Source organism: Streptomyces sp. NPDC001822 (assembly GCF_042892135.1).
Classification (GTDB): Bacteria; Actinomycetota; Actinomycetes; order Streptomycetales; family Streptomycetaceae; genus Streptomyces.
Window position 1 is genome coordinate 115,344 of the sequence record NZ_JBIATW010000003.1, and the last position, 56,999, is coordinate 172,342.

Below are 56,999 nucleotides of genomic sequence, written 5' to 3' on the forward strand. Positions count from 1 at the left end.
GAGCAGGGGCATCGGACGGTGCACGAGCATCAGCGGCGCCGCCCCGATCAGCCGCCCGTTCCGTCGTGCCAGCAGGACGCGGAGCCGGCCCGGCACTCCGTAGGAGAGCCACCACGAGCGGAGCCACGCGTGGCTCTGGAAAGGGGTGGCGGTCGGGCAGCGGCGGTGCAGGGCGTCCCACTCCGCGGCGAGGTCCGTGAACTCCGCGAGATCCCGGCAGAGCGTGACGGTGAGCCGTCGGCGGTCGGTGTTCATCCCACGAGCTCCTTCTCGTCGGCCGGCGCGGCGGCGCCGCCCTGGGCGGGGGCGGGCACCGCCGCGGTGGTGTCCCTGCGTCCGGGGCGGGGGCGGACGAGCAGGATCAGTCCGCCGACCAGTCCGCCCGCGCTCGCACCCACTGCCGCGCCCAGGGGCACGGACGGGGACACGGGATCACCCGGTGGCACCGCGTGCGAGAACTTGATCAGCTTCACACCGGTGTCCTTGGCCACGTGCCCGCTGCTGACGACCACGGCCTCGGTGACGGCGTTGGCGATGTCCGCGGCACGGTCCGGATCGTCCGACGTGCCGGTGACGGCGATCATCGGCGAGTCCGGGGACGTCTCCGACAGCACGTGCGTGCGCAGTTCACGCACCGGCTCGCCCGCCGCCCCCCTGGCGTACGAGAGGGTCGCGTCGCTGGTGGCCAGACGGCCGTACGACTGCGCGTATCCCAGGGCGGCCGCGGGGTCGACGGTCTTGCCCGCGGTGACCATCGCGTAACTGGTGGCCGTGTACTGGGGCGTGGCGAGCATGCCGTACGAGAATCCGCAGGCCGCCCCGAGCAGGACGCAGGCGGGCAGTGGCCACCAGCTGGGGCGTACGGATGCGGGGCGGAGCCTGCGGAACCGTCCGGAGACGGACGGCTGCGCGGGGGACTCGGTCATCAGTGTGCTCTCCCGGTCGAGGGTTCTGTGTCGATGGCTTGTGCGTAGACGTCCATGAGCCGCCGGCTGCTGCGTCCGATGTCGTAGTGGTCCACGGCCGGCGGGGGCGGCAGCCGGCGGGTGCCGCCCTCCATCCGGTGCCTCAGCGCCGCCGTCAGTCCGGCTGCGGGGTCGGCTGTGTCCGAGGAATACCCGATGCGGCGCGCGCCGGGCGCGAGGCCCGCCGGTAGGTCCTCGACGGCGGGGCAGACCGCGTACAGCACGGGCAGTCCCGCCGCGAGTGCCTCGACGGCCGCCAGGCCGAACGTCTCCTCCCGGGAGGCGGACACGAACACGTCGACGGCGCCGAGGACCGCGGGGACGCCGGGGACCGCGTCCGAGGATCCGCACTCCCCGAGGAGGCGGACGCGGCCCCCCACCCCGAGCCGCGCCGCCAGGGCGCGCAGCGGGGCGGCTTCCGGACCTTCCCCGGCCAGGACGAGCCAGGTGTCGGGAAGCGCGGAGACCGCGCGGATCAGCAGGTCGAAGCGCTTCCCCGGGACAAGTCTGCCCACCCCGCCCACCACGAAGGCGCCGTCCGGAATCCCCAGCAGCGCCCGCGTGGAGCGCCGTCGCCCCTCGTCGTGGCGGAAGGCGGCCGCGTCGATGCCGTTCGGCACGGTGTGGATCCGGGCGGCGGGAACGCCCCAGTCACGCAGCCGTCCGGCGACCGTGTCGGAGACGGCGACCGTCGCCGCGCCCAGCCGCTCGGTGCGCAGGTAGAGCTCCCGGGTGGCGCGGGTGAGCGGACGCCCCTCGATCTCCGCACGTCCCAGCGAATGCTCCGTCGCGACCACGGGGGTACCGGCCAGGCGGGCCGCGATCCGGCCGTAGACACACGCCCGGTACAGGTGGGTGTGCACCAGGTCGTACGCTCCGCGGCGGATCAGCCGGGCCAGCCTGGGCACCGCCGCCAGGTCGCGGTTGCCGCGCATGCCCAGGTGATGGACGCGGACGCCGTCCGCGCGCAGCCCCTCGGCGACCGCTCCCGGATTGGTGAGCGTCACCACGTCGCATGACACGGGAAGGTGACGCAACATCAGCCGCAGCTGCTGCTCGGCGCCCCCCACGCCGAGACCGGTGATGACGTGCAGCGCTCTCACCGGGCGTCACCCCGCCACGGCGCGGTGAGGCGGTGCTCGCGCAGCCGGTGCCGTACCTCCTTGACCCGCAGTCGGGCGCCCCGGTCGGCCTGGCTGACGTGCGTGCGGGGCAGTGCGTGCGGCCCCGACAGCGGGCCGGGGACGAGTGCGCAGCCGTAGAGGTACCCCGCGTCCCGCACGGACTCGACGACCCGCCGGTCGGCCGTGCCGTACGGATAGCAGAAGCCGGCCGGTTCGTGCCCGGTGATGCGGCGCAGCGCGTCCCGGCTGCCGTGCGTCTCCTGGCGCAGCTCGTCGTCGGAGAGCGTGGTCAGATCGCGGTGGAGCATGCCGTGCGAGCCGATCTCCATGCCCGCCGCGGCGGCGGTCCGGACTCCCTCCTCCGTCAGCAGCGGTCTGCGCGGACCGAGGGGGTCCCAGACGTTGGAGCCGCCCGGCCGCCCGGGCAGCACGAACACCGTGGCACCGCAGCCGTGGGCGAGGAGGACGGGAAGCGCCTCGTCGACGAAGTCCGCGTATCCGTCGTCGAACGTCAGGCCGACGAGCCCGCGCTCGCCGGCACTCCGCGCGCGGAGCAGCGCGGTGATCCCCACCCCGGTCAGGCCCCGGCGGCGCAGCCGGGTCAGCTGCTCGTCCAGGCGATCGGCGGAGACCGTGATGCCGTAGGGATCGTCGGTGGGATCGCTCACGGAGTGGTACGTGAGGATCCACGGATGAGCGCGCGGAGGGGGTACGAGGGCACGGGGTGCCGAGGTGTCAGCGGCCATGGGAGAACCTCCGTCGGACGAGTGCCAGCAGATGGACGGCTTCGGGAGCGCGGAGCGCGAGAGCGGTGAGGAGGAAGGCCGCGAGGACGGCGAGGCACCCCGCGGCGAGACCGGCCAGGGGGCCGCTCACCAGGTCGGTGGCGAGGCCTGCCGCACCGGCGGCGACCGCCGCCGCTGCGGCAGGGCGGAGGAGCGACAGGGCCACGGCCCCTGTCCGGACGGGCACGGCCCGCCCGCGCAGCCCCAGCAGCATCAGCAGGGCGGCCGTGCTGATGCCCACGGCGTTCGCCGCCGCGATGCCGTCGACGCCGAACGGGCCGGCCAGGGCCATCCCGGCCCCCGTGGTCACCAGCAGTCCCGCCGACATCGCGCCCAGCGGGTACCAGGTGGGCCGGCCGGCGGAGAAGTAGGGCCTGCACAGGGCGCCGACCAGCGTGTGGCCCAGGAGCCCGAGCGCGTAGACCCGCATCACACCGGCCGTGGCCGCGGTGTCGGCGGCGTCGAACGCCCCGCGCTGGAAGAGGACCTCGACGATCTGCGGCGCGCAGCCGAGGACCGTCGCGGTGCCCAGCAGCACCACGGTCCCGGCGAGGGCGAGGTCACGTTCGACCCGCCGCCGGGCGCCCTCCCGGTCGCCGGACGCCATGGCCCTGGCCACCACCGGAAAGGTCACCGTGCAGATCATCATGGACAGCACCATGGGCAGCTGCGCGACCTTCTGAGCGTAGTTGAGGTGCGAGATGGCGCCGTCCGGCAGGGACGAGGCGAGGAACCGCTCGACGAGGACCTGCGACTGACGGCTCACCACGAACAGGACGACAGGCGCCAGGACCGTCGCGCCGAGCAGCGCGGACCGCTCCCCGCGCCGCCGGACCGGGCCCCGCCGCGGCAGCAGCCGTACGAACGCGGGCAGCAGGGTGAGGATCATCAGCAGACTGCCGAAGGCGACCCCGGCGGCGGCCGCCCGCACCCCCCAGACCGAGTGCAGCACCAGCGTCACGGCGATGATGCCGATGTTGTACGCGATGTAGACGCCGGCCGGTGCGAGGAACCGCCCGTGCGCCCGCAGAGCCGCGCTGAAGTATCCGGTGACCCCGAAGGTGAGCACCGTGACGGCCGTCAGACGGGTGCAGTCCACCGCGAGCCGCGGATCGTCGAGCCCGGGCGCCAGCACGGCGACGGCCCAGGGCGCACCCAGGACGAGCAGCGCGCCCGCGCAGGCCAGGGCGGCGAACAGCCGTGGAAGGGTGTCCGCCACCAGCGCCCGTACGGGGTCCGTCACGTGCCCGCCCGCGGCACGCCTGGTCAGGGCCAGGCTGAACGCGGGCACGAGCAGGAGGGCCATGCCGTCCTCGATCAGCAGGGTGGCCGCCATCTCCGGGACGGTCCACGCGATCAGGAAGGCGTCGCTGTCGTGACTGGCACCGAAGAGCCGGGCGACCGCCTGGTCACGGACGAGTCCCAGCAGCGCGGCGATCACGGTCAGTCCCGCGGCGCCCCCCGCCGCACGGGCGAGGAACCGCCCGGGACGGGCCGGGCTCCCGTGGACGGACGCCGTGGTGTCCGGCGCCTCTCCGGCGGCGTCCGTGGTGGTCGCGCTCACGCGGTGGTCGTCCTCTCCGGAGCGGCCAGGGCCCACCACGCGGCGAGGCCCAGCACGATCCCGGTGAGTACGGTGGACGGGCCCCCGATGTCCGCGTACAGGAAGTCGACGGTCTGCCAGGTCATCAGCCCGACGGCGGCGAGCCCGCAGTCGACGGCGGCGGAGCCCCGGGCCCGGGCGCGCACCAGCCTGCGCACCCCGCCGACCAGGAGGGCGGCCCAGGAGCCGACCAGCGCGGTGAAGCCGATGAGTCCCTGCTCGCTGAGGACCAGCAGGTACATGTTGTGGGGGGAGAGCAGCGGCTGCTTGCGGAACGCCTGTCCCGCCCCCGCGGTGTCGCTGCCCGCCGAGAGTCCGATCGAGGCGTGTGCGTCGCGGTGCGCGGGGAAGCCCTTGAGCCCGACGCCGGTCGCGGGCCGCTCGCGCCACATGTCCGTGGCGGCGGCCCACATGGCGTAGCGGTCGTTGACCGACCGGTCCGGCGCGCTCGTCACCTGGGTGATGCTCGTGAGCCGCTGCGAGATCATCTCGGACCCGACGCCGAATCCGCCGACGAGCACGGTTCCCGCGGCCGCCAGGACGGCCAGGGCCCGGACGGCCTGGCGGGCGCCCGTCAGCGCGATCACGGTGAGCGCTCCCGCCGCCGTGGCGATCCACGCGCCCCGGCTGAAGGAGAGGGTGAGCGGGACGACGAGCAGCGCCGCCGTCACGGGGGCCCACGGCTTCAGCCAGGCGGGCGTGCCCGCAGGAGTGCGCAGCGCGTACGCGACGGCGGCGAGCAGTCCGTAGGCGACCACCGTGGCCATCCCCATCACGTCGCTGGGGCCGAACGTGCCCACCGCGCGGATGTCCTCACCCATGTACGAGGCGCCCGAGCCCGTGACGTACTGGTGGACGCCCGTCGCTCCCTGGACGACCGCCAGCAGGACGAGCGAACCGGCGACGACCCTGAAGCCCTGCGCGTTCCGGACCAGGAGCAGGACCGCCGCGGGTACGAGGACGAAGATCTGGAGGTACCGGGCGAGGCCCGGGAGTGCCGCCGCGGGGTCCGCGGCCGTCACGGTGGCCAGGGCGAGTCCCGCGGCCGGCAGACCGAGGACGAGGGCGGCCGCGACGGTCAGCGGACGCCGGCGCACGTACAGCAGACGGCCCGCGCACACGAGGACGGCGACACCGGAGAGGAGATCGGGCGCAGGTACCCCGAACACGGCTCCGGCTCCCGCGCCGTCGTCGGGTACGGCCAGCAGCAGCACGGCCAGGACCAGCGGGAGCAGCGGCCAGTGGCCGGCCCACCCGTGAAGGAGGGTGCCCCTGCCGGCGGGCCGTACCGCGGGTGCCGCGGTTGCGATGAGTGCCACGGTTCAGCTTCCTCCGAGCCGGAACACCGAGCCGGCCGTGCGCGCGAGCACGCACATGTCCTGCCACAGCGACCATGTCTCGATGTACCTGTTGTCGAACCGGGCCCGGTCCTCGATCGAGGTGTCGCCGCGCAGGCCGTTCACCTGCGCGAGTCCCGTGATGCCGACAGGCATCCGGTGGCGGGTCCGGTAGCCGGGATGCATCCGGCTGAACTGCTGGACGAAATAGGGGCGTTCGGGTCGCGGCCCGACCAGGCTCATGTCACCGCGCACCACGTTCCACAGCTGGGGGAGCTCGTCGAGCGACGTCCTGCGCAAGGTCCGGCCGACCCTGCTCATGCGCCGGTCCTCCGACACGTTCCACCGGGTGGCCGACTCGTGCGCGTCGGCGCGCAGGGTGCGGAACTTCAGGAGCACGAACGGCCGCCCGTTCCTGCCGATGCGCTCCTGGCGGAAGACGACCCCCGGCCCGTCGCAGACGCGTACGGCGAGGGCGCAGGCGGCCATGACGGGCGACGCGGCGATCAGCGCGACCGCGGCCAGGACGGCGTCCATGGCCCGCTTCAGGCGGTGGGCCACCGGGTGGTGCGGGCCGGTGTGCAGTGCGTGGGCGGCGAAACCCCACACGTGGTCCGGCCTGGGCCCCGTCCGGTAGCGGGCGACCGCTCCCTGATCGGTGATCAGCCACACCCGGCAGCCGTGCTTGGCGAAGAGCGCGAAGAGCTCCGCGCCGTCGGGCGCCGACTCGGGCGGAAGTGTGAACACGGCGTGCCGGACGGAGTTCTGGATGACCGCCCGGCTCGCGTCCTGCACCGAGGCGAGGGCGGGCAGCGGTACCTCTCCGGCCGGTGCGTCCTCCGCCGTGTCCGCGGCGGCGGCCGTGGCGCCCACCCGGCCCACCGGCCGCATGCCGTACCGCGGGTGCTCCCGGAGGACGGCGACGACCCGGTCGGCGAGCTGCCCGTCGCCGACCACCAGGGTGGACTGCGGATGGCGGGCGGCGGACCGCAGCCGGACCCGGTGGACGGCGGCGCGCGCACAGCAGGTCAGCAGGAGCTGCACGCCGAACGCGCAGGCCGGCGCCGCCCAGCCGGCGGAGTAGCGGGGATCGTAGGTGGTCAGTGCCTCGGCCGTGACGTACCACTGCACCAGGGCGAGACCGGTCAGCGCGGGCAGCTCCGCCAGGACCGAGGGGGACAGCCCGGTCCGGTACAGGCCCCGGTAGGCGTTCAGCAGCAGTTGGAGGGTGATCTGCAGCAGGAGGACGACCGGTGGCCACGGGCCGGGGGACACCAGGGCCACGGCCAGGCCGAGGGCGAGCCCGTCGGATGCCAGCAGGGCCGCGGGCGCCCGGCGGCGGCGGACACCGGCGGCGGCCTGCGCGGCCGGTGCGTCGTCACCGCCGCTCCGTGGCGGTCGTACTGCGGAAGCCGCGCTCCGTACGGCAGTTGCCTGGGCGGCTCGGGGAACAGGGGCACTCTCCGTCGTCATCGCTCGGTGCGCTTCCTCGTCGTGGGGCGGGACTTGCCGACAAGTTCGTGGTAGAGGTGCAGGACCGCCCCGGCGGTCTTCGTCACGTCGAAGACCGACCGTGTGCGGCTCTGCGCCGTCCGGCCCAGCTCCGCACGCAGCGCGGGGTCGGTCAGCAGGGCGGTCAGGGCCGCCGCGAGGGCCGCGGGGTCCTCGGGCGGCACGAGGCAGTGGGGCAGATGTCCGGCGGGCAGGCTCTCCCTGGCCCCGTCGACGTCGGACAGCAGGACGGGCGTGCCGCAGGCCATGGCTTCGAGGGGCGCCAGCGCCATCCCCTCCCACCGCGAGGGGAGTACGAGCAGATCCGCGGCCCGGATCCAGGGCCGCACGTCCGGGGTGGCCCCCGCGAACAGCACCCCGTCGGGTGCGGTGCGCCGCAGCTCCGGCGCGCAGGGCCCGTCGCCCACCAGGACGAGCCGTGCACCGGCCGTGCGCGCGATCCGCCAGGCCCGCAGCAGCACGTCCTGGCCCTTCTGCCGGCTCAGGCGCCCCACGCACACCACGAGAGGAGCGTCGGCCGGAACGTCTGCGAGGAGCGGGAGGCAGGCGCGGCCGCCCGGTGCGTCATCCGTGCCCGCGGGCACGAAGCGCCTCAGGTCGATGCCGTTGTGGATCACCGACCAGTGCGCCGCGATGCCCGCACGCTCGCCGGTGCGGCGTTCGGACTCGCTGACGCAGAGGATGCGGTCGCTCCAGCGGGCTCCGTACCGCTCCCAGGACTTCGCGAGACCGGCGGCCCGGCCCTCCAGGGCCTCGAACGACCAGGCGTGCGGCTGGAACACGGTCGGCACCCGGCCTCGCACGGCGAGGCGCCCGGCGAGCCCGGCCTTCGCGCTGTGGGCGTGGATCACATCAGGACGCCACGAGCGGATCAGCCGGCCCGCCGCGGACACCTCCCGGCTCAGCCGGGGCCCCGGAGCCCGCTCGGCGGGCCATTCGCACACCCGGGCACCCGCGGCGGCCGCTCCGGCCGTCAGTTCACCGCCCGGCGGGCAGGCCACGACGGGACGCAGTCCCGCACGGACCTGAGCCGCGACGAGGTCGGTCACGACCCTCGCGACTCCTCCCTCCACCGGCTGGACCAGATGAAGGACCGTCAGTCGGTCTTCCTCGGTGCAATTCTTCTGCAGCACGCACGGCTCTCTTTCACAAGCCCCCGACGAGCCGGTTCGGATAAACGCCGGCGGCAAGGAATGTGGCGGCGGAGATCAAGTGGGTAAAACCGAGACGCACTGTCGCAGACGCCGAACGGGAAAACGCGTACGACTCGCGCTCGTCGTCCCGTTGTTAGCCCTGTCGGGTCGTCGGATAAATTACCCCCGAATGCTGCGGCGTGTCAGATGAGGCAATAGGATTTTCTACCGGCTGCTGGCGCATGATTGCCGTGGTGTATGCCTCTGTTCGCATACCCGCGCCTCCCGGAAATCCCTTCGGTGAAGGCGCGGATCTCCACGCCCGCCGGGGCCCGGAATTCAGGTGACGGGTGCTTGCCCGCGCACGGGGACGACATCCGGTGAGGCGGCCGCGGTGCGGCGCACTCGCCGCAAGAACCGGCCGATCACGCCGAAGATGTCCTGCGGCCCGCCCGTTCCGTATGTACTGCTGGTCCCGTCCCGTCCCGTACCCGTACCCGGAGCGCGGCCGACGCGGGAGGATCGGGTACAACTCGTGATGATCGTCCATTCCCGGGCGGTCGGCGAGCGGCAGCCGAAGACAGAGGAGAAACGATGGTGCACGAACGGGCCGGCCAGCCGGCGCAGGCCGGCGATCTGGTGGACGTGGCGCGGCTGGTGACGGCCTACTACTCCGTCCACCCCGATCCGTCCGAGCCCGGCCAGCGAGTGGCGTTCGGAACCTCGGGCCACCGCGGCTCGGCCCTCAAGGCGGCGTTCAACGAGGACCACATCGCCGCCACCACCCAGGCCATCTGCGAGTACCGGCAACGTCAGGGCACCGACGGGCCGCTGTTCCTCGGCGCCGACACCCACGCACTGTCCGAACCCGCCCGGGTCACGGCCGTCGAGGTCCTCGCGGCCAACGGCGCGACCGTCCTGATCGACACGGACGACGGCTACACACCCACCCCGGCCGTCTCGCACGCGATCCTGACGTACAACCGCGACCGCACGGGCGGTCTCGCCGACGGCATCGTGGTCACCCCGTCGCACAATCCTCCGGGCGACGGCGGCTTCAAGTACAACCCGCCGCACGGCGGACCCGCCGGCTCGGACGCCACCTCGTGGATCCAGGACCGGGCCAACACCCTGATCGAGGGCGGGCTGAAGGAGGTCCGGCGGATCCCCTACGCCAGGGCGCTGGCTGCCGGGACCACGGGCCGCCACGACTTCCTGACCGGCTACGTCGACGACCTCCCGGCCGTGCTCGATCTGGACGCCGTGCGCGACGCCGGGATCAGGATCGGCGCCGACCCGCTGGGCGGCGCCTCGGTCGCCTACTGGGGGCGGATCGCGGAGCGGCACCGCCTCGACCTCACCGTCGTCAACCCGCTCGCCGACCCCACCTGGCGCTTCATGACGCTGGACTGGGACGGGAAGATCCGGATGGACTGCTCGTCGCCGTACGCCATGGCCTCCTTGATCGAGCAGCGCGACGCCTACACCATCGCCACGGGCAACGATGCCGACGCCGACCGGCACGGCATCGTCACGCCCGACGGCGGGCTGATGAACCCCAACCACTACCTGGCCGTGGCGATCCGCTACCTCTACTCGCACCGCGACGGCTGGCCGGCCGGTACCGGCGTCGGCAAGACACTGGTCTCCTCCTCCATGATCGACCGGGTCGCCGCCGACCTCGGACGGCAGCTCGTGGAGGTCCCGGTGGGCTTCAAGTGGTTCGTCGACGGGCTGTTCGGCGGCACCCTGGGCTTCGGCGGCGAGGAGTCGGCCGGCGCGTCCTTCCTGCGCCGCGACGGCCGGGTGTGGACGACGGACAAGGACGGAATCCTGCTCGCCCTGCTCGCCTCGGAGATCACCGCCGTCACCGGGTCCACGCCGTCGCAGCACTACGCCGAACTCACCGCGCGCTTCGGCGATCCCGCCTACGCCAGGGTCGACGCGCCCGCGACACGCGAGCAGAAGGCCGTGCTGGCCAAGCTCTCGCCCGAACAGGTCCGCGCGGACACGCTCGCCGGCGAGCCCATCACCGCCGTACTCACCGAGGCCCCGGGCAACGGCGCGGCGATCGGGGGGCTCAAGGTCTGCACCGACAGCGCCTGGTTCGCGGCACGGCCCTCGGGCACGGAGGACGTCTACAAGGTGTACGCGGAGAGCTTCCAGGGGCCCGGGCACCTCGCCACCGTCCAGGACGAGGCACGCGCCCTCGTCTCCGACGCACTGGGCTCCGCGGGCTGACCCGTCGGCGGCCCGGCCGGCCGGAGGGCGGACCCGGATCCCGGGCCGCCCTCCGTCGTGGCCCCCGTCCCGGCCCGGCGTCACGCACCGGGGACGGTGGCCTTCAGCTGCCGAAGGAGCGCCGCGTTGCCCGGGGTGGCCCTGATCCGCTGCAGGAGCGCTTCGTAGGCCGCCTGCGGGTCCCGCGTCCGCAGGGCCCGCCTGAGACCGCGTACGGCGGCCAGTTCCGCCGGGGGCAGCAGCAGTTCCTCCCGCCGGGTGCCCGAAGGGGTGACGTCGACGGCGGGGAAGACCCGCCTGTCCGCCAGTGCCCTGTCGAGGCGCAGCTCCATGTTGCCCGTGCTCTTGAGCTCCTCGAAGAAGTAGTCGTCGGCGCGCGAGCCGGTGTCCACCAGCACGGTCGCCAGGATGGTGAGCGAACCGCCCTCCTCGGCGAGGCGGGCGGCACCGAAGAGCTTCTTGGGGCCGACGAGAGCCGCGGCGTCCACGCCGCCGCTCAGCGTGCGGCCGCCGGCGCCCGCGTTCGTGTTGTGGGCGCGGCACAGCCGGGTGAGGGAGTCGAGGAGGACGACGACGTCCCGGCCCTGCTCGACGAGCCGCTTGGCGCGTTCCAGGGCGAGACCGGCCAGGGCGATGTGTTCCCCGGCCGGCCGGTCGAAGGTGGAGGCGTACACCTCGCCCCGCACGGACCGGCGCATGTCCGTGACCTCCTCGGGCCGTTCGTCCAGCAGGACCACCATCAGGTGGCACTCGGGGTGGTTGGCGGCGACGGCGGCGGCCACCTGCTGGAGCAGCACCGTCTTTCCCGTCCTCGGAGGCGCTACGACGAGTCCGCGCTGGCCCTTGCCGAGCGGCGCCACCAGGTCGATGATCCGCGGGGCGGGGCCGCCGTCCGGTGTCTCGAGGCGCAGCCGTTCACGCGGGTGCAGCGGCGTCAGGTCGCGGAAGTGCGGCCGCTCCCGCAGCTCGCGCGCGGGGCGTCCGTTCACCGACTCGACGCGGGACAGCGCCCGGGGACGTTCGCAGGTTCCCTCGACGACATCGCCCTTGCGCAGGCCGTACTGCCGGATCAGGGCGGGAGACACCCGGATGTCGTGGGGGGAGGGGTGGCCGCCGTCGGTACGCAGCACGCCGTGTCCGTTGTGCGTGGTGTCGAGGACACCGGCGGTCCGGACCGGCTGGTGCGGTGGGGCGACGGGGCGTTCGAGTGTGCTGGTCATGGTGGGTCCTTTCGCGGACATGGCGAATGTGGGGTCCGGCGAGGGCGGGGCGGAGGAAACACGCCTCGTGCGACGCGACGGGCGAAGACGCCCGGTCCGGACAGCTGAAGAAATGCAGAGAAGCTGGATCGCCGGTCGGAGAGGACGGGCGCAACAGCGGGAGATGGCACCGGCGCCGGATCCCGGCGTACACGCGTGCTGATCGGACGGTACCACGATCAGGGCACGGGGGGAAGGGTGCGGCGCGACGTGGGCGCCGTGAGGTGCGCGGGAAGGACCGGGCGTCGCGCACCCGGTCCCCTCGGGCCCGCCCCGCGCGAGGGGACGGCCGACGCGAGTGGGTGGCCTGAGGGGACGGCCCGAGGGGACACCGGGCGGTACGCACGTTGCTCCGGAGCCGGAGCCGGAGCCGGAGAGGGACCGCGAGCCGGCAGTGGGGCGCGCCGCCGGGGGCCTGCCTCAGGCCGTGTCCGCGCGCTCCCCGTCCGCCCGCTCGTCGCCCCGGAACGCCCGGAGGATCTGTTCGGCTGCCAGCGTGGCCGTCAACTCACCGGAACGGACCCGCTGTTCGAGATCCGGGGTGAGGGTGCGTACAGCGGGATGGCCGTGCAGGCTGTCCAGCAGCTCGTCACGGACCATGGTCCAGGTCCAGTCCACCTGCTGCTCGCGGCGCTTGGCCGCCAGCCGCCCGGTGGACTCCAGGAGCGTGCGGTGCTGCTCCAGCCGTTCCCACAACTCGCCCAGACCGGTCGACTCCCGGGCACTGCACGTCAGCACCGGGGGAGTCCAGGCAGCGTCCACCGGATGCATCAGCCGCAGCGCGCCCGCCAGTTCGCGCGCCGCGGAGCGGGCGTCGCGCTCGTGCGGGCCGTCCGCCTTGTTGACGGCGATCGCGTCGGCGAGCTCCAGCACGCCCTTCTTGATGCCCTGCAACTGATCGCCCGTACGGGCGAGGGTGAGCAGCAGGAAGGTGTCGACCATGTTGGCGACCGCCGTCTCCGACTGTCCCACCCCCACCGTCTCCACGAGCACGACGTCGTAGCCGGCGGCTTCCATGACGACGATGGACTCGCGCGTCGCCTTGGCCACGCCGCCGAGCGTCCCCGCGGTGGGCGAGGGGCGGACGAACGCGCGCGCGTCCACCGCCAGCCGTTCCATCCGGGTCTTGTCGCCCAGGATGGAACCCCCCGTACGGCCGGAGGAGGGGTCCACGGCCAGCACGGCGACCCGGTGGCCGAGACCGGTCAGCAGAGTGCCGAGCGCGTCGATGAACGTGGACTTCCCCACGCCCGGCACCCCGCTGACCCCGATCCGCCGGGCTCGCCCCGCATGCGGCAGCAACTCGCTCAGCAGGCGCTGGGCCAGCACCCGGTGATCGGGGCGGGCGGATTCCACGAGCGTGATCGCACGGGCCACGAACGCGCGTTTCCCGTCCAGCACGCCCTTGGCATACACGTCGATGTCGATCCTCGCGGCCACGGTCAACGGCTCACAGCTCGTGGCCGAGCGAGGCGGCGAGCCGCGTGACCAGGTCGTGCGCCGCGTCCGGGATCACCGTGCCGGGCGGGAACACCGCGGCCGCGCCCGCGTCGTGCAGCGCCTCCACGTCCTGGGGCGGGATCACCCCGCCGACCACGATCATGATGTCCTCCCGGCCCTCGGCCGCCAGCTCCTGCCGCAGTGCCGGGACGAGGGTGAGGTGCCCGGCCGCGAGGGACGAGACGCCCACGATGTGCACGTCCGCCTCGACGGCCTGACGGGCGACCTCGCCCGGCGTCTGGAAGAGCGGGCCCACGTCGACGTCGAAGCCCAGGTCGGCGAACGCGGTCGCGATCACCTTCTGGCCGCGGTCGTGGCCGTCCTGGCCCATCTTGGCGACGAGGATACGGGGACGCCGGCCCTCGGCCTCCTCGAAGTCGCCCACGAGGGTGCGGGTGCGGTCCACGGACGGGGACTCTCCTGCCTCTTTGCGGTACACCCCGGAGATCGTACGGATCTGGCCCGCGTGCCTTCCGTACACCTTCTCCAGCGCGTCCGAGATCTCTCCGACCGTGGCCATCGCCCGGGCGGCGTCGACGGCCAGCGCCAGGAGGTTGCCGTCGAGCCCCGGCCCCGGGTCCCGCCCCGCCGCCTCGGTCAGGGCGCGCAGCGCGTCCTGGCACGCGGCCTCGTCGCGTTCTTCGCGCAGCCGGCGCAGCTTCTCGATCTGCCGGGCTCGCACCGAGGAGTTGTCGACCGATCGCACGTCGATCTTCTCGTCGGTCTCCACCCGGTACTTGTTCACTCCGATGACCGGCTGGCGTCCGGCGTCGATCCGGGCCTGCGTGCGCGCGGCCGCCTCCTCGATCCGCAGCTTCGGGATGCCCGCGTCGATGGCCCTGGCCATTCCGCCCGCCGCCTCGACCTCCTCGATGTGCTGCCACGCCCGTCGCGCCAGGTCGTTCGTGAGCTTCTCGACGTACGCGCTGCCGCCCCAGGGGTCGATGACCCGGCAGGTCCCCGACTCCTGCTGCAGCAGCAGCTGGGTGTTGCGGGCGATGCGCGCGGAGAAGTCCGTGGGCAGGGCGAGCGCCTCGTCCAGCGCGTTCGTGTGCAGCGACTGGGTGTGGCCCTGGGTCGCGGCCATCGCCTCGACACACGTGCGCGTCACGTTGTTGAAGACGTCCTGCGCCGTCAGCGACCAGCCGGAGGTCTGCGAATGGGTGCGCAGCGAAAGCGACTTGGAGTTCTTCGGACCGAACTCCTTGACCAGCTTGGCCCACAGGAGGCGGGCGGCCCGCAGCTTCGCGATCTCCATGAAGAAGTTCATGCCGATCGCCCAGAAGAACGAGAGCCGAGGGGCGAAGGCGTCCACGTCCAGCCCCGCCGCCTGCCCCGCCCGCAGGTACTCCACCCCGTCGGCCAGGGTGTAGGCGAGCTCCAGATCGGCCGTCGCGCCGGCCTCCTGGATGTGGTAGCCGGAGATCGAGATGGAGTTGTAGCGCGGCATCTTCTGCGAGGTGAACGCGAAGATGTCGGAGATGATCCGCATCGACGGGCCGGGCGGATAGATGTAGGTGTTGCGGACCATGAACTCCTTGAGGATGTCGTTCTGGATGGTCCCGGCCAGCTTCTCGGGCGGCACGCCCTGTTCCTCGGCGGCCACGATGTACAGCGCGAGGACCGGCAGCACCGCGCCGTTCATCGTCATCGACACCGACATCCGGTCCAGCGGGATGCCGTCGAAGAGCTGACGCATGTCGTAGACCGAGTCGATCGCCACGCCCGCCATGCCGACGTCGCCCGTCACCCGGGGGTGGTCACTGTCGTAACCGCGGTGGGTGGGCAGGTCGAACGCGACGGACAGGCCCTTCTGCCCGGCCGCGAGGTTGCGCCGGTAGAAGGCGTTGGACTCCTCGGCGGTCGAGAAGCCGGCGTACTGACGGATCGTCCAGGGCTGGTTGACGTACATCGTCGGGTAGGGGCCCCGCAGATACGGTGCGATGCCCGGCCGGGTGTCCAGGAAGTCGAGGCCCTCCAGGTCCCGGCCGGTGTACAGCGGCTTGACCTCGATGCCCTCCGGGGTCTCCCAGCGGAGCTCCTCGTCGGACCGGCCGGCGGACTCCTTCACCGCGCTGCGCCAGCGGTCCTCGGACACCTCGGCCGGAGCGCCTCCGGTCAGGGGCACGCCGGAGAAGTCCGGCACCGCGGGCACACGGGCCCCGGTGGTCTCGGGGGTCTGCATCACGCCACTCCCATGCGGTCGAGTTCGGAGGAGAGGACGGCGACGACATCGCAGCCGGCGAAGACGTGGACGTCGGCGCCGGTGTACTCCCCGGGGCGTCCGGCCAGGAAGACCTGTTCGGCTCCGGCGTCCCTGAGGGCCGCGGCGACACCTTCGGCCTGCTCGGCGTAGAGGGCGTCCGTCGAGCAGAGGCAGGCGGTCGTCGCGCCGCTCGCGGCGAAGGCCGCGGCCGCCGTCGAGGCATCGACCGACACGGGGTCGTGGACGGGCTCGATGCCCCCCGACAGGAAGAGGTTCGCGGCGAACGACGCACGCGCCGTGTGCACCGAGGCGGGCCCGAGCGCGGCGATGAACACCTTGGGGCGTGCCCCCGTGGCGGCCAGATGGCGGTCCGACCGGGCGCGCAGCGCCTCGAACGCCTCGTCCCGCCTGACCCGCGGCAGCCCGCCGTGAGAGGGGGCCACGGGCGCCGGCTCACGCTCCACCGGCGGCTCCGCGAGGTTCGGGAACTCGCTGACCCCGGTCACGGGCTCCTTGCGCCGCGCCAGGTCCCTGCTCCGCGCCGCCCAGGTGGCGGCGATCCGCTCGCCGACCATGCCGGAGCGCAGCGCGGCGGCCTGGCCGCCCGCGCGCTCGACCTCCTGGAAGAACGACCAGGCTGCGGAGGCGAGTTCGTCCGTCAGCCGCTCGACGTACCACGAGCCGCCCGCGGGATCCGTCACCCGGGCCAGGTGCGACTCCTCCATCAGGATGGTGGAGGTGTTGCGGGCGATACGCCGGGCGAACGCGTCGGGCAGGCCCAGCGCGTGATCGAACGGCAGCACGGTGACGGACTCCGCTCCGCCGACGCCCGCGCCCAGGCAGGCCAGCGTCGTCCGCAGCATGTTCACCCAGGGATCACGGCGCGTCATCATCACGGACGAGGTCACCGCGTGCTGCCGCTGCGCCCCCGCGCCCGGTGCCCCGCAGACCTCGGCCACGCGCGACCACAGCCGCCGGGCGGCACGCAGCTTCGCGATCGTCAGGAACTGGTCGGCCGTCGCGGCATACCTGAACTCCATTTGTGCGCAGGCCTCTTCGACGGTGAGGCCGGACGCGGTCAGCGTCCTCAGATAGGCGACGCCCGTGGCCAGGGAGATCCCCAGCTCCTCGGCGGCCGATCCGCCCGCCTCGTGGTACGGCAGCGCGTCCACGACCATGGCCCGCAGGCCCGGGTACTCCCGGCCGCAGACCCCCGCCCAGTGGGCGGCCTCGTCCGTGTCCGGCTCGGCGCCCGTCCGGGCTGACTGCCCGAGCGGGTCCAGCCCGAGGCTGCCGCGGGCCGCGTCCTTGGCGACGCCCCGTGCCTCGTAGAGCGCGAGCAGCCCGGCCGCGGCCGGCCCGCTCGCGGAGCGCGCGTCGAGGACGACGGGCGCCAGGTCGAGATAGACGCCTTCCAGCGCCCGGGCGAGGTCCGGGACCGGTACGCCTCCCGGGCCGCCCACGGCAAGCCAGAGCGAGGTGACGCCGTTCTCCAGGTCGCCCAGCACCGCCTCGTTGAGGCGTACGGGGTCGGTGAGGGCGTGGTGCTGGCGCACGTCCCAGCCGTCCGTGGTGTTCCCCGTGGCCCTGCTGCCCCGGGTGAAGGGCGCGAAGCCGGGCAGACCGGGGTCGGCCGACGTGTCGTCGGAGGTGTACAGAGGGCGGGCGGTGAGCCCGTCCCCGAGTGCGGTGGACAGCGCTTCCTCGGCGGCCGTTCCCGTGACTTCCCTGCCGGACTTGCGCAGTACGCCTTCGACAAGGCTCTGCCACTGGTCGTGGGAGGGATCGGGGAATTCGGCGGCCAGAGAGAGCCCGTCAGCAGGCAGGACCGTCATGGTCAGATGCTAGGTCAGCACTCTGACGCGCAGCAGGGCCACAGGCTGTGACCTTGCACTCTCCGGAATGTGCGCAATTCTTTCGGTTGAGACGTGAATTAGTTCTGTTGCTGCGGAAGTTTCACAGTGCGTCACTTAATGCCCGAAGTTATGCTTTTGGCGACCCAGCACCGCAGGGGAAGGACGCATCGTGGACGTGGGACCCGTGGAGTACCTCGTCGTCACGTTTCCCGGCGCCCGATTCGCCGAGGCGATCGCGCCCGTACTCGCCGACGCCGTCGCGTCGGACGCGGTACGCATCCTCGATCTGGCGTTCGCCCGCAAGGGTGCGGGCGGCACGCTCCAGCTCGTGGAGCTGCGGGAGATGGACCCCCAGGGGCTGGTGTCGTTCGCACCGCCGGGTGACAGGTCGTCGGGCCTGCCGCGGCTCGCGGACCTCAGCGTGGTCGGAGGTCTGCCCGAGGGCAGTTCCGTCGCGCTGATCGTCTGGGAGGACCTCTGGTCCGTGCCCCTCACCCGAGCGGTCCAGGCCGCCGGCGGCCACCTCGTGGCGCACGAGCGCGTTCCCGCCGACGGCGGTGACGACGTCATCACGCTGCTCGAAAGGCTCGCCGAGCTCAGGAAGCAGGGTGTTCTCACCGACGCGGAGTTCGCGGCCCAGAAGACGAGGATTCTCGCCGACTGACACCCGGTCGGCCGATACGTCCGAGTCCCGCGTTCCCTTTGTCGATACGCGCACGCCGTGCGACGTTGATTCCGACCTGCAGTCTGTCGGGAAAGAGGCAGTTCATCGTGCAGACCGCCCGGGCCGTCCCCGCAGCCACCGTCGTCAACCTGCGCGATCTGGGCGGCATCGCCCTGGGCCGCGACCACCGCCTCCGCCAGGGGATCCTGCTGCGGTCCGGTCAGCTGAGCGACTTCGACGCGGAGCACGACATGGCGGTGGCCGCGCTCGGCATCCGCACGGTCGTCGATCTGCGCACCGCGGACGAGCGCCAGTGGGCCCCGGACCGGCTGCCTCCGGGCGCGAGGCTGTTCGTCGCCGACGTCCTCGGTGACAACCCGGGCGTGACCCCGGCCCGGCTCAGGGCCCTGCTGGGTGACCCGGACGGAGCAAGGGCCCTGCTCGGCGGGGGCAGGGCGGAGGAACTGTTCGCGCAGACCTACCGCAAGATGGTTCTCTCCCCGGGGGCTGCGGCCGCCTACCGCGCCTTCCTGGACACCGCCGCCGACCCCCGGGCGCGCCCGCTCCTCTTCCACTGCGCGACCGGCAAGGACCGCACGGGCTGGGCCACCGCGCTGCTGCTGATGCTGGCTGGCGCCTCCCGCGACGTCGTGCGCGCCGAGTTCCTCGCGGTGAACCGTGCGGTCAGGGCCGCCTTCGGTCCCGCGGTGCGCAGTTTCCTCGATGCCGGCGGTGACCCCTGCATCGCCTCCGCGGTCGTCGAGGCGAGGCCCCGGTACCTGGAGGCGGCCCTGGACGCCATGGACGAGCGGTGGGGAGGACTCGACGGTTACCTGGACAAGGCCCTGCGGCTGCCCCGCGCGGTGGCGGACCGCCTGCGCGCCGACCTCGCCGTACCTGCCTGACGGACCTCCCGCACACGCGGACCGGCCCGGTGCGGCGTCCGTCGGGACGCGCACCGGGCCGGTCCGCGCGGGGTGCACCCGCTCAGATCCTCAGCAGCTGCTCGCTGAGGTCGCGATAGCGCTGGAGCGCTATCCGCAGCTCCTCCGTCTGCGCCTCGGTGTCCTGCTCCTGCCAGCCGGCCCGCAGGACCCGCCGGCGTTCGGTGAGGGCGTCGGTCAGGCCGGAGACGATCTGGTCGAACGTGCTGTCCGCCTCCTCGACCGCGCGCCGGGGGCTCTCGACGAAGTCGGTGACCGCCTGCCGCATGCGCTGGGACAGCTTGTCCTGGTCGTCCCGCGACATCAGCGGCCGGTCGGTGCCGTGATCCTCGTGGTGGCCGGTCCGCTCGTCCGAGGGCCTGCCGGACGCCTTCCGCGGCTCGGCCGGAGCGCCGAGACCGTCGCGGGTCGCATCCTTCACCGACCGGTCTCTGCCGTCGCCCGTCGTGGTGCCCGCCAGGGTGTCCGGTGCGGTTTCCGGTGCGCGCCGCTCCCCGGTCGCGGGTTCACGTGTGGCTCCGGGCGTGAGCCCCGTCCCGGTCGCGGGTTCGCGCGCCGTCGCGGGATCGCGGGTGGTGCCGGCTCCGGCCGCGGTCTCACGGGTGGTGCCGGGTGCCGTCGTGCGCCGCGGCTCCGTGGGGGCGGCGGGCTCTGTCCTGGGGTCGCTGTGGTCGGTCATGCCGTGGCACTGCCTTTCGTCTCGGTTCGGTCCGCCCGGTCCGTCCGGGCCCGCTCGTCCGGCGCGTCCGCGAGAAGTACGTCGAAGAGCGCCCTGGACTCGACCAGGGCCTTCCGCATCTCCTCCGTACCGCCCTGGCCGCGTACCGCCGTGTGCACCCTGCGGTAGCCGTCCACCTCTTCGGCGTGATGGACGGAGAGGGCGGCCGTCTGCTCCTCGAAGCCGCCGCCGTCCGGGAAACCCCGGTCGTGGGCCAGCCGTGCGAGAAGCGCGTCGGCCTCGACGACCGCGTCCCTGGGGGAGTCGATGAACTTCTCCTGCACCTCGGCCCAGCGGCGGACGTAGGTCTCGCGTGCTCCGGGTGCGAGCGGCTGCTCGGACAGTGAGCCGTGCAGCTTCACCCGCTCGGACAGCTCGTGCTCCGCCGCCCTGGTGTCGCCGTCGTGGCGGGCCACGGTGCGCTCGTACTCGGGCCCGAACCGACGCCGCAGGCCAGGTCCGCCGGTCCGCCGGCCGCGGACGAGGAGGAAGGCCGCCGCCGCCACCAGGACGACGACGGCGATGATCACCACGGTTGTCATGATGTGTGCCCCCGCCGGTCCGCGGTCGGTGCGTCCTGCTCTTCCACTCTCGTCAACCCCTTCCGGAATCGGGCCCGGCCGGGTGTTCCCCCGGGCTCCGTGCACCAGCCGTGTTACCCCCCGGGCGACTTTCAAGCAGGCGGATCCCGTTAACCTGGAAGAGGTGGCTCCCGGGCGGCCCTCGGCCGAACGCCGGGCGGTCCGGCAGGACTTCGGAGAGAGGTGTCCGGTGACCGAGCGCAAACCCGCTGGTGTCAGCTTCGAGACGTGGGTGGACAGGCAGGTCCGCGAGGCCGAGCAGCGCGGCGACTTCGCCGGTCTGCCCGGGCTGGGCAAGCCGATTCCCGGTCTCGAGAGGCCGTACGACGCGGAGTGGTGGATCAAGGCCAAGATGCAGCGCGAGGGCCTGTCGGTGCTGCCGCCGTCCCTCGCCCTGCGCAAGGCCGCCGAGGACGCCCGGCACGAGGCGCTGCACGCACGGTCCGAGGCCGAGGTGCGTCGCGTCCTGGCGGAGATGAACGAGACGATTCGCGCCGCGCTGGCCAGGCCCCCCGAGGGGCCCCCGCTGAACCTGAAGCCGTTCGACATCGACGCGGTGGTCGAGGAGTGGCGGGCGGGGCGGCAGCGGACCTGAGGGCGAGGTGGGCCGGGCTGCCGGGCTGCCGGGTTGCGTAATACTCGCTTTATGAGATCGCGCATTACGGCCCGGCGGAGCGAGGTGCGGATCAGGCGTGCCGTCGCGCGGGACGCGAGACGGCTGACCCGCCTGGTGACCTCCTCGCGCGCCTACGAGGGCCCGTACGCACCCATGGTCGCGGGGTACAGGGTCGGCCCCGACTACATCGAGGCGCACGGTGTCCACGTGGCCGTCGACGAGGACGACCGGGTCCTCGGTTTCTACTCGCTGATCATGTCCCCGCCCGAACTCGACCTGATGTTCGTGGCCGACGACGCCCAGGGGCACGGCATCGGGCGCCTCCTCGCCGGGCACCTGCGCGAGGAGGCGCGCCGGGCCGGTCTGGCGGACGTACGCGTCGTCGCCCACCCGCCGGCCGAGGGCTTCTACCGCAGTGTGGGCGCGGAACGCACCGGTACTGTCGCGGCCCGGCCGCCCGCGGTGATGTGGGACCGGCCGGACATGGTCTTCCGGATCGGTGACGGGTGTGAAGGGGAACGGCCCTGAGCCGGGCCCGGCGCGGCCACCCCGCCGGGCCCACCCGGCCGGCCCCGGCGACGGAGGGGTCTAGGACCAGCCGCCGTACGGACGGGTGATGAGTTCCAGTCCGTGCCCGCTGGGGTCCGGGAAGTAGACCCCGCGCCCGCCGTCATTGTGGTTGATCTCGCCCCGGTGCTTCTTGTGCGGGTCCGCGTAGTACTCGACGCCCCGCTCCCTGATGCGGTCGAAGGCCGTGTCGAACTCCGCCTCCGAGATCAGGAACGCGTAGTGCTGCACGGTGATCGACTCGGCGGGAACGGTCGCGAAGTCCAGCGTGACGCCGTTCGCGAGGACGACCGGAATGAAGGGTCCCCATTCGGTTCCGGTGGTGAGGTCCAGGATGTGGGCCAGGAAATCGGCGGACTCCCGGTTGTCCCGGCAGTGGACGATGGTGTGGTTCAACTCGACTGACACTGTGGAATGCCTCCAACAGGCATCTCACGGGCTACCTCCACGCCTCACCCGGTCGGTGACCGACGCGCGATGCCGTACCCCGATCCTAAATGAGTCGTCACGGTGCGTCGAGGTCGTGGCCCGGGGTCGTCCGGGCCACGGTCCTGCGGGAGCGCCCCGGCGTGGTGGTTTTCCCGATCGCTGTCACCATGGAGTGCAGCCGCGACCGCCCGGCTCCGCGCGTGACCGAGGGTTGGAGGCGGATCCGCGGGGAACCTGTACCAGCTCACACGTACGTTCGAGCTGGGGGAGGCATCAATGGGTCGGATACCGGCGTCCGAGGGTGACGGCGAGAGAGACGGCATCGGGACCAACCCGCACAGCGGCCGGCGCGAGACCGAGGAGGAGCGGGCCGACCGGCAGTGGGGCGACCTGCTCCAGGAACTCCGGGTCGCCCAGACGGGCGTCCAGATCCTCTTCGGATTCCTGCTCGCCGTGGTCTTCCAGCCCCGGTTCGCCGATCTCTCGACCGTCGACCGCAACATCTACGTCGTGACGGTCATGCTGGGATCCGCGACGGCGGCCGCACTGATAGGTCCCGTGTCGTACCACCGGCTCCTCACCGGCCGGCGGATGAAACCGCAGACGGTGACCTGGGCCTCGCGGCTGACCAAACTCGGCCTGGGCCTGCTCTTCTGCACCATGTGCAGCACCCTGCTGCTCATCCTGCGCGTGGCGCTGCACAACGTCGTGGCGCTGTGGCTCGTGGGCGTGATGGCCCTGTGGTTCGCCGTCTGCTGGTTCGTCTTCCCGCTCTGGGCCATCGCCCGGGACAAGGGGAAGCGGGACCCCGGCGAGCCGTCCTCCGGCACCGACGACCCGGACCCGCGTGGCTGAGGTCCGGGACCTCAGTCGTCGGCCGGGCTGCGCACGTCCGTCACGGTGAACAGCCCCCCGTCCGGGTCGCGCAGGGTCGCCTCGCTGCCGTGCGGCACGGGACGCCGCTCCATGAGGGTGCCCCCGAACCGCTCGGCGGCGGCGGCCGTCGCCTCGACGTCGGAGACGGGGAACTGCACCTGCCAGTGCGGACGCACCATGGGGTCCGGTGCGGACTCGACGGCACCGGAGCTGATCCGGGCCAGCGGACGGCCGTTGCAGCGTACGAGCACCTCTTCCTTCACGTACGCCACCTCGCAGCCGCCCAGCTCCCCGCTCGCCCAGTCGAGTACCTCGCCGTAGAAGATCGCGGCGTCGAAGGCATTCCTGGTGCGCAGACGCAGCCAGGCGTGGGCCCGGTGCCCTGACGGGCTGAGGGACGCCGCGCGCCCGGTCCACTCCCACACGCCGAACGCCGCGCCGTCCCGGTCGGCGGCCAGCACGGCGCGGCCGGTGCCGATAGCCAGTGGTCCCACGGCCACGGTGCCGCTGCGTTCGCGGATGCGCGCCGACGCCACATCGGCGTCGCGGACGGAGAAGTAGGGCGTCCAGGCAACGGCCACCTGGTACGCGGACGCGACCGCGCCGATGCCGGCCACGGGCACACCTTCCGACCGGGCCATGACGAACTCCCTGCCCAGCGGGCCGGGCCGGAACGTCCACCCGAAGACACCGCCGTAGAAACGCTGGGCGTCCAGCAGGTCGCGGGTCACCAGGTGGACCCAGCACGGCGCGCCCGCACCGGTCAGGGCTGCCGGTTCGTGGGCGGTCCGCGGTTCGCCTGTGCTCATGGTCCCTCTGCCTCGTCGATTGCGCGGCGGGAGTGTCCTGCGCCGCGCGGCCAGGACCAGCCTCATCCGCGGCGGCGACTCCCGCAACACGCGGAGGGAGCGCTCGGAGCCCGCCCCGCGGCGGCGCGTTCGCGAGGTCCAGGAACACGTGTTCGGCCTCGGGCCGGGCCCGGGTGATGGACCCTGGCCGCCGGCATCGCGGAGTCGAGGCCCAGGCCCATCGAGCGGAGGACGGGGGACCCCGAGAGGAGTGCGGGGGACCCCGAGAGGAGTGCGGGGGACCCCGAGAGGAATCCGCCCACCCCTTCGCCGTCAGTCGCGCGGACGCTCGGGGTCCGGCGGGATCACCTCGTTACCGTGGCCGCCGAGTTCGTACGGCGAGAGTGCGCTGCCGTTGTCCGGGAAGCGGTCCGAGGTGTGCTGACCGCTCTCCTGGATCTCCGTGCGGCGCTCGGGCCTCTCCGGCTGCTCCTCCGGGCGCGGGGGCGGAAGCTCCTTGTCCCGGCGCCGCATGCCCCACCAGAAGCCGCCGATCAGCAGAACCACCACGGCCAGCCCCGCGATGCCGACGATCACACCCACGGCCCCGGGGCCGTCGTCGGCGAGGATGGCGGCGAGCGAATTGCTTGCTCCGTACGTAACGTCCATGCATGGCGCATACCCCGGAGAACCGATCACAGACAGCCATTGACATGAATTCATGTTTTATGACGATGTAGCGGTAAATGCGTTTCGCATGGCAGGAAGGCCGACTCGGAGCCCCCCGGACCCGCCGCGTTCGACCGGCGACCCGGTTCGTGCGCGGGGAGGGCACCGCCGGCACGACCCCCTGCGGCCAGGACGTAGACGCGTGAGGCCCTGCCCCCGGCGCTGCGCGGCCCGTGGGTGTCGGGTCCGTGTTTCGCGGCGGCCCACCGGGCAGGCGGCCCGTCGAGACCGCCGCGCCGCGGGCCTCGTGTCGCAGACACGCAGTAGCGGGGTGAGCCTGGAGTGACTCACCGGACCGCTGGAGGAACGCGACGCGCACCCCGGCGTTCACGGCGCACCGAGCGAAAGGAACCAGGGTGAACAGCGCACAGGAACAGAAGCAGGAGCACCAGGAGAGCGGCGACGTCGTGGTGACGCTGAGCGGATGCCCCACCGATGACGCGAGCACCGTGTTCGAGGTCCTGCGCCGCTCCTTCGTCTCCGACCGCCCCGCGGCCGACACGCCCGAGGCTGCTTCGGACACCCGCCCGACCGTGTGGACAGCCACCGTGGACGTGTCCGAGACGAAGGAGGAGCCGGCGCCGGCACAGTTGTCCGAAGCCGTGACGGTCGAGGCGCAGGGCGGCTACTGGGCGGTCGACCGCTTCCGCCGGTCCCTGGAGGGCGCGTTCGCCGTACGCCTCGTCGGGACGGCGGCCGGGGACCAGGAGCAGGAGATCCGGCTGCGGCTGGAGAGCCACCGCGCCGCGTGACCACCGATCCACCCGATCACGGAAGGTACGCGTACATGGACGTCACTCCGGGGGCCTTCGGCGCGGACACGGCACAGCTGCCGGTTCCCGACGACCGTTCCACCTTCACGCTGCACGTCAACGGCACCCCGCACACCCTGACGCTCGATCACCGCACCACCGTGCTGGACACCCTGCGCGAGCACCTCGGGCTCACGGGGGCCAAGAAGGGCTGCGACCACGGCCAGTGCGGTGCCTGCACCGTCCTCGTCGACGGGCGCCGCGCCAACAGCTGCCTGCTGCTCGCCGTCGCCCAGTCGGACGCCCGCATCATCACGGTCGAGGGCCTGGCCGACGGCGACCGTCTCCATCCGCTGCAGGCGGCCTTCCTGGAACGGGACGCCCTCCAGTGCGGCTACTGCACCCCCGGGCAGCTCTGTTCGGCGGTCGGCATGCTCGCCGAGGCCGAGGACGGCTTCCCCTCGCACGTCACGCCCGCCTCCGGTCCGGCCGACGGCGGACCCGCCCTCCTCGACGCCCACGAGATCCGCGAACGGATGAGCGGCAACCTGTGCCGGTGCGGCGCGTACCCGCACATCGTCGAGGCGATCGGGGACGTGGCCTCGTGAAACCCTTCGCCTACCAGCGCCCCGCGACCGTGGCCGAGGCCGTCCGCGCCGGTGCGGGCCGTCCCGGCGCGCGCTATCTGGGCGGCGGGACCAATCTCGTCGACCTGATGAAGCTCGGGGTGGAGTCCCCCGCACTCCTCATCGACGTCTGCCGGCTGCCCCTCGACCTCGTGACCCGGACGGACGACGGCGGCCTCCGGATCGGCGCGACCGTGCGCAACAGCGACCTGGCGGCCCACCCCGACGTGCGCGCGGGCTACCCCGCCCTGTCGCAGGCACTGCTGGCCGGGGCGTCCGCGCAGCTCCGCAACACCGCGACCACCGGCGGGAACCTGCTGCAGCGCACCCGCTGCCCCTACTTCCAGGACGTCTCCAAGCCCTGCAACAAGCGCGTCCCCGGCTCCGGCTGCCCCGCGCGCGAGGGAACCCACCGCGACCTCGCCGTGCTGGGCCACTCGCAGGACTGCGTCGCCACCCACCCCTCCGACATGGCCGTCGCGCTGGCGGCACTCGACGCCGGTGTCCGGCTGTACGGGCCCGAGGGGGAGCGGACCGTGCCCGTCGCCGACTTCCACCGGCTGCCCGGCGAGAACCCCGACCAGGACACGGTGATCAGGCCCGGGGAACTGGTCACCGAGGTGGTGCTGCCGCCTCCCGCAGCCGGCTCCCTCTACCGCAAGGCGAGGGACCGTGCCTCGTACGCCTTCGCGCTGGTCTCCGTCGCCGCCGTGCTGAGCGTGCGCGACGGCCGGGTCGAGCACGGCGCGCTGGCTTTCGGTGGTGTCGCGCACCGGCCTTGGCGCGCACGGGCCGCGGAGGACGTGCTGCGGGGTGCGCCCGCGACCGAGGAGACCTTCGCCCGGGCCGCCGAGGCCGAACTCGCGGCCGCCGAGCCCCTGCGCGACAACGGGTTCAAGGTGGTCCTCGCCCGCAGACTCGCCGTGGGCGTCCTCGCTGAACTCACCGCCCGCAGCGCGTCCGCCTGACCGTCCCGCGGTCACCCCGGGGCCACGCCGCCCGATCCGGGCCGCACCCACGACGAACCGAGGTCCTACGCCATGAGCCGTTCCCCGCAGCCCCTGGGTGCCCCCGTCGTCCGCCGCGAGGGCCGGGACAAGGTCACCGGTACCGCCCGCTACGCCGCGGAGCACATCCGGCCCTCGCTCCTGCACGGGTGGATCGTGCCCGCCACCGTCCCGTGCGGACGCGTCACCGCGATCCGCACGGCCGACGCCCTGGCACTGCCGGGGGTGCACACGGTCCTGACGCACGACAACGCGCCGAAGCTGAACGAACCGGACGACCCCGTCCTCGCCGTGCTCCAGGACGACCGGGTGCCGCACCGCGGCTGGCCCGTCGCCCTCGTCCTCGCGGACAGCACGGAGACGGCCAGAGCGGGCGCCGCCGCCGTACACGTCGAGTACTCCTCCACGCCGCACGACGTCGTCCTCACCGAGGACCACGCGGGCCTCCGCGTCCCGGACGAGGCCAACGGCGGCTTCCCGGGCCTGCGGGAACGGGGCGACGCCGGGGCCGCCTTCGACGCCGCACCCGTGCGGATCGACGCGACCTACACCCTGGGCGGTCTGCACAACCACCCGATGGAACCCCATGCCTCGACCGCCGTGTGGGACGACGGGCATCTGACCGTCCACGACTCCAGCCAGGGGTCCACCACCGTGCGTGACACCCTCGTCCAGGCGCTGGGCCTCGGTCCCGAAGCCGTCACCGTCGTCTCCGGGCACGTCGGCGGAGGATTCGGCTCCAAGGGCACCACCCGCCCGCAGGCCGTCCTCGCCGCGATGGCCGCGCGGTACACCGGGCTGCCGGTCCGGGTCGCCCTTCCCCGGCGGTACATGGCCGCGATCGTGGGCCACCGCGCGCCCACCCTGCAGCGTGTCCGGCTCGGAGCCGGCCGCGACGGCGTGCTCACCTCCGTCTCCCACGAGGTCGTCACACAGACCTCGCGGATCAAGGAGTTCGTCGAGCAGGCCGCCGTACCCGCCCGCATCATGTACGCCTCACCCCACAGCCGCACCGCGCACCTGGTCGTGCCCCTCGACGTGCCCAGCCCCTCCTGGATGCGCGCACCGGGAGAGGCGTCGGGGATGTACGCCCTGGAGTCGGCCATGGACGAACTGTCCAACGCCCTCGGAATCGATCCGGTCGAGCTCCGGCTGCGCAACGAGCCGCGGACCGAGCCCGACAGCGGCCTGCCCTTCAGCAGCCGCAACCTCGCCGGCTGCCTCACCGAGGGCGCCCGCCTGTTCGGCTGGTCCGGCAGGGACCCGCAGCCCGCGAGCCGTGAGGAGGGGCCGTGGCTGATCGGCACCGGGGTCGCCTCGGCGACCTATCCCGTGCTCGTGTCGGAGTCCGCCGCCTCCGCCCACGTAGCGCCCGACGGCACCTACCGCATCGGCGTGAACGCCACCGACATCGGCACCGGGGCCCGCACCGTCCTCGCGCAGATCGCGGCAGCGGTCCTGGACGCGGCACCGGAGGACGTGCGGATCGACATCGGCGACAGCGACCTGCCGACCGCGCCCCTGGCCGGCGGTTCCTCGGGTACGGCCTCCTGGGGATGGGCGGTGCACAAGGCGGCCACCGCCCTGCGGGCCCGGCTGGCGGAGCTCGGCGGGGCGGTCCCGCAGGGCGGTGTCACCGTCACCGCCGACACCCGCGAGGAGACGGCGCAGGAGCCGCCGTACTCGCGGCACGCCTTCGGCGCACACTTCGCCGAGGTGGCCGTCGACTCCCTCACGGGTGAGGTGCGGGTGCGCAGACTGCTCGGCGTCTACGCCGCCGGACGCATCCTCAACTCCCTTACGGCACGCTCCCAGTTCATTGGCGGCATGGTGATGGGGCTGGGCATGGCCCTCACCGAGGGCAGCACGATGGACCCGGTGTTCGGGGACTACACGGAGAGCGACCTGGCCTCCTACCACGTGCCGTCCTGCGCCGACGTCCCCGACATCCAGGCGCACTGGCTCGACGAGGACGACCCCCACCTCAACCCCATGGGCAGCAAGGGCATCGGCGAGATCGGCATCGTCGGTACGGCCGCGGCGATCGGGAACGCCGTGCGGCACGCCACGGGCGCTCGGCTCCGTGAACTCCCCCTCACCCCGGACAAGCTGCTGCCCTACCTGCCGTGACGCCCGGTGACCCCGTCCCTCGGTTGCGCGACCGGCCATCCGGGCTCACCCTGAGGAGTGACCCAGAAGTGACTACTGCTCACGCTTCGTGTTCGGGGGTCGTTGGTACAGACGGGGTGAAGCACGTGGGCCTCGCGGTGAGGAGCCTCGACGATGACCGTTCCACTCGACCGGCACTATTCGGTCGAACTGCAGGTGTCGGCAGAGCGCATTTCCCAGATGCGGCGCATAGTCGCCGCACACCTTCGCCACTGGAGTCTCGACCTGCACGTCCGGCCGGTGTGCCGGGCGGCGGAAGAGCTCCTGACGAACGTCCGGCTGCACGTCGGCGAGGGGGACCGGTGCGTCCTCGAGCTGCGCTGGACCGGCCGGCACCTGACGGTGTCCGTGGCCGACGACGACTCCCGGATGCCCCGGCTGCTCGACGGCGGTGGCGGCGGTCTCAGCCGCGTCATGGCCCTCAGCGACAGCTGGGGCACCTGCCGGACCGACGGCGGCAAAGTCGTGTGGTTCACGCGCTACGCCGAGTCCCCCTGCACCACCGAACTGCTCCCGCGTACGCCGCTCCCGGGCGGGCGTACCTTCCGCAGCACCCCGGTCGCCGAACTCGTGTGACGAGCGGCCCGGAACCGGCCCGGCCGGTGCGGACGGCGTGTCCCCGGCACGCATGATCCGCACCGGCCGGGTACGCGTGTGCGAGGGGCCGCGTTGCGCCCGGCGGCGCGGACCGGCACGGTCGAAGAACGATGCAAGGAGGAACACCCATGCCCATCGCGACGGTCGATCCCGCGAGCGGTGAGACGCTCAGGACCTTCGACGCACTGGACGAGCGGGAGACCGAGCGCAGGCTCGCGGCCGCGCACCGGGCGTTCCGCGCCTACCGCACCACGGACTTCGCCGAACGCGCCCGCCTGATGAACCGGGCGGCGGACCTCCTCGACGAGGACCAGCGGGACATCGCCCGCACCATGACCACGGAGATGGGCAAGCCGGTCCGGGCCGCCCGGGCGGAGGCGGCCAAATGCGCCAAGGCGATGCGCTGGTACGCGGCCAACGCCGAGCGCCTGCTCGCCGACGAGCACCCCGACGAGACCGACGTCAAGGACTCCGGTGCGTCGAGTGCCCGGGTGCACTACCGCCCGCTCGGTGTCGTCCTCGCCGTGATGCCGTGGAACTTCCCCCTCTGGCAGGTCATGCGTTTCGCCGCGCCCGCGCTCATGGCCGGCAACACCGGTCTGCTCAAGCACGCTTCGAACGTCCCGCAGACCGCCCTCTACATCGAGGACCTGTTCACCCGGGCCGGGTTCCCCGAGGGATGCTTCCAGACGCTGCTCATCGGATCGGGCGCCGTCGAGGCCGTCCTGCGCGACCCGCGGGTGGCCGCCGCGACCCTGACGGGAAGCGAGCCGGCCGGCCGGGCGGTCGCCTCCGTCGCGGGCGACGAGGTGAAGAAGACGGTGCTGGAGCTCGGCGGCAGCGACCCCTTCGTCGTGCTGCCCTCGGCCGACGTCGAGAAGGCCGCGGACACGGCGGTGAACGCGCGCGTGCAGAACAACGGACAGTCCTGCATCGCGGCCAAACGCTTCATCGTGCACGCCGACGTGTACGACGCCTTCGCCGAGCGGTTCGCCGCGGGGATGCGTGCGCTGACCGTCGGCGACCCGCTGGAGGAGAGCACCGACGTGGGCCCCCTCTCCAGCGAGCAGGGGCGCGCCGACCTGGAGGAGCTCGTCGACGACGCCCTCGCCAAGGGCGCCACCGCACTGTGCGGGGGGCGGCGGCCGCAGGGCCTGGACCGCGGCTGGTTCTACGAGCCCACCGTGCTCACGGGGATCACCCCGGCGATGCGCATCCACCACGAGGAGGCCTTCGGGCCGGTGGCGACGCTCTACAGGGTTGCCGGACTCGACGAAGCCGTGGAACTCGCGAACGACACCCCCTTCGGGCTCAGTTCCAACGTCTGGACGCGCGACGCGGCGGAGATGGACCGGTGCGTCCGCGACGTGGAGGCGGGCGGCGTCTTCTTCAACGGCATGACTGCCTCGCATCCCGCTCTCCCGTTCGGCGGGGTGAAGAGGTCCGGCTACGGCCGCGAGCTCGCGGGCCACGGCATCCGTGAGTTCTGCAACGCGACCACCGTCTGGTACGGGCCCGGCCCGGACGCACGCCAGGAGACGTCCTCATGACCGAAACCCCCGCACGGCCCGCGGCATCCGCCCTGTCCGACGCCGAACTGGCGGCACTCGACGCCCACTGGCGGGCCGCCAACTACCTCGCGGTCGGCCAGATCTACCTGATGGCCAACCCCCTCCTGGAGGAGCCGCTGGCCCCCGAGCACATCAAACCGAGGCTGCTCGGCCACTGGGGGACCTCGCCCGGCCTCAACCTGGTCCACACGCACCTCAACCGGGTCATCAAGGCGCGCGGCCGCGAGGCCGTCTGCGTCTGGGGGCCCGGTCACGGCGGACCCGCGGTCCTCGCCAACGCGTGGCTGGAGGGCAGCTACTCGCAGACGTACCCCGACGTCAGCCGTGACCGCGCGGGGATGGGACTGCTGTTCAAGCAGTTCTCCTTCCCCGGCGGTGTGCCCAGCCATGTCGCCCCGGAGACCCCGGGCTCGATCCACGAGGGCGGCGAGCTGGGGTACTCGCTCGCCCATGCCTACGGTGCCGCACTCGACCATCCGGACCTGCTCGTCGCCTGCGTCATCGGGGACGGCGAGGCGGAGACCGGACCACTGGCGGCGTCCTGGCACTCCAACAAGTTCCTCGACCCGGTCCACGACGGTGCCGTCCTGCCGATCCTCCACCTCAACGGGTACAAGATCGCGAACCCCACGGTCCTCGCCCGGCTGCCCGAGGACGAACTCGACGCGCTGCTGCGCGGATACGGCCACGACCCGGTGTACGTCGGAGGTGACGACCCCGCGGCCGTACACCGTGCGATGGCCGCCGCCATGGACCACGCCCTGGACCGCATCGCGGAGTTCCAGGCCGCGGCCCGGGACGGGGGAGCCCCCGAGCGGCCCCGCTGGCCGATGATCGTGCTGCGCACCCCCAAGGGCTGGACCGGACCGCAGGAGGTGGACGGTCTGCCCGTCGAGGGCACCTGGCGCGCCCACCAGGTCCCCCTGCCCGGAGTGCGCGACGACCCCGGCCATCTGCACCAGCTCGAAGCCTGGATGCGCTCCTACCGTCCGCACGAACTCTTCGACTCCGGCGGCCGGCCGACGGCCCAGGTCCTGGAATGCGTGCCCGAGGGCACGGCGCGGCTGGGCTCGACCCCGTACGCCAACGGCGGACTGCTCCTGCGGGATCTCCCGCTCCCGCCGCTGGAGGACCACGCGGTGCGGGTCGACAAGCCCGGGACCGTCCTGCACGAGCCCACCCGCGTGCTGGGCGGACTGCTCGCCGACGTCATGGCGGCCACCGCCGGCCGGCGGGACTTCCGGGTCGTGGGTCCCGACGAGACCGAGTCCAACCGGCTGGGCGCGCTGTACGACGTCACCGGCAAGGCGTGGCAGGCGGAGATCCTGGCGACCGACGAGCACCTGGTCCGCGACGGCCGCGTGATGGAAGTCCTCTCCGAGCACCTGTGCCAGGGCTGGCTGGAGGGCTACCTCCTCACCGGCCGGCACGGGCTGTTCTCCTCGTACGAGGCCTTCGCCCACATCGTCGACTCGATGGTCAACCAGCACATCAAATGGCTGCGCACCTCACGGCGACTGCACTGGCGCGCGCCCGTCGCCTCGCTGAACTACCTCCTCACCTCGCACGTCTGGCGGCAGGACCACAACGGTTTCTCGCACCAGGACCCCGGCTTCGTCGACCACATCCTCAACAAGAGCCCCGAGGTCGTCCGGGTCTACCTGCCGCCGGACGCCAACACGCTGCTCTCGACGGCGGATCACGTGCTGCGCAGCAGGGACTACGTCAACGTGATCGTGGCGGGCAAGCAGCCGGGCTTCGACTGGCTCACGCTCGACGAGGCCCGCGCCCACTGCGCCCGCGGGGCGGGGACGTGGGACTGGGCGGGCACGGAGGACGGCCACCGGGAGCCCGACGTCGTGCTCGCCTGCGCCGGGGACGTGCCCACGCTGGAGACCATGGCCGCGGCGCAGCTCCTGCGCACGCACCTGCCCGGCCTCGCCGTGCGCGTCGTCAACGTGGTCGACATGACGCGACTGCTGCCGCGCGACGAGCATCCGCACGGGATGCCGGACGCGGAGTACGACTCGCTCTTCACCCGGGACAAGCCGGTGATCTTCGCGTATCACGGCTACCCGTGGCTGGTGCACCGGCTCGCCTACCGCCGGTCGGGCCACGCGCACCTGCACGTCCGGGGCTACAAGGAGGAGGGGACCACCACCACGCCGTTCGACATGGTGGTCCGCAACGACCTGGACCGCTACCGGCTGGTGATGGACGTGATCGACCGGGTGCCGGGGCTGGGCGTGCGCGCCGTCGCCGTGCGCCAGGCGATGGCGGACGTCAGGACCCGTCATCACGACTGGATCCGCGAGCACGGCAGCGACCTGCCCGAGGTGGCCGACTGGGTCTGGGAGGGCTGAGCCAGGGGCTCGCCCCCGCCACGCACTCCGGCCGGCCCGCGGTGAGCGGGCCGGCCGGAGTGCGTGGCGGGGGAGTCAGCCGACGGTCGTGCGGACGACGGGCGAGACGGCTCCGCCGCCGACGATCCTGAGGGCGTTCTCGCCCTTGATCCCCAACTTGACGCGCAGGCTGTACTCGCCGGTGGCGGCCGTCCTCATCGTGGCCGGCAGGGCGACCCAGCGCCCGCCCTGCTTCTGCTGGAGCGTGACCGGCGTGCCGGCGCCGATGTTCCGGGCGGATCCGTGGATGCGGAACTCCTCCCAGGGCGCGACGCTGCGCGCGGTCGCGTAGGCCGAAAGGGCCGGCCGCGTCATCAGGTCCTCGGCGTTCTGCCCGGGCGACGGCGCGGGGACGTCCGAGGACGCCGCAGCCGCGCCCACCGCACCGGTCAGTGCCAGCGCTGTCAGCAGGACTGCCGCCGACGCGCGCCTGTATCGGTCCATGGATGGCTCTCCTTCGTGCACGGCGTGATCGGCGGGACCGACGCGGTGCGATCGACTTCGGGAGCGCCAAACCTAGACATATTTCACATAATCCTCACGTAGGGACACGCCGTCAGAATCGCAGAACCGCCGCGACGTGCCCGTGCCCGGCGAGGGAGTCGTCGGCCACGAAGGCGACTTCGCAGCCGTTGTCCAGGGCGGCTTCGACGAGTTCGTCGACGACGTCCTCGCGCACCTGGCCGTCCGTGCCCGGCGTGACGTCGGGGCCCACCGGCTCCAGATGTCCGTCGGTGACCCTGACGGTCTGCTCGAAGTGTTCCTCGGCCGTGACCAGACCCGCGCGGCCTTCCCGTACGGCCGTCCACACCTCGTCCAGCCCGCCGGCGAAGGAGCGGCTGCTCTTGGCGTTGTCGAGCCGTCCCCGGATCCCCGCGGCGGCCTGCTGCCGCCAGTCCTCCAGTGCCGGACCCAGCTCCTTCAGGAGTTCGGGAGGGCTCGTGGCCGCCGTGGTCCCCTTGGCGACCCGGCTGACGGCGGTCCGCCCGCTCTCTCCCACCTCGTCCAGCAGGGAGAGCGCGGGCGCCGGACCGACCAGGAAGAGCGGACGGGGATCGGCTGCCAGGATCCCGCGCAGCTTCTCGTCGGCCGTGCGCAGGAAGTTGCGCGCGTCCTCGCTGCTGTAGGTGCTCGGGGTGTCGCCGATCCGTTCCTCGCGCTGCGGATTGGGCTCCTCGTGCGGGGCCGTGAGCGGGAACCCGCCCTTCTTCTCGGGGCGCAGACCGTCGTTCGTGCCCGAGAACAGGGTGGCGTGCTCGGCGGAGAGGCTGAGGACCCAGAAGTGCCGCGACCGCGCCTTCGCCGAGACGAGATTGCGGGTGAGGTAGCTGTCGCTCAGCACCACGCGTTCGGGGGCTGTGCGCGGGAGCTGCCAGATCTGGTACTCGTCGGCGTCCGCGAAGATGACCAGGGCGTCCAGTGCGCGGCGCTGATCGACCTCCTCCGCGGCCCGGTCCAGCTGGGCCTTCACGGCGGCCGCGGTCTCCCGGCTCACCCGGGGGTCGGCCTCCAGTCGGTTGCCCGCCTCGGCCACCAGATTCCGCAGCCGTACGGCGTCCTGGGCGTTCTCCGGTGCCCTGCGGTGGGTCGGCATCGTGAGGGACAGGGCCGGGTAGGGCCGGGTCCTGCGCAGTTCCTGCAAGAGGCCGGGCGTCAGGGCGTCCGTATCCATCGTTCCCTCCCGGAGGGTTCGGGGTGCGCGGTGCTCGGGCCGCCCCTGCTGTGGAGCGGGTGGTTCAACGAGTCAATTCATACCTTTTGATCCTAGTATGAGCGAGTTGTTTCCCCCTCTCCGCGGAGGTACGTGCGATGGCCACGCTCACCGTGCCGACCACCCGGCGGGCCGGCGGAGGGGCGGCTCCGGGGCACCGGCGGCGGCGACGGGAACGGCCGTGAGGCCGCAGGGCCCGAAGCGTCCCGCCGAGGGGGGCCGGGGCGAGCGGCCGGCGGCACGCGCGTGAGCGCGGCGGAAGCGGTGACGGACGCGCTGCGCGATCTCCACCGACGGTTCGTGGACGTCCGGGAAGGGGAACGCGCCGACTACATCCCGGAGTTGACCAGATCCGACACCCGCGACTTCGGCCTCGCGCTCGTCAGCATGGACGGGCACCGCTACAGCGCGGGTGCCGCCCGCACACCCTTCACGCTGCAGTCCGTCTCCAAGCCGTTCGTCTACGCCCTCGCACTGTCCTCGCTCGGCCTCGACGAGGTGGACCGCTGGGTGGGCGCGGAGCCCAGCGGCGAGGCGTACAACGCCATCAGTCTGGAGCGGCGCACGGGACGGCCGGCCAACGCGATGGTCAACGCCGGTGCCATCGTCGCGACGGCCCTGGTCCCCGACACTCCGGAAGTCCCCGCGTTCACCCGCATCCTGACCACCCTGAGCCGCTTCGCCGGGCGGGGTCTCGACGTCGACGAGGACGTGTACGCCTCCGAGGCCGCCACCGGCGACCGCAACCGCGCCCTCGCCTATCTGATCCGCAGCACGGGTGTCCTGCCCGCCGACCCAGTCGCCGCCGTGGACACCTACTTCCGGCAGTGCGCGGTGCGGGTGACGGCGGTCGACCTCGCGGTAATGGCGGCCACGCTGGCGCACGGAGGAGTCAATCCCGTCAGCGGTGAGACCGTCGTCACCGCCGACGTCGCGGCGCAGGTTCTCGCGGTCATGGCCACCTGTGGCATGTACAACGCCTCCGGCGAATGGCTGCTGCGGGTCGGGCTGCCCGCCAAGAGCGGTGTGTCCGGCGGTCTGATCGCGGCCGGCCCCGCCCGCTTCGGCCTGGCCACCTACAGCCCGCTCCTCGACGCCACGGGCACCTCGGTGCGCGGCCGTGACGCGATCAGCGCCCTCTCGGAACGCCTGGGGCTCCACCTCATGAGGAACCCCGCACTCCCCGGGTCCACCGTCACGCTGGCGACCACCGCCGACGTCCTCCCGTCCGCCCCGGCGGACAGGGAGGCGAGGGCGCTGCGCGAACGCGTCGGAGTCGTCGCCGCCCAGGGCGCCCTCGACTTCACGGCGGTCGAGCGGGTGCTCTTCGCCCTGGACGAGGCGGGCCCCGAGCGCGCCGGCCCGGTCGTGCTCGATCTGCGGGAGGTGACGGGCGCCGACGGCGTCGCCCTCGCCCTGCTGCACGCCGGACTCGCACGGCTCGCGCGCGAGGGCCGGCGCGCGGCCGTCGTGGACCCGGCCGGCCGGCTCGGCCCGCCGGCCCTCGTCCGGGGCCGCACCGGCCAGGACCTGCCGCGCTACGGCTCCCGCGAGGAGGCGGTCGAGCACTGCGCGCGGGACCTGGCCGGTCCGGCGTGAGCCGCTACCAGATGGCCTCGACCCACTCGGGGTGGTCGATGAACGGGTTCCGGTTGTGCTGGAACCGGTCGAATATGACCTCGTTGCGGTTCTGCTCGAAACTGTCCGGCGGGTCCTCCTGGCTCCACTGCTTCAGCACGGAGAGCCGGCCGATGTTCGGGGCCGAGCCGTTGCTGACGCTGTCGTTCGGCTCGAGGTCCGCGAAGGAGTCGTCCCCCTCGTACCGGACCGCCATGTAGAGGATCATCCGGGCCACGTCCCCCTTGACCGCGTCGCGCGGTTCGAAGGAGTCGCCGTCCGTGAAGTTGCCGGGAGCTCCCGAGACCGCGCCGCCGCCGTTGTCGAAGTCCTTGTTGCCGCGGATCGAGTTGACGCCCACGTCCTCGGGGCGCAGGTGGTGGATGTCGGTGCCCGGGCCGGTGGCCGTGCCGAAGTCGCCGTGCGACTTCGCCCAGACGTGCTCGCGGTTCCAGTCGCCGGTGTCACCGCCGTTACCGGTCTTCGCCTGGGAGCGCCCGGTGTAGAGGAGGATCACGTTGGAGGAGTTCGCTGGGTCCTGATCGGTGAGCTTGAGAGCGTCCCAGACCTGGGTGTAGGTGAGTTTCGTCTGGTCGCTGATGATCGTGTGCAGCGAACTCTTGAGCGCGGCGCCGGTCTTGCCCAGGGCGTCCCGGTAGTAGGTGTCGTCGAGTGCCGCGGACGGCGACGTCGTCGCGGCGGTCGTGGGGGTGGCGGCGGGAGCGGTGGCCGCGATGCCGGTGAGTACGACGATCGAGGCGGCTGTCGCGAGTAGTGGACGCGCGTAGACAGGGCTGCGACTGGACATGTGGGGTGTCCTCTCCGGGGCTGCGAACGTGTCGTGGGGCCGGGTGCTGTCTGCTGGTCCGGGAGCCTTCCACACGCACGGTGCCGGTCGTGTGAACGTTGCGTATTTATCATGTGCAAGTCAAGTGACATTCAATCCGCGCTCGGCCGGCCTTCGGATGCGCGGAGTGCGCCCCGGCGCGAGAATTGCCGCAAGGACGAGGAGGCGGCATGAGCGAAGAGTCCGAATCCGTATCCGGGCCGGAGGTCCGGGGCATCACTCCGGACCGCCTGCTGCACACGGGCGCCGACGACCGGCCCAGTGCGGAGGATCTGGTCCTCGCCTCGGGGCGTGACCTCAGTCCCGAGAACCTCGAATGGGCCCGGCGCAGGCTGTCCGAGGAAGGCCGGTCGGCCATGGACAAACGGCTCCCGTAACGGCCCGTGCGTCACCGTGCGGCGGGCGGCGTGCGGGGCACCGCCCGCCGCTCGGTTAGCCTGAACGCAACATGAACCGTTTGACGACGTCACAGGGCGAATTCGAGCTGGCCCGCTTCCCCGAGAACCCGCGCGATCCCCTCCGTGCGTGGGACGCCGCCGACGAGTACCTGCTGCGGCGGCTGGACGGCGACGAGGGGAGCGACCCCGTCCACCCGTCCGGCACCGTGGCGGTCGTGGGCGACCGCTGGGGAGCGCTCGCCACCGCGCTGGCCGTCCACCGGCCCGTGCAGATCAGCGACTCCTACCTCACCCGGCGCGCGACCGCGGCCAACCTCGCGCGCAACGGCGTCGCGGCGGACTCCGTCCGGATGCTGTCGGCCCGTGACACCCCGCCGGAGCGCGTGGACCTGCTGCTCGTACGCGTGCCCAAGAGCCTCGCGCTCCTGGAGGACCAGTTGCACCGGCTCGCGCCCGCCGTGCACGCGGGGACCGTCGTCATCGGCACCGGCATGGTGAAGGAGATCCACACCTCCACGCTGAAGCTGTTCGAGCGGATCATCGGGCCCACCCGCACGTCGCTCGCGGTCAAGAAGGCGCGGCTGATCCACTGCACGCCGGATCCCTCCCTGCCCAGGACGCCCAGTCCCTGGCCGTACCACTACGACCTGCCCGACGACATCGGCGTGGCCTCCGGGCGGACCGTCACGAACCACGCCGGGATCTTCTGCGCCGAGCGTCTCGACGTCGGCACCCGCTTCTTCCTGAAGCACCTCCCCGCACGGTCGGGCCCCGACCACGTCGTCGACCTCGGCTGCGGGAACGGCGTCGTGGGCACCGCCGCCGCGCTCGCCAACCCCGCGGCTTCCGTCACCTTCATCGACGAGTCCTACCAGGCCGTGGCCTCGGCCGAGGCCACCTTCCGGGCGAACACCGACGCCGAGGCCTCCTTCGTGGTCGGCGACGCGATGGCCGACGTGGCACCGCGAAGCGTGGACCTGGTGCTCACCAACCCGCCCTTCCACTCGCACCAGGCCGTCACCGACGCCACGGCCCGGAACATGTTCCGCGGAGCGCACGCCTCGCTGCGGCAGGGCGGTGAGCTGTGGGTGGTGGGAAACCGCCACCTGGGATACCACACGCAGCTGCGCCGGATCTTCGGCAACTGCGTCACCGTCGCCGGCGACCCGAAGTTCGTGGTCCTGCGGGCCGTCAAGCGCTGATCCCCCTACCGGCGCCCTCCCCGGGACGCGCCCGGGTGCGGTATCCATGGAACGGTACGGGGACGCCGGTCCGAGGGCGACGGAACCGGCCCCGGTCCCACCCGAGCGGAAAGGGGCGAGCCCATGGACGGCACCGCGAACGGCGCGGACCCGGGGCTGTTCGGCCCCCGCTCCGTCACCTGGCAGATGCACGGCGATCCGATGATGTGGGTGGCCGGAGTGCGGGCCCTGTACCTCCAGGCCCTGCACCCGCGCGCCCTCCGGGGCGTCACGCAGAACAGCGACTTCCGCGAGGACGCCTGGGGACGGCTGCTGCGTACGGCGGACTTCGTCGGCACGCTCAGTTACGGCACCACGAGCGCGGCCGAGGAGTACGGCGCCAGGGTCCGCAGGATCCACCGGCACCTGAGTGCCACCGACCCGGCGACCGGTGAGGTCTACGGCGTCGACGAACCGGAGCTCCTGCTCTGGGTGCACTGCGCGCAGGTGGACTCCTACCTCCAGGTCGAGCGCCGGTCCGGCTTCCCGCTCAGCGACGCCCTGGCCGACCGCTACGTCGACGAACAGCGCGAGTCCGCCCGGCTGGTGGGTCTCGACCCGTCCACCGTCCCGGGCTCGACCGCCGCCCTCGCCGCCTACTTCGAAGGCATGCGCCCCCGGCTGGCAGCGGGTGCCGAGGCGCGGGAGGTCGACGACTTCCTGCGCAGCCCGCCCGTACCGGCGCTCCTCGTCCCGGCGCGTGCCCTGGTGTGGCGACGGGTGGCCGCCCTGGCCTACGCCTCCCTGCCCGCGTACGCCCACGAGCTGTACGACAGGGCCGCACCTCCCGCGGCGGTGGCCGACCGCCGTCTGCGCGCCACGGGGGCCGCCCTGCGCCTCGTCCCCGGCCGCCTCCGCCGTCGCCTGCCGCCACGTCACATCGCGAGCGCGATGGCACGACTGGGCCCCGGGAGCAGGCCCGACCCGTACGAACTCCGCAGACCGGGCGCCATACTGGACGGGCCGGGGAGGGCGTAGCGCCGGGGACGCGGCTCGGACCAGGACCGGAGGGCGCCGGGACACGCGAGCCCGGCACGGTCCGGACGAGGGGCCCTGGCGGAGCGGCGCGAGGCAGACGGGGGCGGTAACAGGCGATGGTGGACACGAGGCTGATCCAGAGCCGCTACCGGCTGCTCGATCTCATCGGGCGCGGGGGCATGGGCGAGGTGTGGCGTGCGCGGGACGAGGCACTCGGCCGCCAGGTGGCCGTCAAGTGCCTGAAGCCGGTGGGTCCGCAGCGCGACCAGGACTTCACCCGCATCCTGCGCGAGCGCTTCCGCCGCGAGGCGCGGGTGGCCGCCGCGCTCCAGCACCGGGGTGTCACCGTCGTCCACGACTTCGGCGAGTCGGACGGCGTCCTGTATCTCGTCATGGAACTCCTGGAGGGACGCAACCTCAGCCAGCTCCTGGAGGACAACGAGCAGAAGCCGCTGCCGGTGGCCGATGTCGTCGACATCGCGGACCAGGTCGCCGACGCTCTCCGTTACACCCACCAGCAGGGCATCGTGCACCGTGACCTCAAGCCCGCCAACATCATGCGGCTCGACGACGGAGCGGTGAAGATCTGCGACTTCGGCATCGCCAGGCTCGGCCACGACATCGGCTTCACCGCACGCCTCACCGGCACCGGGATCGCGATGGGGACCCCGCACTACATGTCGCCCGAGCAGATCGGTGGCGGCGAGGTCGACCACCGCAGCGACCTGTACTCCCTGGGCTGTGTGCTGTACGAGATCGCCACGGGTGCGCCGCCGTTCGACATGGACGACGCGTGGGCCGTCCTCGTCGGACACCGTGACACCGCCCCGGAGCCGCCGCGCACCCGCCGGGCCGAACTCCCCGGATTCCTGGACCGGGTCGTGCTGGACCTGCTGGCCAAGACGCCCGGCGACCGGCCTGCCGACGCCGGGGACCTGCGGCAGCGCATCGCCGTGGGCCGTACCGGAGAGCAGCCGGCCGAGAGGCAGGGCCCCCCGGTCCCGTCAGCGGCGCGGGACGCGGACGCCCCGGCCCGACTGCCCTCCTGGACACGCCACATGACCACCGGCCCCAAGGCCTCCGGTGTCGCGGACCGGGCCGCGACCGCGGCCCTCGACCACACGAGCGCCCTGACCGGTTCCTGGACCACGGCGGCCGCGTCCGTACTCACCGGTGCGTACCCGCACGCGGGCCACGGCCATCCCGCCGCGTCGCCCGAACTGCTCGCCACCCTGACCAGCCGTCACAACGCGGGCCTGAACCTGGGGCGGCTCGGGCACTGGGAGGAGGCCGGCGAGGTGCACCGCGCGGTCGCCGCCGCACGCGAACACGCCCTCGGCCCCGACCACCCCGACACGCTGGCCAGCAGGTACGAGGCCGGATTCGCCCTCGGCCGCACCGGCCAGGCCGAGGAGGCTCTGCGCGAGTTCGGCCGGGCCGCCGACGGCCGGGAACGTGTCCTCGGGCCCGACCACCCCGACACCCTCGCCGCACGGCAGGAGACGGCGTACGTACTCGGCCGCCTGGGCCGGCACTTCGAGGCCCACCAGGTGTACGCGGCGGTCCTCGCCTCCCGCGAGCGTTCGATGGGGGAGGACCACCCCGACACCCTGCGCTGCCGCCACAACCTGGCCTTCAATCTCAGCAGGCTCGGCCGCCCCGAGGACTCGTACCGCATGGCGCGGGAGGTGGCCGACGCCCGGGGCAGGCTCCTCGGCGCGACGCACCCGGACACCCTGGCCACCCTGTACGAAGTGGCGTACACACTGGGCCGCCTGGACCGCTGGACCGAGTCGCTGAGGACCTATCGCGAGGTGGCGGAGGCCCGTGAGACCACCCTGGGCGCGGACCATCCCGACACCCTCGCCGCCCGCTACGAGGTGGGCACCAGCCTCGGCCGGCTCGGCCGCAGCGCGGAGGCCCTGGAGCTCTACCGGGGGCTGTCCCAGGACCGTGCCCGGGTGAGTGGCGCGGCCGACCCGGAGACGCTTCGCGCCCGGCACGGCCTGTGCGTCAACCTCGGGCGACTGGCGCGCTGGGAGGAGGCGCTCGCCGAGTCGCGCGAGGTGTGCGCGATCCGGGTCCGCGTGCTGGGCCCCGACCACCCCGACACGCTCGTCAGCAGGCGCGAGGTCGCCGTGGGCCTCGGCTGGCTCGGCCGCTGGACCGAGGCCCTGACCGACTACCGGGCGGTCGCCGAAGCCCGTGAACGCGTCCTGGGCGCCGGCCATCCCGACGCCCTCGCGGCCCGCAACGACGAGGCGCACTGCCTGGAGCAGCTCGGTCGCGGTGCGGAGGCCGCGGACCTCTACCGGAGGGTCGCCGACCTGCGCCGCCCGCGCGGGCCGTCCCCGCACTGACGTCAGGCCCCGGCTCCGCCCCGAGCGCGGTACAGGTCGCGGAGCAGGGCGATCTCCGCCCCGTGGTGCAGGATCTCCTGGTTGACCCACCAGACGGTGTCGATGAAAGGATCCTCCGGGTCGCTGCCGTACGGATAGGTGCTGTGGCCGACCGTGTCGAGAGCCGTGTCATCGGCACCCGCGAGCGCCGAACGCCATGCGGCGGCCGACGCCTCGAAGTCCGCGACCGCCCCTGCGGCGTCACCCACCACCCGGTAGTCGTCCCGTGTCATGGCGTGGTTCCCCGTCGTGTGGTCGGCGCGCAGGACGAGCAGTTCGCTGAGGTGGCTCAGCCGCCACGCGAGGGTGGTGAAGGGCGGCGGGGACGGATGCGGGAACGGGGCCGTGTCGCGCCCCCAGTCGCCCGAACCCGTCAGGGCCGTCGCGCCGGGACCCGGCCCCGTGGAGTGCCGGCGTACCGACCAGCAGTCCTTCACCGGTTCCCACAGATACTCCGCGTCGGTCAGGGCGCCGACCTCCACATCGGTGCCGTTCCCGCTGTCGGCAGTCGGTCCCGCCATCCGGTGGGTGAGCCGCTCGCACGCCCAGTCGAACTGTTCCAGCAGCGGGATCAGACGTGCGGGGGTGGTCATGCGGGCTCCTCGTGTGCGCGGGGCGGGAAACGGTCAGGGCGAGCACCCTGCCACAGCCGCCACCGCGCCGCCCACGGGTTTCCGGCGCCCACGCCGAGCCCGCCCGCCCTCTGTCCACGGGTGATCAGGGCATGTTACGAAGGGACATGCCCGCAGAACAGATGTCCTCACCCGGCACACCCGCGCGCGCCGACTACGACGCGGTCGTCGTGGGCGGTGGTCACAACGGCCTGGTCGCCGCCGCCTACCTCGCCCGCGCCGGCCAGTCGGTCCTCGTCCTCGAACGTCTCGCGGGCACCGGCGGAGCGGCCGTGTCGACCCGCCCGTTCGAAGGTGTGGACGCCCGTCTGTCCCGCTACTCCTACCTGGTCTCGCTCCTCCCGCCGAAGATCGTCCGCGAGCTGGGCCTCGACTTCGCCGTACGCAAGCGCACCGTCTCCTCCTACACCCCCACCGTCCGCGGAGGCCGGGCGACGGGACTGCTCGTCGGCGGGGACGGCACGCGCGCCTCCTTCGCAGCGCTCACCGGCGGCGACCGTGAGTACGACGCCTGGCAGCGGTTCTACGGAATGACGCGGAAGGTCGCCGAGCGCGTCTTCCCGACCCTCACCGAACCACTCGTCAGCCGCGACGACCTGCGGGCCCGCGTCGACGACGAGGACGCCTGGCGCATGCTGTTCGAGGAACCGGTCGGGGCCGCGGTGGAGGAGAACTTCGCCGACGACCTCGTGCGCGGAGTCGTGCTCACCGACGCGCTCATCGGCACGTTCGCCGACGCCCACGACCCGTCCCTCCTCCAGAACCGCTGCTTCCTCTACCACGTGATCGGCAACTCCACCGGCGACTGGGACGTCCCGGTCGGCGGCATGGGCGCGCTCACCGACGCGCTGGCCGGTGCCGCATCGGCCGCCGGGGCGGAGATCCGGGTCCTGCACGAGGCGACGCGCATCGAGACGGACGGAGTCCGCGCGGAGGTCACCGTCCGCTCACCCGACGGGGAGCACGTGGTCGCGGCCCGGCGGGTCCTGGTCAACGCGTCGCCCCGGGCACTCGCCGAACTGCTCGGCGAGAAACCGCCACCCGCCGCCGAGGGCTCCCAGCTGAAGGTGAACATGCTGCTGACGCGGCTGCCGAGGCTGCGTGACCATGGCGTCGACCCGCGCCTGGCGTTCGCCGGGACCTTCCACGTCGCCGAGGGCTACGAGCAACTGGCCGCGGCCTACCGCGAGGCGGCCTCCGGCCGCCTTCCCGGCGCCCCGCCCTCCGAGATCTACTGCCACTCGCTGACCGACCCGTCGATCCTCGGTCCCGACATCGCGGAGCGCGGTTACCAGACCCTCACGCTCTTCGGCCTGCACACGCCCGCCCGGCTCTTCGAAGCGGACAACGAGGCGACGCGTGCCGCACTGCTTGGCGCGACCCTGGCCGAACTCGACGCCCACCTGGACGAGCCGCTCTCCGACTGCCTGGCCCTCGACGCCGAGGGGAAGCCGTGCATCGAGGCGAAGACACCGCTCGACCTGGAGCGCGAACTGGGGCTGCCGGGCGGACACATCTTCCACCGGGACCTCTCCTTCCCGTACGCCGGCGACGAGACGGGCCGCTGGGGTGTGGAGACCTCCCACGCCAACGTCCTGCTGTGCGGCGCGGGAGCGGTGCGCGGCGGCGGGGTCAGCGGCGTACCGGGTCACAACGCGGCCATGGCGGCGCTGGGCCGGTGACACCACCGCGCCGCTGAGGTGGTGACTCTCGCTGTGCGGCTGTGCGGCCGAGCTCGGCGCGGGCCGACTCCGGGCGGCCCGCGCCCGCAGGCGCGTCCCGATGTCTTCGCTCAGCCGCCGATCAGCGAGAATCCCAGTACGACTCCCGCCGACACCGTCACCTTGCCGGGCGTCAGATCCCCTTCGCCTCCGCCGTCGTCGTGCCCGCCGTGAGCGCGGTAGCTCTGCACCTGCCCGTCGTCCACATCCTTGATGTGGACGACAGGACCGAGCTGCGCCCCCGCCGCCTCCGCGTACAGGACGGCCTTCTCCCGCGCGGCGGCCACGGCCGCCGCGCGGGCTTCGGCGCGAAGCTCCCTCTTCGTACGCACATCGAACTCGACGCCCTTGACCTCGTTGGCACCGGCCTCGACGACCTCGACGAGCACGGTCTCCAGGCTGTCGAGGTCGCGGAGTTCGATCACGAACGACGCGGTGCACTCGTAACCCGCAGGCGCGCCAGGTCGGGAGCGGCGTCCACGCTCGCCGCCCCGAACACCGACACGCCCCAGGGGGTCTCTATGGACTGGTTTCCGTTCATGCCGGCCATCCAACCAGCCGGATCCGCTCAGTCCGCGGAAACGGTCCATCCGGTCGCCTCGATGCGCGCCGCGTCGCCCGGCTTCCTCTCGTCGAAGAGTGTGCGGCTGCCGTCCCGCACCCGCAGCGCGTCCACGTACACACCGCGTCCGACGTACAACTGGTCGGTCGTGTAACGCCAGCGGAGCCGCACCTCCGTGCCGAGCCAGCCACTCAGGTCCGCCTCCAGGGAGTGCCAGACGCGTCCCGACCACCCCGAGACCGAGCCGTCCGGATGCGCGCTGGAGTTCCGGGGACGCGCACCCTGGTCGGGCACCGTGGAGAAGGCGACGGGCTGCCATGTCGCCCCGGAGTCCGAGGAGGCCTCCAGCCGCAGGGAGTCCGACGCCGGTTCGGTGTCCCACCACAGTCCGCACGTCAGCACGGGGCGCGACGAGGAGGGCCGCAGCGCGGGAAGCGTGAGCGTCGCGGTGGTCGCGCTCGCCATGCCGGAGAACCACGCGGTGCCGCCCCGCGCCGGACGGACCGGTACGGCGCGTGCCATCCGGTTGGCCGTGGCCACCCTCGGCGCGCTTCCCGACCGCCAGGTGCGCACGGGGTGCACGGAGTTGCCGAGGACGATGAGGAAGGAGTCCGTGGTCGGGTCGAGGACCAGGCTCGTCCCGGTGAAACCGGTGTGTCCGGCGGTGCGCGGAGTGGCCATCGCGCCCATGTACCAGTGCTGGTAGAGCTCGAAGCCCAGGCCGTGCTCGTCACCGGGGAACGCGGTGTTGAAGTCGGTGAACATCAGCTCCACGGATTCCTCGGACAGAATCCGGGACCTGCCGTAAACGCCGCCGTTGAGCAGGGTGCGTGCCAGGATCGCGAGGTCCCAGGCGCAGGAGAAGACGCCCGCGTGCCCCGCGACGCCGCCGAGGCCGTACGCGTTCTCGTCGTGGACCTCTCCCCAGACGAGCCCGCGTTCGAGACCCGACCAGGGGAGCCGGGCGTCCTCGGTGGCCGCGATCTTCGGCTTCCAGGAGGCGGGCGGGTTGTACCGCGTCCGGTGCATCCCGAGCGGAGCGGTGATCTCCTCGCGGAGCAGGACGTCCTGGGTGCGGCCGGTGATCTTCTCCAGAATCAGCTGGAGCGAGATGAGGTTGAGGTCGGAGTAGAGGTACTTGCTGCCCGGCGTCGACGCGGGGACCTCCTCCCACAGGAGCCGGAGCTGCCCCTCCCGGGTCGGCTCCTTGAAGAGCGGGATCCACGCCCGGAAACCCGATGTGTGGGTGAGGAGCTGCCGCACCGTCACGTCCTGCTTGCCGCCCCCGGCGAACTCGGGCAGGTACGAAGCCACCCGCGCCTCGAGCGCCAGCGCCCCGCGCTCGATCTGCTGGACGGCGAGGATCGAGGTGAACAGTTTCGACACGGACGCCAGGTCGAAGACCGTGTCCTCGGCCATGGGGATCTGCTGGTCCGGAGGGAACTCCACCCCGGTGTCCGTTTTCTCGTCGTACGCCGCGTACCGCACGGCCGAACCGATCGGACGATGCAGGGCCACGGTGCCGCCGCGCCCGGCGAGCAGGACCGCGCCCGCGTACCAGGGGTGCACGGGGGAGGCGGAGAGGTATTTCTCGGCATCCGCGACCAGTTGGTCGAGCTGGTCCGGCAGCAGACCCGCCCGCGCGGCCGAGCCGCGGCGCAGGGTAGGTCGGCTCCGCCCTGGTTCCATGACCGTCCCGGCTTCCGATGTCGTTCCCGGAGCTCCGCCGCCCTCCGCGGTCCGGCCGGCGGCGAGCGCCGGTCCCGCCGCACCCGCCAGGGGAATCGGAGCCAGGGCGAGCGCCCCGCCCAGTGCCAGTATCCCGCCGCCCAGCCTCCGGCGGCTCATTCCCCGGTCCGACACGTATCCGGCCATCCGGAATCCCTTCCCCTCACGTCGAAAGCATCAGCGCGAAAATAACTTTCGAAATCTCGTACGGCGATGAAACTTCCTGCCGGACCAGAGGCTACTGTCACGACCGCCCCTTGTGTCCCTGAGAGCACAAAAGAATCTGACGCAACGACAGCCGCCTTGTCCCGCCGCGTCTCGTTCGCCCCGCCTTCTCCCCGGCCACCCCGGGAGTGACGCCTCGTGGGACACCGGAGCCGCCCGACACGTCGCCGCAGCACCGGACGCCCGCACGCGGGCCGTCCGACACCGGCGCCCACGGCCCTTGACCCCCGGCCCCCCGCCGCCCAGGATCACGCCATGACAGGTGTACGCAGCAGCACAGTGGACGGTGTCCTCGCACGCAGCGCACGGCGCACCCCCGGGCGCACCGCGGTCAGGTACGCGGAACGGACCTGGACCTACGCCGCGCTGGACGCGGCGGTGAGTACCGCGGCCGCGGTGCTGACGGCCGAGCACGACCTGGGCCCCGGAGACCGGGTGGCCTCGTACGCCCACAACTCCGACGCGTATCTGATCGCCTATCTGGCGTGCGCCCGTGCCGGGCTGGTGCACGTGCCGGTCAATCAGAACCTCACCGGCGAGGACCTGGAGTACATCCTCGAACAGTCCGGGAGCGCGCTCGTCCTCACCGATCCCGCCCTCGCCCCCCGCGTCCCGCCGGGGCACCCCGTGCGCGCGCTGCGGGACACCCCGGGCTCCCTTCTGGACGAACTGGACACGCCGCGCCCCTTCGCCCCCGCGCGTGAGCCCGGTGCCGACGATCTGGTGCAGCTGCTCTACACGTCCGGCACCACCGCGCTGCCCAAGGGCGCGATGATGACGCACGGCGCCCTGGTGCACGAGTACGTCAGCGCCGTCGTCGCCCTGGACCTCCGGTCCACCGACCGGCCCGTGCACTCGCTGCCGCTCTACCACTCCGCCCAGATGCACGTGTTCCTGCTGCCGTACCTCGCCGTGGGAGCCGAGAACACGATCCTCGACGCACCGGACGCCGGGCGGATCTTCGACCTGGTCGAGGCCGGACAGGCGGACAGTCTGTTCGCGCCGCCGACGGTCTGGATCGGGCTCGCCAACCATCCGGACTTCGCGACCCGTGAACTCGGTGCCCTGCGCAAGGCCTACTACGGAGCCTCGATCATGCCCGTGCCGGTGCTGGAGCGTCTGCGTGAGCGACTGCCCGGACTGGCCTTCTACAACTGCTTCGGGCAGAGCGAGATCGGGCCTCTCGCCACCGTGCTGGGCCCCGGCGAACACGAGGGCCGGATGGACTCCTGCGGGCGTCCCGTGCTCTTCGTCGAGGCGAGGGTGGTCGACGAGCACGGCAAGGAGGTCCCCGACGGGGAGGCGGGTGAAGTCGTCTACCGCTCCCCGCAGCTGTGCCAGGGCTACTGGGACAAACCGGAGGAGACCGCGGAGGCCTTCCGCGACGGCTGGTTCCACTCCGGCGATCTCGCGGTGCGCGACTCCGAGGGCTACTTCACCGTCGTCGACCGGGTGAAGGACGTCATCAATTCGGGAGGGGTGCTCGTCGCCTCCCGGCAGGTGGAGGATGCGCTCTACACCCATCCGGCTGTGGCGGAGACGGCCGTGGTCGGGCTGCCGGACCCCCGCTGGATCGAGGCCGTCACAGCCGTCGTGGTGCTCCGTGGCGAGGCTTCGGAGGCCGAGCTGATCGACCACACCCGCGAGCGCCTCGCACATTTCAAGGCCCCGAAGCGGGTGCTGTTCGTCGGTGAACTCCCGCGCAACGCCAGCGGGAAGATCCTCAAGAGAGAGCTGCGGGACCGGTTCGCCGGGGCGGGTGACTGACCGTCGGCCCGGCGCGGTCCACCGCGTAGCCCGTTCGCCGTCACCGGCATGATTACTCCTCAGCTTCCGGCCGGAATCGGGTGACCTGGGAAAACGGGTGCCTCGACGCGCAACTCCGGGCCCGGCCGGGTGACACAGGTGGTGGCGCCACGTGTTGCGGGGGTGACGGGGTGTCGGTTGCCTCGGACGTGGAGAACAGCAGAGGTGCCGCGCAGTCCGGCCGGACCCTGCTCCCGTTGGAGGATCCTCATGCGCAACACACGCATCGGTGCGGGTATCTGTCTGGCCGTAGGTTCCCTTGCCTTCGCGGCCCCCGTGGCGGAGGCGGCCGACCCGGCCGGTGAACAGACCATCCGCATCAGCCCGGCGCACGCTTCGCCGGGCGCCCAGGTCACCGTCAGCACCCGAGCCTGCGGCAAGGAGACCTACGGCAAGGGGACGTCGGAGGCGGGCGGCGCCTTCCACCTGTTCGAAGGCGACCGCAAGGGTGTACTCGTCGGTGTGTTCGAGATCCCGAGGGACGCCGAGCCGGGGACGGACACCGTCACCGTGAAGTGTCCTCCGCGGATCAAGATCACGGACACCTACCGGATCACCGACCGCGCTCCCAGCGGCGGTGTGGACGCGGGCTTCGGGGCCCCGACCGACACGAGCACCCAGCTCGCCCTGGGGAGCGTCCTGCTGGCCGGGGCGGCGGCCGGGGGAGTGGTCAGGCTGCGTCGCAGGGCCGCCGCCGCACGCGGCTGACCGCGCGGTTCCCGTCCGAGGGCCCCGGACCTTCCCGGTGCCGGGGGTCCTCGGACGCCCACCGATCACCACCGATCCCCGCTCCGGAACATTCCGGTGCGGGCGGTCCCCGGACTCCCACCGACCCCGTGAAGCAGAGGCACACGATGGAGACCGTGCCCACGAACAGCCCGACGCCCCAGTCGTTCCCGGCGGTGAAGCACCTCGTCTGGGCATGCGTGGCGGGGACCGTGCTGGTGATCACCGGACTGCGCGACGACAGGCCGCCACCACCACCGGCAGCCGCCGCGGCCCCCGCACCGCCTGCGGCCCCGGCGCCGTCCCAGGCGAGCGTCCCGGTTCGTCCCGCACCCGCCGGGCCCGCGCTGCCGTACACAGCGGCGGAACGCCCCGAGCCCCGCCGTCCCGCCCTTGTCCGGCGGCCCACCGCACCGCCGGTCCTCGTCCCCCGCCCCCCGGTCCGGCCGGCCCCGCTGCTCCCGGTCGCGGGATCTGCCGCACCGTCCGGAACGGAGTCGGCACGGTCGGGCGACGCCGCGTCGGCCGCGCCGCGCCGCGTCCCCGGCCGGAGCACCCTCGCGGCGCCGCCCACCGTTCCGCCGCTTCCACCCGTGACCCCCGTCCGCCTGCGGATCCCCAGCCTCAAGGTCGACGCGCCCATGATGAAGCTGGGCCTCGACGCCTCAGGGGCGCTGAAGCCCCCGCCCGACAACAATCCGGTGCTCACCGGGTGGTACGCCGGAGGTACGGTCCCGGGGTCCGTGGGTACCGCCGTCACGGCCGGACACGTGGACACCCGCCTCGGCCCCGGCGTGTTCCAGCAGCTGGGACTGGTGCGGACGGGGGCGACCGTGGAGATCATCCGGCAGGACCTGAGCACAGCGGTGTTCACCGTCTATGCCGTGGAGACCTACGACAAGAAGAACTTCCCCGACAAGAAGGTCTACGGGCCCTCGGCCCGGCCCGAGCTACGCGTGATCACCTGCGGCGGCGACTACGACAAGAAGTCCGGCTACCAGGACAACGTCGTGGTCTTCGCGTCCCTGACCGCCTCCCGCTGACCGCCTTCCGCTTCCGGCTGACCGCCTTCCCGACCGCTTCCCGCTGACCGCGTCACCGGCCGCCCGGCCCCGCCTTCCGCTCGCCGGCCCCTTCCCTTCCCTTCCCGTCTATGGCTTGCCCTGCTCTTCCCCTCCCGTCAGGCCCGCGCCTCGGCACGGGCCCGGCCACGCCGCCTCAGCCGTCCTTCCGCAGGTCGACGATGCGCCTGATCTTGCCCACCGACCGTTCGAGCGTTTCGGGGTCGACGATCTCGACCTCGACGCTCACACCGACCCCGTCCTTCACCGCGGCCGCGATCGACCGGGCGGCCGCCGCGCGGTCGTCCGTCGTGGCTTCCCGCCGGGCCTCCGCCCGCACGGTCAGAGCGTCCAGACGACCCTCGCGGGTCAGGCGCAGCTGGAAGTGCGGGGCCACCCCGGGCGTCCTCAGCACGATCTCCTCGATCTGGGTCGGAAAGAGGTTCACCCCGCGCAGAATCACCATGTCGTCGCTGCGTCCGGTGACCTTCTCCATCCGCCGGAAGGTGCGTGCGGTTCCCGGCAGCAGGCGCGTGAGGTCGCGGGTCCGGTAACGGATCACCGGCATGGCCTCCTTCGTGAGCGAGGTGAAGACCAGTTCGCCCTCCTCCCCGTCCGGCAGGACCTCCCCGGTGAGCGGGTCGACGACCTCCGGATAGAAGTGGTCCTCCCAGATGTGCAGACCGTCCTTGGTCTCGACGCACTCCTGGGCCACGCCCGGCCCCATCACCTCCGACAGCCCGTATATGTCGACCGCGTCGATCGCGAAGCGTTCCTCGATCTCCCGGCGCATCTGCTCGGTCCACGGCTCGGCACCGAAGATGCCGACCTTCAGGGACGTGGAGCGCGGGTCGACGCCCTGGCGCTCGAACTCGTCGAGGAGGGTGAGCATGTACGAGGGCGTGATCATGATGATCTCGGGCCCGAAGTCCTGGATGAGCTGCACCTGGCGTGCGGTCATCCCGCCGGACGCCGGGATGACCGTGCAGCCCAGCCGCTCGGCGCCGTAGTGGGCACCGAGGCCGCCTGTGAACAGTCCGTACCCGTACGCCACATGGGCCTTGTGCCCCGGTCGCCCGCCGGCGGCCCTGATCGAGCGGGCCACGACGTCGGCCCACGTGTCCAGGTCGCGTGCGGTGTAGCCGACCACCGTGGGCCGGCCCGTCGTGCCGCTGGAGGCGTGGATCCGCCGCACCCGGTCCTCGGGGACGGCGAACATTCCGAAGGGGTAGTTGTCACGCAGGTCGGCCTTCACGGTGAACGGGAAGCGGCCCAGGTCCGCGAGGGTGCGGCAGTCTTCGGGCCGCAGACCGGCCTTGTCGAACGCGGTCCGGTAGAAGCCGACGTTCTCGTACGCGTGCCGCAGCGTGGCCCTGAGGCGCTCCAGCTGCAGTGCTTCGAGCTCGTCGCGGCCGAGCCGCTCTCCGGCGTCCAGCAGCGCCGTCATACGGATCATCCTCCCGGGTGCGACGGACGACCGACCATTCGGTCGTTCCCTGGGAGCAGTAATTCAGGACGCGGGGTCATCTGGCAAGGGGCGGGCGCGGCCTGTGGAAAACTCCGGGCCGCGCCGTCTCGTCAGCCGGTATGCCGGCCCGCTCCGCGCGACTGTGCCCTGCCTCCCCCGAGTGCCGCGCGGGGAAGGCAGGGCACAGGCCGGGCCGCCCCGAGGGGCAGCCCGGCGAGCGTGCCGAATCAGATGCGGTGCAGCAGCGTCGCCATCACCTCGTACAGCGTCCCCTCGGCGTCCGCCGCCGCGTTCTCGGACCGCCAGGCCACGAATCCGTCGGGGCGCACCAGCACGGCGCCCTCGGCCGAGGTGCCGTGGGAGGCCGCCCAGTCCGCCCCCTCCTCCGACACCAGGTCCGCGTCCGGGCCGGAGCCGATGCCGAAGGCGTCCAGACGGACACCGAGGCGCTTCGACACCCCGGCGGCCGCGGCACGCCAGTCCTGGTGCCGGGCGTCGCAGAGCAGCACGAACGCCTGCTCGTAGAGGTCCAGGGTCGACACGCGCACCCCGTCGCGACCGAGCCACATGTGCGGGGCCCGGGAGCCCGGTTCGCCCGTCAGACCCATGCCCTCGGGCACCACCGGAGTCTGGGGATCGACGCCCAGGACCGCACCGCGCGCGTAGCGGTATCCCAGCGCGACCGCGAGCATGCCGCCGCCCTTGCGGCCTCCTCCGCCCGGGCCGGGCGATCCCGCGTACCCGGGGTGGCTGTGCTCGCTCGAACGGGCCGACGCCCGCGCGCTCGTGGCCTTCGCCACCGGAAGCCGTTCCGCCTCGTACGTGTCGAGCAGCCCGGGCTCCGCGGCGCCGTCGATCACCGCGGCCAGCTTCCACGCCAGGTTGTGCGCGTCCTGGATCCCGGTGTTGGAGCCGAAGGCCCCGGTGGGGGACATCTCGTGGGCCGAGTCGCCGGCGAGGAAGACCCTGCCCGAGGCGTACCGCTCGGCCACCCGTTCCGCCGCGTGCCACGGGGCCTTGCCCGTGATCTCGACGTCGAGGTCCGGCGCTCCGACCGCGAGGCGGATGTGCTCCGCGCACCTCTCGTCGGTGAAGTCCTCCAGCGTCTCGCCCCGGTCGGGCTGCCACGGCGCGTGGAAGACCCAGCGCTCCTCGTTGTCCACCGGCAGGAGCGCCCCGTCCGCCTCCGGGTTGGTCAGGTAGCAGACGATGAAACGCCGGTCGCCGACCACCGATGCCAGGCGCCGGGAGCGGAAGGTGATGCTCACGTTGTGGAAGAGGTCGCCGGGACCCGTCTGGCCGATGCCGAGCTGCTCACGGATCGGGCTGCGGGGGCCGTCCGCCGCGACGAGATAGTCGGCGCGCACCGTGCTCCGCACCCCGGTCTCCCGGTCCTTCACCACGGCGGTGACCCCGTCCGCGTCCTGCTCGAAGCTGATCAGCTCGGTGGAGAACCGCAGCTCGCTGCCCTGGGCCCGCGCGTGGTCGACCAGGACCGGCTCCAGGTCGTTCTGGCTGCACAGGCACCAGCCGCTGGGGCTGAACCTGGCGAGGCCGCCGCCCGGGTCGATCTCCTTGAACAGCCACTCCTGGTCGTCGCCGGTGAGCGAGCCTGCCTGCAGGATGCCGTGGTTCTCCGCCAGCACGGACGCGGCGTCCCGGATCAGCTGTTCCGCCCCCGCGGAGCGGAACACCTCCATGGTGCGGACGTTGTTGCCACGCCCGCGGGGGTGCGTGGAGGTGCTGCGGTGTTTCTCCACCAGCAGGTGGCGGACGCCGAGCCGGCTCAGGAAGAGGGACGTGGACAGCCCCACCAGGGAGCCACCCACGACAAGGACCGGTACGCGATGGTCGACGTTCTCGTTCATCTGTTGCTCCAGCTCGGACACAGGACGGATGCAGTGTCCATGCCCTCGCGGGAGCGGTTCGGCAGGGCTTCCGACGGCTCCTCACCTGAACGGTTCATAAATCTCGCGCCGCCCGTACCAGCGTTCCACGATCAGTCGCGGGAGCGATGTCCGCGATGCGGGGGCGCCGCCACGCGTCAGCGGGCAGGGGCCCGTGCCGCTTCCACTGACACCGCCGGATGACGAGGGGTCACGTGCCGTGGCCGCCGTAGCGTCTCGAAGGAGAACGAAAGATGACAGCCCTCTCGGAACGTATATCTCAGTCCGCCTTCGACGGTTCGAGGCTCCGGGTCATACTGCTGCTGGACCTGCACGACGGCGCCCAGAACCAGTTCCTCGAGGCGTACGAGCACATGCGCAACCAGGTGGCCTCGATCCCCGGGCACATCAGCGACCAGCTGTGCCAGTCCATCGAGAACCCCTCGCAGTGGCTCATCACCAGCGAATGGGAGAGCGCGCCGCCGTTCCTCGCCTGGGTGAACAGCGAGGAGCACGTCGCGACGGTACAGCCACTGCACAGCTGCGTACGCGACACCCGATCCCTCCGCTTCAGCGTCCTGCGGGAGACCGGCGCGGCCTTCGAGGGCACCTCGCAGCCCGCCAAGAGCCGTCTGCAGTCCGCACCGCGCCTCGGTGACGGCGTCGTACGCCACGCGCTGACGTTCACGGTCAAGCCGGGCACGGAGGAGATGGTCGCGAAGATCCTCGCCGACTACGAGTCGCCGCGGGCCCGCGTGGACGAGAACACCCGACTGCGCCGCACCTCGCTCTTCATGCACGGCAACCGCGTCGTGCGGGCCGTCGAGGTCGAGGGCGACCTGATGGCGGCACTGCGCCACGTCTCGCGGCAGCCCGAGGTCAGGGCCGTCGAGGAGGCCATCAACCCGTATCTGGAGCAGGACCGCGACCTGAGCGATCCCGACTCCGCCCGCATGTTCTTCACCCGTGCGGCCCTCCCGACCGTCCACCACGTGACGGCCGGCCGTCACTCCTCGGCCCAGGTCGAACGGCACGCGCTGTTCTACCAGGGCAAGGAGGGCTGCGGCATGGCCCTGGCGCGGCTGCTCGCCGGCCAGGACGAGGAAGCGGCTGACGACGTCACGAGCCCCATCGAGAGCAGCACCATCTTCCAGCGCGACGACATCGTGGTGCGGCTCCTCGAAGTGAGCGGCCCGCTCGACGCGCAGCCCACGCAGGCGCTCGGCATCGGCGGCCACCGCAAGGCGGCCATGCTCGGCCGGCTGCTGGACGGCGGTGCGAACGGCATGCCGACGACCGACCAGGAAGCCGCGCGCTTCCTCGCGCAGGCCGAGATGAACCTGATCACCGACCGTCGGGCCACCGAGTCCTGACGCGTCACCGGCGACCGGGCCCACCCCGCTCCGCCGACCCACCGCACAACGTGCCTGGAGGAGACCAGCCATGACCACCCACCGGCCTCGCATCGTGGACCTCAGCGAGACTCAGCCCAACCGCAGGCGTGGGGGCGACCTGCGCGCACTGCTCACACCCACGGCGGTGGGGGCCACCAGCGGCTTCATGGGGCTGGCCCTCGTCGAGCCCGGCGACCGCATCGGCGAGCACTACCACCCGTACTCCGAGGAATTCGTGTACGTCGTGGCAGGGCTCCTCGAAGTCGACCTGGACGGGGAGACGTTCGCCATGCGGCCCGACCAGGGACTGCTGATCCCGCCGCACGTCCGCCACCGCTTCCGCAACGTGGGTGACGTGGAGGCCCGCATGGTCTTCCACCTCGGCCCGCTCGCCCCGCGCCCGGAGCTCGGGCACGTGGACACCGAGGTCACGGAGACGGCCGAGCGCGGAGCCCCGCCGGAACGAACGGGGGCCGCCTCATGACACGGCGCGTCGCCGTCACCGGGGTCGGCGTCGTCGCCCCCGGCGGCATCGGGGCCCCGGCGTTCTGGGACCTGCTCGCCAACGGCCGTACGGCCACACGCGGCATCACCCTGTTCGACCCGTCGCAGTTCCGCTCGCGCATCGCCGCCGAGTGCGACTTCGACCCCGTCGCCCACGGCCTCGACGAGCAGCTGATCGCCCGTTCGGACCGGTACATCCAGTTCGCCCTGGTCGCGGCCAGGGAGGCGCTCGGAGACGCCGGACTCGACCTGGAGAGGGAGGACCCCTGGCGTATCGGGGTCTCCCTCGGGACCGCCGTCGGCGGTACCACCCGGCTCGAACACGACTACGTCGCCGTCAGCGACAGCGGAGCCCGCTGGGACGTCGACCACAGGCCCGCCGGCGCTCACCTCGAAAGGGCGTTCGCGCCGAGCACCCTCGCCTCCGCCGTCGCGGAGGAGGTGGGCGCGCACGGACCCGTGCAGACCGTCTCGACCGGCTGCACGTCCGGACTCGACGCGATCGGATACGCCTTCCACTCCGTCGAGGAGGGCCGGG

General features: G+C 72.5%; 50 protein-coding genes (2 of these 50 cut by a window edge). 25 read left to right on the top strand and 25 right to left on the bottom strand.

The window, feature by feature from the left end:
• The 8 genes in view from ACFYY2_RS08520 to ACFYY2_RS08555 are tightly spaced (at most 3 nt apart) and all read right to left on the bottom strand, a layout consistent with a single transcriptional unit that may run on beyond the window.
• On the bottom strand, positions 1–255 hold the start of the coding sequence (locus ACFYY2_RS08520) for a GNAT family N-acetyltransferase (RefSeq protein ID WP_388738883.1). 909 nt of this gene lie to the left of the window's left edge; the window shows 255 of its 1,164 coding nt (coding positions 1–255); its start codon is at positions 253–255; its stop codon lies beyond the left edge, outside the window.
• The gene (locus ACFYY2_RS08525; RefSeq protein ID WP_388738886.1) at positions 252–926 is read right to left on the bottom strand and encodes a YveK family protein; all 675 of its coding nucleotides are present in this window, start codon (positions 924–926) and stop codon (positions 252–254) included. Before ACFYY2_RS08525 ends, ACFYY2_RS08520 begins: the two co-directional genes overlap by 4 nt.
• Complete coding sequence (locus tag ACFYY2_RS08530; RefSeq protein WP_388738888.1) at positions 926–2,068, bottom strand: glycosyltransferase; 1,143 nt, start codon at positions 2,066–2,068, stop codon at positions 926–928. Before ACFYY2_RS08530 ends, ACFYY2_RS08525 begins: the two co-directional genes overlap by 1 nt.
• A complete protein-coding gene (locus ACFYY2_RS08535; RefSeq protein WP_388738890.1) occupies positions 2,065–2,835 on the bottom strand; it encodes a polysaccharide deacetylase family protein in 771 nt (256 codons plus the stop codon). The genes ACFYY2_RS08530 and ACFYY2_RS08535 overlap by 4 nt, the downstream gene beginning before the upstream one ends.
• Positions 2,825–4,438 (bottom strand): lipid II flippase MurJ, encoded by a 1,614-nt coding sequence (locus tag ACFYY2_RS08540; RefSeq protein WP_388738892.1) that lies wholly within the window; start codon positions 4,436–4,438, stop codon positions 2,825–2,827. Before ACFYY2_RS08540 ends, ACFYY2_RS08535 begins: the two co-directional genes overlap by 11 nt.
• On the bottom strand, positions 4,435–5,796 hold the full coding sequence (locus tag ACFYY2_RS08545; protein WP_388738894.1) for an O-antigen ligase family protein: 1,362 nt from the start codon (positions 5,794–5,796) through the stop codon (positions 4,435–4,437). The genes ACFYY2_RS08540 and ACFYY2_RS08545 overlap by 4 nt, the downstream gene beginning before the upstream one ends.
• 3 nt (positions 5,797–5,799) lie before the next feature.
• On the bottom strand, positions 5,800–7,287 hold the full coding sequence (locus ACFYY2_RS08550; protein WP_388738897.1) for a sugar transferase: 1,488 nt from the start codon (positions 7,285–7,287) through the stop codon (positions 5,800–5,802).
• Positions 7,284–8,459, bottom strand: a complete 1,176-nt coding sequence (locus ACFYY2_RS08555; RefSeq protein WP_388738900.1) for a glycosyltransferase family 4 protein — start codon at positions 8,457–8,459, stop codon at positions 7,284–7,286. Before ACFYY2_RS08555 ends, ACFYY2_RS08550 begins: the two co-directional genes overlap by 4 nt.
• 594 nt (positions 8,460–9,053) lie before the next feature.
• Here ACFYY2_RS08555 and pgm point away from each other — a divergent pair.
• Positions 9,054–10,700 carry a phosphoglucomutase (alpha-D-glucose-1,6-bisphosphate-dependent) gene (pgm, locus tag ACFYY2_RS08560; RefSeq protein WP_388738903.1) on the top strand — a complete coding sequence of 549 codons (1,647 nt, stop codon included), beginning with the start codon at positions 9,054–9,056 and terminating at the stop codon, positions 10,698–10,700.
• Between the two features lie 80 nt (positions 10,701–10,780).
• Here pgm and rho read toward each other — a convergent pair whose 3' ends face one another.
• The 4 genes from rho to mutA form a co-directional block, all read right to left on the bottom strand.
• Complete coding sequence (gene rho / locus ACFYY2_RS08565) at positions 10,781–11,920, bottom strand: transcription termination factor Rho (protein ID WP_388738906.1); 1,140 nt, start codon at positions 11,918–11,920, stop codon at positions 10,781–10,783.
• Positions 11,921–12,379: 459 nt separating this feature from the next.
• Positions 12,380–13,399, bottom strand: a complete 1,020-nt coding sequence (gene meaB / locus ACFYY2_RS08570) for a methylmalonyl Co-A mutase-associated GTPase MeaB (RefSeq protein WP_388738909.1) — start codon at positions 13,397–13,399, stop codon at positions 12,380–12,382.
• 10 nt (positions 13,400–13,409) lie between these two features.
• Complete coding sequence (scpA, locus tag ACFYY2_RS08575; RefSeq protein WP_388738911.1) at positions 13,410–15,644, bottom strand: methylmalonyl-CoA mutase; 2,235 nt, start codon at positions 15,642–15,644, stop codon at positions 13,410–13,412.
• Complete coding sequence (mutA, locus tag ACFYY2_RS08580) at positions 15,644–17,500, bottom strand: methylmalonyl-CoA mutase small subunit (protein ID WP_388738913.1); 1,857 nt, start codon at positions 17,498–17,500, stop codon at positions 15,644–15,646. Before mutA ends, scpA begins: the two co-directional genes overlap by 1 nt.
• Before the next feature lie 190 nt (positions 17,501–17,690).
• On the opposite strand from mutA, the gene ACFYY2_RS08585 reads away from it, so the two are divergent.
• Both ACFYY2_RS08585 and ACFYY2_RS08590 read left to right on the top strand, forming a co-directional pair.
• Positions 17,691–18,185 carry a DUF6325 family protein gene (locus tag ACFYY2_RS08585; RefSeq protein WP_388738915.1) on the top strand — a complete coding sequence of 165 codons (495 nt, stop codon included), beginning with the start codon at positions 17,691–17,693 and terminating at the stop codon, positions 18,183–18,185.
• A gap of 107 nt (positions 18,186–18,292) precedes the next feature.
• On the top strand, positions 18,293–19,090 hold the full coding sequence (locus ACFYY2_RS08590; RefSeq protein ID WP_388738917.1) for a tyrosine-protein phosphatase: 798 nt from the start codon (positions 18,293–18,295) through the stop codon (positions 19,088–19,090).
• An 82-nt stretch (positions 19,091–19,172) separates the two neighbouring features.
• Here ACFYY2_RS08590 and ACFYY2_RS08595 read toward each other — a convergent pair whose 3' ends face one another.
• Both ACFYY2_RS08595 and ACFYY2_RS08600 read right to left on the bottom strand, forming a co-directional pair.
• Positions 19,173–19,808, bottom strand: coding sequence for a hypothetical protein (locus ACFYY2_RS08595; RefSeq protein ID WP_388738919.1), 636 nt, complete (start codon positions 19,806–19,808; stop codon positions 19,173–19,175).
• A complete protein-coding gene (locus ACFYY2_RS08600) occupies positions 19,805–20,389 on the bottom strand; it encodes a hypothetical protein (protein WP_388738922.1) in 585 nt (194 codons plus the stop codon). Before ACFYY2_RS08600 ends, ACFYY2_RS08595 begins: the two co-directional genes overlap by 4 nt.
• Before the next feature lie 229 nt (positions 20,390–20,618).
• On the opposite strand from ACFYY2_RS08600, the gene ACFYY2_RS08605 reads away from it, so the two are divergent.
• Both ACFYY2_RS08605 and ACFYY2_RS08610 read left to right on the top strand, forming a co-directional pair.
• Entirely contained in the window at positions 20,619–21,023 is a 405-nt protein-coding gene (locus ACFYY2_RS08605; RefSeq protein WP_388738925.1) for a DUF1992 domain-containing protein, read from the top strand.
• Positions 21,024–21,074: 51 nt separating this feature from the next.
• Positions 21,075–21,572: a GNAT family N-acetyltransferase gene (locus ACFYY2_RS08610; protein WP_388738927.1), complete on the top strand. Its 498-nt coding sequence runs from the start codon at positions 21,075–21,077 to the stop codon at positions 21,570–21,572.
• Positions 21,573–21,632: 60 nt separating this feature from the next.
• On the opposite strand, the gene ACFYY2_RS08615 is transcribed toward ACFYY2_RS08610, so the two are convergent.
• Positions 21,633–22,019: a VOC family protein gene (locus tag ACFYY2_RS08615; RefSeq protein WP_388738930.1), complete on the bottom strand. Its 387-nt coding sequence runs from the start codon at positions 22,017–22,019 to the stop codon at positions 21,633–21,635.
• A 297-nt stretch (positions 22,020–22,316) separates the two neighbouring features.
• Here ACFYY2_RS08615 and ACFYY2_RS08620 point away from each other — a divergent pair, with 297 nt between their 5' ends.
• Positions 22,317–22,895 carry a DUF6328 family protein gene (locus tag ACFYY2_RS08620; RefSeq protein WP_388738932.1) on the top strand — a complete coding sequence of 193 codons (579 nt, stop codon included), beginning with the start codon at positions 22,317–22,319 and terminating at the stop codon, positions 22,893–22,895.
• An 11-nt stretch (positions 22,896–22,906) separates the two neighbouring features.
• Here ACFYY2_RS08620 and ACFYY2_RS08625 read toward each other — a convergent pair whose 3' ends face one another.
• Positions 22,907–23,725, bottom strand: coding sequence for a VOC family protein (locus ACFYY2_RS08625; RefSeq protein ID WP_388738935.1), 819 nt, complete (start codon positions 23,723–23,725; stop codon positions 22,907–22,909).
• A gap of 312 nt (positions 23,726–24,037) precedes the next feature.
• Entirely contained in the window at positions 24,038–24,373 is a 336-nt protein-coding gene (locus tag ACFYY2_RS08630) for a DUF6479 family protein (RefSeq protein WP_388738938.1), read from the bottom strand.
• A gap of 416 nt (positions 24,374–24,789) precedes the next feature.
• Here ACFYY2_RS08630 and ACFYY2_RS08635 point away from each other — a divergent pair, with 416 nt between their 5' ends.
• The 7 genes from ACFYY2_RS08635 (at position 24,790) to ACFYY2_RS08665 (ending at position 33,518) form a co-directional block, all read left to right on the top strand.
• Entirely contained in the window at positions 24,790–25,185 is a 396-nt protein-coding gene (locus ACFYY2_RS08635; protein ID WP_388738941.1) for a hypothetical protein, read from the top strand.
• A gap of 35 nt (positions 25,186–25,220) precedes the next feature.
• Positions 25,221–25,793 (top strand): 2Fe-2S iron-sulfur cluster-binding protein, encoded by a 573-nt coding sequence (locus tag ACFYY2_RS08640; protein WP_388738944.1) that lies wholly within the window; start codon positions 25,221–25,223, stop codon positions 25,791–25,793.
• The gene (locus ACFYY2_RS08645) at positions 25,790–26,779 is read left to right on the top strand and encodes an FAD binding domain-containing protein (protein WP_388738946.1); all 990 of its coding nucleotides are present in this window, start codon (positions 25,790–25,792) and stop codon (positions 26,777–26,779) included. Before ACFYY2_RS08640 ends, ACFYY2_RS08645 begins: the two co-directional genes overlap by 4 nt.
• Positions 26,780–26,851: 72 nt before the next feature.
• Positions 26,852–28,948 (top strand): xanthine dehydrogenase family protein molybdopterin-binding subunit, encoded by a 2,097-nt coding sequence (locus ACFYY2_RS08650; protein WP_388738949.1) that lies wholly within the window; start codon positions 26,852–26,854, stop codon positions 28,946–28,948.
• 153 nt (positions 28,949–29,101) lie between these two features.
• Positions 29,102–29,563: an ATP-binding protein gene (locus ACFYY2_RS08655; protein ID WP_388738951.1), complete on the top strand. Its 462-nt coding sequence runs from the start codon at positions 29,102–29,104 to the stop codon at positions 29,561–29,563.
• Positions 29,564–29,712: 149 nt separating this feature from the next.
• Entirely contained in the window at positions 29,713–31,134 is a 1,422-nt protein-coding gene (locus ACFYY2_RS08660) for an NADP-dependent succinic semialdehyde dehydrogenase (RefSeq protein WP_388738954.1), read from the top strand.
• Positions 31,131–33,518, top strand: coding sequence for a phosphoketolase (locus ACFYY2_RS08665; RefSeq protein ID WP_388738956.1), 2,388 nt, complete (start codon positions 31,131–31,133; stop codon positions 33,516–33,518). The genes ACFYY2_RS08660 and ACFYY2_RS08665 overlap by 4 nt, the downstream gene beginning before the upstream one ends.
• A gap of 75 nt (positions 33,519–33,593) precedes the next feature.
• Here ACFYY2_RS08665 and ACFYY2_RS08670 read toward each other — a convergent pair whose 3' ends face one another.
• Positions 33,594–34,001, bottom strand: coding sequence for a hypothetical protein (locus ACFYY2_RS08670; RefSeq protein WP_388738959.1), 408 nt, complete (start codon positions 33,999–34,001; stop codon positions 33,594–33,596).
• A gap of 112 nt (positions 34,002–34,113) precedes the next feature.
• On the bottom strand, positions 34,114–35,229 hold the full coding sequence (locus tag ACFYY2_RS08675; protein ID WP_388738962.1) for a chemotaxis protein: 1,116 nt from the start codon (positions 35,227–35,229) through the stop codon (positions 34,114–34,116).
• Positions 35,230–35,514: 285 nt separating this feature from the next.
• Between ACFYY2_RS08675 and glsA the strand changes: the two genes are divergently transcribed.
• A complete protein-coding gene (gene glsA / locus ACFYY2_RS08680) occupies positions 35,515–36,867 on the top strand; it encodes a glutaminase A (protein WP_388738964.1) in 1,353 nt (450 codons plus the stop codon).
• Between the two features lie 4 nt (positions 36,868–36,871).
• Here glsA and ACFYY2_RS08685 read toward each other — a convergent pair whose 3' ends face one another.
• Positions 36,872–37,693, bottom strand: a complete 822-nt coding sequence (locus ACFYY2_RS08685) for an endonuclease I family protein (RefSeq protein ID WP_388738967.1) — start codon at positions 37,691–37,693, stop codon at positions 36,872–36,874.
• A 209-nt stretch (positions 37,694–37,902) separates the two neighbouring features.
• Here ACFYY2_RS08685 and ACFYY2_RS08690 point away from each other — a divergent pair, with 209 nt between their 5' ends.
• The 4 genes from ACFYY2_RS08690 to ACFYY2_RS08705 all read left to right on the top strand — a co-directional run bounded on the left by ACFYY2_RS08690 (position 37,903) and on the right by ACFYY2_RS08705 (position 42,709).
• A complete protein-coding gene (locus ACFYY2_RS08690; protein ID WP_388738970.1) occupies positions 37,903–38,109 on the top strand; it encodes a hypothetical protein in 207 nt (68 codons plus the stop codon).
• A 71-nt stretch (positions 38,110–38,180) separates the two neighbouring features.
• The gene (locus tag ACFYY2_RS08695; protein ID WP_388738973.1) at positions 38,181–39,332 is read left to right on the top strand and encodes a methyltransferase; all 1,152 of its coding nucleotides are present in this window, start codon (positions 38,181–38,183) and stop codon (positions 39,330–39,332) included.
• A gap of 123 nt (positions 39,333–39,455) precedes the next feature.
• Positions 39,456–40,349: an oxygenase MpaB family protein gene (locus tag ACFYY2_RS08700; protein ID WP_388738975.1), complete on the top strand. Its 894-nt coding sequence runs from the start codon at positions 39,456–39,458 to the stop codon at positions 40,347–40,349.
• Between the two features lie 116 nt (positions 40,350–40,465).
• On the top strand, positions 40,466–42,709 hold the full coding sequence (locus ACFYY2_RS08705) for a tetratricopeptide repeat protein (protein ID WP_388738978.1): 2,244 nt from the start codon (positions 40,466–40,468) through the stop codon (positions 42,707–42,709).
• A 2-nt stretch (positions 42,710–42,711) separates the two neighbouring features.
• On the opposite strand, the gene ACFYY2_RS08710 is transcribed toward ACFYY2_RS08705, so the two are convergent.
• Entirely contained in the window at positions 42,712–43,341 is a 630-nt protein-coding gene (locus ACFYY2_RS08710; protein ID WP_388738981.1) for a DinB family protein, read from the bottom strand.
• A gap of 146 nt (positions 43,342–43,487) precedes the next feature.
• On the opposite strand from ACFYY2_RS08710, the gene ACFYY2_RS08715 reads away from it, so the two are divergent.
• Positions 43,488–45,062 carry a phytoene desaturase family protein gene (locus tag ACFYY2_RS08715; protein ID WP_388738983.1) on the top strand — a complete coding sequence of 525 codons (1,575 nt, stop codon included), beginning with the start codon at positions 43,488–43,490 and terminating at the stop codon, positions 45,060–45,062.
• 110 nt (positions 45,063–45,172) lie between these two features.
• Here the strand turns inward: ACFYY2_RS08715 and ACFYY2_RS08720 are convergent, their stop codons facing one another.
• Positions 45,173–45,526: an SIMPL domain-containing protein gene (locus ACFYY2_RS08720; protein ID WP_388738986.1), complete on the bottom strand. Its 354-nt coding sequence runs from the start codon at positions 45,524–45,526 to the stop codon at positions 45,173–45,175.
• A gap of 143 nt (positions 45,527–45,669) precedes the next feature.
• Positions 45,670–47,538 carry a serine hydrolase gene (locus tag ACFYY2_RS08725; protein WP_388738989.1) on the bottom strand — a complete coding sequence of 623 codons (1,869 nt, stop codon included), beginning with the start codon at positions 47,536–47,538 and terminating at the stop codon, positions 45,670–45,672.
• 333 nt (positions 47,539–47,871) lie between these two features.
• On the opposite strand from ACFYY2_RS08725, the gene ACFYY2_RS08730 reads away from it, so the two are divergent.
• From ACFYY2_RS08730 to ACFYY2_RS08740, 3 genes are all read left to right on the top strand, one after another.
• The gene (locus ACFYY2_RS08730; protein ID WP_388738990.1) at positions 47,872–49,383 is read left to right on the top strand and encodes an acyl-CoA synthetase; all 1,512 of its coding nucleotides are present in this window, start codon (positions 47,872–47,874) and stop codon (positions 49,381–49,383) included.
• Between the two features lie 249 nt (positions 49,384–49,632).
• On the top strand, positions 49,633–50,130 hold the full coding sequence (locus ACFYY2_RS08735; RefSeq protein ID WP_388738993.1) for a sortase: 498 nt from the start codon (positions 49,633–49,635) through the stop codon (positions 50,128–50,130).
• 146 nt (positions 50,131–50,276) lie between these two features.
• Entirely contained in the window at positions 50,277–51,191 is a 915-nt protein-coding gene (locus ACFYY2_RS08740) for a class F sortase (protein WP_388740027.1), read from the top strand.
• Positions 51,192–51,366: 175 nt separating this feature from the next.
• Here the strand turns inward: ACFYY2_RS08740 and paaK are convergent, their stop codons facing one another.
• The gene (gene paaK / locus ACFYY2_RS08745) at positions 51,367–52,656 is read right to left on the bottom strand and encodes a phenylacetate--CoA ligase PaaK (protein ID WP_388738996.1); all 1,290 of its coding nucleotides are present in this window, start codon (positions 52,654–52,656) and stop codon (positions 51,367–51,369) included.
• 248 nt (positions 52,657–52,904) lie between these two features.
• Positions 52,905–54,545 carry an FAD-dependent oxidoreductase gene (locus ACFYY2_RS08750; protein ID WP_388738998.1) on the bottom strand — a complete coding sequence of 547 codons (1,641 nt, stop codon included), beginning with the start codon at positions 54,543–54,545 and terminating at the stop codon, positions 52,905–52,907.
• A 272-nt stretch (positions 54,546–54,817) separates the two neighbouring features.
• Between ACFYY2_RS08750 and ACFYY2_RS08755 the strand changes: the two genes are divergently transcribed.
• The 3 genes from ACFYY2_RS08755 to ACFYY2_RS08765 all read left to right on the top strand — a co-directional run.
• Positions 54,818–55,936, top strand: coding sequence for a SchA/CurD-like domain-containing protein (locus ACFYY2_RS08755; RefSeq protein ID WP_388739001.1), 1,119 nt, complete (start codon positions 54,818–54,820; stop codon positions 55,934–55,936).
• 70 nt (positions 55,937–56,006) lie between these two features.
• A complete protein-coding gene (locus ACFYY2_RS08760; protein WP_329034532.1) occupies positions 56,007–56,441 on the top strand; it encodes a cupin domain-containing protein in 435 nt (144 codons plus the stop codon).
• Positions 56,438–56,999 carry the 5' end (the start) of a beta-ketoacyl-[acyl-carrier-protein] synthase family protein gene (locus ACFYY2_RS08765; RefSeq protein WP_388739004.1) on the top strand. It continues 707 nt past the right edge of the window, so the window shows 562 of its 1,269 coding nt (coding positions 1–562); its start codon is at positions 56,438–56,440; the stop codon falls past the right edge of the window. Before ACFYY2_RS08760 ends, ACFYY2_RS08765 begins: the two co-directional genes overlap by 4 nt.

Coding starts and splice junctions, on each gene's coding strand:
- ACFYY2_RS08525 (WP_388738886.1), bottom strand. CDS start 926: ATGACCGAGTCCCCCGCGCAGCCGTCCGTCTCCGGACGGTTCCGCAGG.
- ACFYY2_RS08535 (WP_388738890.1), bottom strand. CDS start 2,835: ATGGCCGCTGACACCTCGGCACCCCGTGCCCTCGTACCCCCTCCGCGC.
- ACFYY2_RS08550 (WP_388738897.1), bottom strand. CDS start 7,287: ATGACGACGGAGAGTGCCCCTGTTCCCCGAGCCGCCCAGGCAACTGCC.
- pgm (WP_388738903.1), top strand. CDS start 9,054: ATGGTGCACGAACGGGCCGGCCAGCCGGCGCAGGCCGGCGATCTGGTG.
- rho (WP_388738906.1), bottom strand. CDS start 11,920: ATGACCAGCACACTCGAACGCCCCGTCGCCCCACCGCACCAGCCGGTC.
- scpA (WP_388738911.1), bottom strand. CDS start 15,644: ATGCAGACCCCCGAGACCACCGGGGCCCGTGTGCCCGCGGTGCCGGAC.
- mutA (WP_388738913.1), bottom strand. CDS start 17,500: ATGACGGTCCTGCCTGCTGACGGGCTCTCTCTGGCCGCCGAATTCCCC.
- ACFYY2_RS08595 (WP_388738919.1), bottom strand. CDS start 19,808: ATGACCGACCACAGCGACCCCAGGACAGAGCCCGCCGCCCCCACGGAG.
- ACFYY2_RS08600 (WP_388738922.1), bottom strand. CDS start 20,389: ATGACAACCGTGGTGATCATCGCCGTCGTCGTCCTGGTGGCGGCGGCG.
- ACFYY2_RS08610 (WP_388738927.1), top strand. CDS start 21,075: ATGAGATCGCGCATTACGGCCCGGCGGAGCGAGGTGCGGATCAGGCGT.
- ACFYY2_RS08620 (WP_388738932.1), top strand. CDS start 22,317: ATGGGTCGGATACCGGCGTCCGAGGGTGACGGCGAGAGAGACGGCATC.
- ACFYY2_RS08625 (WP_388738935.1), bottom strand. CDS start 23,725: ATGAGCACAGGCGAACCGCGGACCGCCCACGAACCGGCAGCCCTGACC.
- ACFYY2_RS08630 (WP_388738938.1), bottom strand. CDS start 24,373: ATGGACGTTACGTACGGAGCAAGCAATTCGCTCGCCGCCATCCTCGCC.
- ACFYY2_RS08640 (WP_388738944.1), top strand. CDS start 25,221: ATGGACGTCACTCCGGGGGCCTTCGGCGCGGACACGGCACAGCTGCCG.
- ACFYY2_RS08650 (WP_388738949.1), top strand. CDS start 26,852: ATGAGCCGTTCCCCGCAGCCCCTGGGTGCCCCCGTCGTCCGCCGCGAG.
- ACFYY2_RS08655 (WP_388738951.1), top strand. CDS start 29,102: ATGACCGTTCCACTCGACCGGCACTATTCGGTCGAACTGCAGGTGTCG.
- ACFYY2_RS08660 (WP_388738954.1), top strand. CDS start 29,713: ATGCCCATCGCGACGGTCGATCCCGCGAGCGGTGAGACGCTCAGGACC.
- ACFYY2_RS08665 (WP_388738956.1), top strand. CDS start 31,131: ATGACCGAAACCCCCGCACGGCCCGCGGCATCCGCCCTGTCCGACGCC.
- ACFYY2_RS08670 (WP_388738959.1), bottom strand. CDS start 34,001: ATGGACCGATACAGGCGCGCGTCGGCGGCAGTCCTGCTGACAGCGCTG.
- ACFYY2_RS08675 (WP_388738962.1), bottom strand. CDS start 35,229: ATGGATACGGACGCCCTGACGCCCGGCCTCTTGCAGGAACTGCGCAGG.
- ACFYY2_RS08685 (WP_388738967.1), bottom strand. CDS start 37,693: ATGTCCAGTCGCAGCCCTGTCTACGCGCGTCCACTACTCGCGACAGCC.
- ACFYY2_RS08690 (WP_388738970.1), top strand. CDS start 37,903: ATGAGCGAAGAGTCCGAATCCGTATCCGGGCCGGAGGTCCGGGGCATC.
- ACFYY2_RS08695 (WP_388738973.1), top strand. CDS start 38,181: ATGAACCGTTTGACGACGTCACAGGGCGAATTCGAGCTGGCCCGCTTC.
- ACFYY2_RS08700 (WP_388738975.1), top strand. CDS start 39,456: ATGGACGGCACCGCGAACGGCGCGGACCCGGGGCTGTTCGGCCCCCGC.
- ACFYY2_RS08705 (WP_388738978.1), top strand. CDS start 40,466: ATGGTGGACACGAGGCTGATCCAGAGCCGCTACCGGCTGCTCGATCTC.
- ACFYY2_RS08710 (WP_388738981.1), bottom strand. CDS start 43,341: ATGACCACCCCCGCACGTCTGATCCCGCTGCTGGAACAGTTCGACTGG.
- ACFYY2_RS08715 (WP_388738983.1), top strand. CDS start 43,488: ATGCCCGCAGAACAGATGTCCTCACCCGGCACACCCGCGCGCGCCGAC.
- ACFYY2_RS08725 (WP_388738989.1), bottom strand. CDS start 47,538: ATGGCCGGATACGTGTCGGACCGGGGAATGAGCCGCCGGAGGCTGGGC.
- ACFYY2_RS08730 (WP_388738990.1), top strand. CDS start 47,872: ATGACAGGTGTACGCAGCAGCACAGTGGACGGTGTCCTCGCACGCAGC.
- ACFYY2_RS08735 (WP_388738993.1), top strand. CDS start 49,633: ATGCGCAACACACGCATCGGTGCGGGTATCTGTCTGGCCGTAGGTTCC.
- ACFYY2_RS08740 (WP_388740027.1), top strand. CDS start 50,277: ATGGAGACCGTGCCCACGAACAGCCCGACGCCCCAGTCGTTCCCGGCG.
- paaK (WP_388738996.1), bottom strand. CDS start 52,656: ATGACGGCGCTGCTGGACGCCGGAGAGCGGCTCGGCCGCGACGAGCTC.
- ACFYY2_RS08750 (WP_388738998.1), bottom strand. CDS start 54,545: ATGAACGAGAACGTCGACCATCGCGTACCGGTCCTTGTCGTGGGTGGC.
- ACFYY2_RS08755 (WP_388739001.1), top strand. CDS start 54,818: ATGACAGCCCTCTCGGAACGTATATCTCAGTCCGCCTTCGACGGTTCG.
- ACFYY2_RS08760 (WP_329034532.1), top strand. CDS start 56,007: ATGACCACCCACCGGCCTCGCATCGTGGACCTCAGCGAGACTCAGCCC.